This window comes from Pseudomonas sp. Z2-11, assembly GCF_054161305.1.
Window position 1 is genome coordinate 1,438,020 of record NZ_CP096395.1, and the last position, 55,929, is coordinate 1,493,948.

General features: G+C 58.7%; 62 protein-coding genes (2 of these 62 running past the window's edge). 45 read left to right on the plus strand and 17 right to left on the minus strand.

Features of this window, described 5'->3' with window-relative positions; translation table 11 throughout:
* The 4 genes from M1E16_RS06320 to M1E16_RS06335 form a co-directional block, all read left to right on the plus strand.
* Positions 1-540, plus strand: partial view of a serine hydrolase domain-containing protein gene (locus tag M1E16_RS06320; protein ID WP_458129446.1) — the 3' portion only. Its footprint begins 555 nt before the window's first position; only the last 540 of its 1,095 coding nucleotides appear in the window; the start codon falls outside the window, past its left edge; its stop codon occupies positions 538-540.
* Complete coding sequence (locus M1E16_RS06325) at positions 537-848, plus strand: amidase (RefSeq protein WP_458129447.1); 312 nt, start codon at positions 537-539, stop codon at positions 846-848. Before M1E16_RS06320 ends, M1E16_RS06325 begins: the two co-directional genes overlap by 4 nt.
* 117 nt (positions 849-965) lie before the next feature.
* The gene (locus tag M1E16_RS06330) at positions 966-1,556 is read left to right on the plus strand and encodes a YceI family protein (protein ID WP_458129448.1); all 591 of its coding nucleotides are present in this window, start codon (positions 966-968) and stop codon (positions 1,554-1,556) included.
* Position 1,557: 1 nt separating this feature from the next.
* Positions 1,558-2,715, plus strand: a complete 1,158-nt coding sequence (locus M1E16_RS06335) for a phospholipase D-like domain-containing protein (RefSeq protein WP_434569525.1) — start codon at positions 1,558-1,560, stop codon at positions 2,713-2,715.
* Between the two features lie 254 nt (positions 2,716-2,969).
* Here M1E16_RS06335 and bglX read toward each other — a convergent pair whose 3' ends face one another.
* Positions 2,970-5,261 carry a beta-glucosidase BglX gene (gene bglX, locus M1E16_RS06340; RefSeq protein ID WP_434695608.1) on the minus strand — a complete coding sequence of 764 codons (2,292 nt, stop codon included), beginning with the start codon at positions 5,259-5,261 and terminating at the stop codon, positions 2,970-2,972.
* Positions 5,262-5,521: 260 nt separating this feature from the next.
* Here bglX and M1E16_RS06345 point away from each other — a divergent pair, with 260 nt between their 5' ends.
* The 5 genes from M1E16_RS06345 (at position 5,522) to M1E16_RS06365 (ending at position 9,871) form a co-directional block, all read left to right on the plus strand.
* Positions 5,522-6,130, plus strand: coding sequence for a LemA family protein (locus tag M1E16_RS06345; protein ID WP_458129449.1), 609 nt, complete (start codon positions 5,522-5,524; stop codon positions 6,128-6,130).
* Between the two features lie 42 nt (positions 6,131-6,172).
* Positions 6,173-6,919 carry a TPM domain-containing protein gene (locus M1E16_RS06350; protein WP_458129450.1) on the plus strand — a complete coding sequence of 249 codons (747 nt, stop codon included), beginning with the start codon at positions 6,173-6,175 and terminating at the stop codon, positions 6,917-6,919.
* Positions 6,920-6,946: 27 nt separating this feature from the next.
* On the plus strand, positions 6,947-7,564 hold the full coding sequence (locus M1E16_RS06355) for a TPM domain-containing protein (RefSeq protein WP_458129451.1): 618 nt from the start codon (positions 6,947-6,949) through the stop codon (positions 7,562-7,564).
* A 290-nt stretch (positions 7,565-7,854) separates the two neighbouring features.
* Positions 7,855-9,072, plus strand: a complete 1,218-nt coding sequence (locus tag M1E16_RS06360) for a class I SAM-dependent methyltransferase (protein ID WP_434569521.1) — start codon at positions 7,855-7,857, stop codon at positions 9,070-9,072.
* Between the two features lie 217 nt (positions 9,073-9,289).
* Complete coding sequence (locus tag M1E16_RS06365; RefSeq protein WP_434653399.1) at positions 9,290-9,871, plus strand: DJ-1/PfpI family protein; 582 nt, start codon at positions 9,290-9,292, stop codon at positions 9,869-9,871.
* Positions 9,872-10,034: 163 nt separating this feature from the next.
* On the opposite strand, the gene M1E16_RS06370 is transcribed toward M1E16_RS06365, so the two are convergent.
* Complete coding sequence (locus M1E16_RS06370; protein WP_458129452.1) at positions 10,035-11,054, minus strand: DUF4917 family protein; 1,020 nt, start codon at positions 11,052-11,054, stop codon at positions 10,035-10,037.
* A gap of 234 nt (positions 11,055-11,288) precedes the next feature.
* Here M1E16_RS06370 and M1E16_RS06375 point away from each other — a divergent pair, with 234 nt between their 5' ends.
* The 3 genes from M1E16_RS06375 to M1E16_RS06385 all read left to right on the plus strand — a co-directional run bounded on the left by M1E16_RS06375 (position 11,289) and on the right by M1E16_RS06385 (position 14,476).
* Entirely contained in the window at positions 11,289-12,638 is a 1,350-nt protein-coding gene (locus M1E16_RS06375; protein ID WP_434569518.1) for a sensor domain-containing protein, read from the plus strand.
* Between the two features lie 347 nt (positions 12,639-12,985).
* A complete protein-coding gene (locus M1E16_RS06380; protein WP_305496246.1) occupies positions 12,986-13,489 on the plus strand; it encodes a DUF4142 domain-containing protein in 504 nt (167 codons plus the stop codon).
* A 78-nt stretch (positions 13,490-13,567) separates the two neighbouring features.
* Positions 13,568-14,476, plus strand: coding sequence for an SDR family oxidoreductase (locus M1E16_RS06385; RefSeq protein ID WP_458129453.1), 909 nt, complete (start codon positions 13,568-13,570; stop codon positions 14,474-14,476).
* A gap of 51 nt (positions 14,477-14,527) precedes the next feature.
* On the opposite strand, the gene M1E16_RS06390 is transcribed toward M1E16_RS06385, so the two are convergent.
* On the minus strand, positions 14,528-14,932 hold the full coding sequence (locus tag M1E16_RS06390) for a low affinity iron permease family protein (protein ID WP_434569515.1): 405 nt from the start codon (positions 14,930-14,932) through the stop codon (positions 14,528-14,530).
* A 176-nt stretch (positions 14,933-15,108) separates the two neighbouring features.
* Here M1E16_RS06390 and M1E16_RS06395 point away from each other — a divergent pair, with 176 nt between their 5' ends.
* Positions 15,109-15,255, plus strand: coding sequence for a hypothetical protein (locus tag M1E16_RS06395; protein ID WP_434569514.1), 147 nt, complete (start codon positions 15,109-15,111; stop codon positions 15,253-15,255).
* A 148-nt stretch (positions 15,256-15,403) separates the two neighbouring features.
* Here the strand turns inward: M1E16_RS06395 and M1E16_RS06400 are convergent, their stop codons facing one another.
* The 3 genes from M1E16_RS06400 to M1E16_RS06410 form a co-directional block, all read right to left on the minus strand.
* Positions 15,404-15,814, minus strand: coding sequence for a type II toxin-antitoxin system HicB family antitoxin (locus M1E16_RS06400; RefSeq protein ID WP_434569513.1), 411 nt, complete (start codon positions 15,812-15,814; stop codon positions 15,404-15,406).
* A complete protein-coding gene (locus M1E16_RS06405) occupies positions 15,815-16,027 on the minus strand; it encodes a type II toxin-antitoxin system HicA family toxin (RefSeq protein WP_458129454.1) in 213 nt (70 codons plus the stop codon).
* 282 nt (positions 16,028-16,309) lie between these two features.
* Positions 16,310-16,939 (minus strand): LysE family translocator, encoded by a 630-nt coding sequence (locus M1E16_RS06410; protein WP_458129455.1) that lies wholly within the window; start codon positions 16,937-16,939, stop codon positions 16,310-16,312.
* A gap of 145 nt (positions 16,940-17,084) precedes the next feature.
* Between M1E16_RS06410 and M1E16_RS06415 the strand changes: the two genes are divergently transcribed.
* The 3 genes from M1E16_RS06415 to M1E16_RS06425 all read left to right on the plus strand — a co-directional run bounded on the left by M1E16_RS06415 (position 17,085) and on the right by M1E16_RS06425 (position 23,343).
* A complete protein-coding gene (locus M1E16_RS06415; RefSeq protein ID WP_434625549.1) occupies positions 17,085-17,561 on the plus strand; it encodes an Lrp/AsnC family transcriptional regulator in 477 nt (158 codons plus the stop codon).
* Positions 17,562-17,889: 328 nt separating this feature from the next.
* Positions 17,890-21,675, plus strand: coding sequence for a beta strand repeat-containing protein (locus M1E16_RS06420; RefSeq protein ID WP_434699701.1), 3,786 nt, complete (start codon positions 17,890-17,892; stop codon positions 21,673-21,675).
* Between the two features lie 486 nt (positions 21,676-22,161).
* Entirely contained in the window at positions 22,162-23,343 is a 1,182-nt protein-coding gene (locus M1E16_RS06425; protein WP_458129456.1) for a tyrosine-type recombinase/integrase, read from the plus strand.
* Between the two features lie 12 nt (positions 23,344-23,355).
* On the opposite strand, the gene M1E16_RS06430 is transcribed toward M1E16_RS06425, so the two are convergent.
* The 10 genes from M1E16_RS06430 to M1E16_RS06475 all read right to left on the minus strand — a co-directional run bounded on the left by M1E16_RS06430 (position 23,356) and on the right by M1E16_RS06475 (position 29,132).
* Complete coding sequence (locus M1E16_RS06430; RefSeq protein ID WP_458129457.1) at positions 23,356-24,219, minus strand: hypothetical protein; 864 nt, start codon at positions 24,217-24,219, stop codon at positions 23,356-23,358.
* A gap of 77 nt (positions 24,220-24,296) precedes the next feature.
* Positions 24,297-24,500, minus strand: a complete 204-nt coding sequence (locus M1E16_RS06435) for a helix-turn-helix transcriptional regulator (RefSeq protein ID WP_458129458.1) — start codon at positions 24,498-24,500, stop codon at positions 24,297-24,299.
* A complete protein-coding gene (locus tag M1E16_RS06440; protein WP_458129459.1) occupies positions 24,497-26,239 on the minus strand; it encodes a DNA cytosine methyltransferase in 1,743 nt (580 codons plus the stop codon). Before M1E16_RS06440 ends, M1E16_RS06435 begins: the two co-directional genes overlap by 4 nt.
* Positions 26,236-27,078: a hypothetical protein gene (locus M1E16_RS06445; RefSeq protein ID WP_458129460.1), complete on the minus strand. Its 843-nt coding sequence runs from the start codon at positions 27,076-27,078 to the stop codon at positions 26,236-26,238. The genes M1E16_RS06440 and M1E16_RS06445 overlap by 4 nt, the downstream gene beginning before the upstream one ends.
* A complete protein-coding gene (locus M1E16_RS06450) occupies positions 27,075-27,296 on the minus strand; it encodes a hypothetical protein (protein WP_072348350.1) in 222 nt (73 codons plus the stop codon). The genes M1E16_RS06445 and M1E16_RS06450 overlap by 4 nt, the downstream gene beginning before the upstream one ends.
* Positions 27,293-27,721, minus strand: coding sequence for a hypothetical protein (locus tag M1E16_RS06455; protein WP_458129461.1), 429 nt, complete (start codon positions 27,719-27,721; stop codon positions 27,293-27,295). Before M1E16_RS06455 ends, M1E16_RS06450 begins: the two co-directional genes overlap by 4 nt.
* Positions 27,722-27,764: 43 nt before the next feature.
* Entirely contained in the window at positions 27,765-28,094 is a 330-nt protein-coding gene (locus M1E16_RS06460) for a pyocin activator PrtN family protein (protein ID WP_458129462.1), read from the minus strand.
* Complete coding sequence (locus M1E16_RS06465) at positions 28,087-28,266, minus strand: hypothetical protein (RefSeq protein WP_334597255.1); 180 nt, start codon at positions 28,264-28,266, stop codon at positions 28,087-28,089. The genes M1E16_RS06460 and M1E16_RS06465 overlap by 8 nt, the downstream gene beginning before the upstream one ends.
* Positions 28,253-28,537, minus strand: coding sequence for a phage antirepressor KilAC domain-containing protein (locus tag M1E16_RS06470; RefSeq protein ID WP_043042006.1), 285 nt, complete (start codon positions 28,535-28,537; stop codon positions 28,253-28,255). Before M1E16_RS06470 ends, M1E16_RS06465 begins: the two co-directional genes overlap by 14 nt.
* Positions 28,538-28,547: 10 nt before the next feature.
* The gene (locus M1E16_RS06475; RefSeq protein WP_458129463.1) at positions 28,548-29,132 is read right to left on the minus strand and encodes a hypothetical protein; all 585 of its coding nucleotides are present in this window, start codon (positions 29,130-29,132) and stop codon (positions 28,548-28,550) included.
* Positions 29,133-29,337: 205 nt separating this feature from the next.
* Between M1E16_RS06475 and M1E16_RS06480 the strand changes: the two genes are divergently transcribed.
* Complete coding sequence (locus M1E16_RS06480; protein ID WP_458129464.1) at positions 29,338-31,233, plus strand: P-loop NTPase fold protein; 1,896 nt, start codon at positions 29,338-29,340, stop codon at positions 31,231-31,233.
* 22 nt (positions 31,234-31,255) lie between these two features.
* On the opposite strand, the gene M1E16_RS06485 is transcribed toward M1E16_RS06480, so the two are convergent.
* Positions 31,256-31,987: a LexA family protein gene (locus tag M1E16_RS06485; protein WP_458129465.1), complete on the minus strand. Its 732-nt coding sequence runs from the start codon at positions 31,985-31,987 to the stop codon at positions 31,256-31,258.
* Between the two features lie 79 nt (positions 31,988-32,066).
* On the opposite strand from M1E16_RS06485, the gene M1E16_RS06490 reads away from it, so the two are divergent.
* The 28 genes from M1E16_RS06490 to M1E16_RS06625 all read left to right on the plus strand — a co-directional run.
* Positions 32,067-32,327, plus strand: coding sequence for a hypothetical protein (locus M1E16_RS06490; RefSeq protein ID WP_458129466.1), 261 nt, complete (start codon positions 32,067-32,069; stop codon positions 32,325-32,327).
* Positions 32,328-32,659: 332 nt separating this feature from the next.
* Positions 32,660-33,178 carry a phage regulatory CII family protein gene (locus M1E16_RS06495; RefSeq protein ID WP_458129467.1) on the plus strand — a complete coding sequence of 173 codons (519 nt, stop codon included), beginning with the start codon at positions 32,660-32,662 and terminating at the stop codon, positions 33,176-33,178.
* Positions 33,171-33,398 (plus strand): TraR/DksA family transcriptional regulator, encoded by a 228-nt coding sequence (locus M1E16_RS06500; protein WP_458129468.1) that lies wholly within the window; start codon positions 33,171-33,173, stop codon positions 33,396-33,398. The genes M1E16_RS06495 and M1E16_RS06500 overlap by 8 nt, the downstream gene beginning before the upstream one ends.
* Positions 33,388-35,607, plus strand: coding sequence for a VapE domain-containing protein (locus M1E16_RS06505; protein WP_458129469.1), 2,220 nt, complete (start codon positions 33,388-33,390; stop codon positions 35,605-35,607). Before M1E16_RS06500 ends, M1E16_RS06505 begins: the two co-directional genes overlap by 11 nt.
* On the plus strand, positions 35,600-35,959 hold the full coding sequence (locus M1E16_RS06510; protein WP_458129470.1) for a PA0613 family protein: 360 nt from the start codon (positions 35,600-35,602) through the stop codon (positions 35,957-35,959). The genes M1E16_RS06505 and M1E16_RS06510 overlap by 8 nt, the downstream gene beginning before the upstream one ends.
* 512 nt (positions 35,960-36,471) lie before the next feature.
* Positions 36,472-36,816, plus strand: a complete 345-nt coding sequence (locus M1E16_RS06515; RefSeq protein ID WP_458129471.1) for a phage holin family protein — start codon at positions 36,472-36,474, stop codon at positions 36,814-36,816.
* 147 nt (positions 36,817-36,963) lie between these two features.
* Complete coding sequence (locus tag M1E16_RS06520; protein WP_458129472.1) at positions 36,964-37,566, plus strand: terminase small subunit; 603 nt, start codon at positions 36,964-36,966, stop codon at positions 37,564-37,566.
* Between the two features lie 4 nt (positions 37,567-37,570).
* Positions 37,571-39,583 carry a phage terminase large subunit family protein gene (locus M1E16_RS06525; protein ID WP_458129473.1) on the plus strand — a complete coding sequence of 671 codons (2,013 nt, stop codon included), beginning with the start codon at positions 37,571-37,573 and terminating at the stop codon, positions 39,581-39,583.
* A gap of 1 nt (position 39,584) precedes the next feature.
* Positions 39,585-39,791 carry a phage head-tail joining protein gene (locus M1E16_RS06530; protein WP_014339651.1) on the plus strand — a complete coding sequence of 69 codons (207 nt, stop codon included), beginning with the start codon at positions 39,585-39,587 and terminating at the stop codon, positions 39,789-39,791.
* A complete protein-coding gene (locus tag M1E16_RS06535; RefSeq protein WP_458129474.1) occupies positions 39,791-41,272 on the plus strand; it encodes a phage portal protein in 1,482 nt (493 codons plus the stop codon). The genes M1E16_RS06530 and M1E16_RS06535 overlap by 1 nt, the downstream gene beginning before the upstream one ends.
* Entirely contained in the window at positions 41,269-42,405 is a 1,137-nt protein-coding gene (locus tag M1E16_RS06540; RefSeq protein WP_458129475.1) for a head maturation protease, ClpP-related, read from the plus strand. Before M1E16_RS06535 ends, M1E16_RS06540 begins: the two co-directional genes overlap by 4 nt.
* Positions 42,406-42,407: 2 nt before the next feature.
* On the plus strand, positions 42,408-42,755 hold the full coding sequence (locus M1E16_RS06545) for a head decoration protein (protein ID WP_458129476.1): 348 nt from the start codon (positions 42,408-42,410) through the stop codon (positions 42,753-42,755).
* Between the two features lie 63 nt (positions 42,756-42,818).
* On the plus strand, positions 42,819-43,814 hold the full coding sequence (locus M1E16_RS06550; RefSeq protein ID WP_458129477.1) for a major capsid protein: 996 nt from the start codon (positions 42,819-42,821) through the stop codon (positions 43,812-43,814).
* A 2-nt stretch (positions 43,815-43,816) separates the two neighbouring features.
* Positions 43,817-44,131 (plus strand): head-tail joining protein, encoded by a 315-nt coding sequence (locus M1E16_RS06555; RefSeq protein WP_458129478.1) that lies wholly within the window; start codon positions 43,817-43,819, stop codon positions 44,129-44,131.
* On the plus strand, positions 44,128-44,790 hold the full coding sequence (locus tag M1E16_RS06560) for a hypothetical protein (RefSeq protein WP_458129479.1): 663 nt from the start codon (positions 44,128-44,130) through the stop codon (positions 44,788-44,790). Before M1E16_RS06555 ends, M1E16_RS06560 begins: the two co-directional genes overlap by 4 nt.
* Positions 44,783-45,307, plus strand: coding sequence for a hypothetical protein (locus M1E16_RS06565; protein ID WP_458129480.1), 525 nt, complete (start codon positions 44,783-44,785; stop codon positions 45,305-45,307). Before M1E16_RS06560 ends, M1E16_RS06565 begins: the two co-directional genes overlap by 8 nt.
* Complete coding sequence (locus tag M1E16_RS06570; protein WP_081352406.1) at positions 45,304-45,867, plus strand: phage baseplate assembly protein V; 564 nt, start codon at positions 45,304-45,306, stop codon at positions 45,865-45,867. Before M1E16_RS06565 ends, M1E16_RS06570 begins: the two co-directional genes overlap by 4 nt.
* A gap of 59 nt (positions 45,868-45,926) precedes the next feature.
* On the plus strand, positions 45,927-46,175 hold the full coding sequence (locus tag M1E16_RS06575; protein ID WP_458129481.1) for a hypothetical protein: 249 nt from the start codon (positions 45,927-45,929) through the stop codon (positions 46,173-46,175).
* A 4-nt stretch (positions 46,176-46,179) separates the two neighbouring features.
* Positions 46,180-46,506, plus strand: coding sequence for a GPW/gp25 family protein (locus M1E16_RS06580; RefSeq protein ID WP_411386979.1), 327 nt, complete (start codon positions 46,180-46,182; stop codon positions 46,504-46,506).
* Positions 46,503-47,387, plus strand: coding sequence for a baseplate assembly protein (locus tag M1E16_RS06585; protein ID WP_458129482.1), 885 nt, complete (start codon positions 46,503-46,505; stop codon positions 47,385-47,387). The genes M1E16_RS06580 and M1E16_RS06585 overlap by 4 nt, the downstream gene beginning before the upstream one ends.
* Positions 47,384-47,986, plus strand: a complete 603-nt coding sequence (locus M1E16_RS06590; protein ID WP_458129483.1) for a phage tail protein I — start codon at positions 47,384-47,386, stop codon at positions 47,984-47,986. Before M1E16_RS06585 ends, M1E16_RS06590 begins: the two co-directional genes overlap by 4 nt.
* A complete protein-coding gene (locus tag M1E16_RS06595; protein ID WP_458129484.1) occupies positions 47,986-49,914 on the plus strand; it encodes a phage tail protein in 1,929 nt (642 codons plus the stop codon). Before M1E16_RS06590 ends, M1E16_RS06595 begins: the two co-directional genes overlap by 1 nt.
* An 11-nt stretch (positions 49,915-49,925) precedes the next feature.
* The gene (locus tag M1E16_RS06600) at positions 49,926-50,345 is read left to right on the plus strand and encodes a phage tail assembly chaperone (RefSeq protein WP_458129485.1); all 420 of its coding nucleotides are present in this window, start codon (positions 49,926-49,928) and stop codon (positions 50,343-50,345) included.
* An 87-nt stretch (positions 50,346-50,432) separates the two neighbouring features.
* The gene (locus M1E16_RS06605; RefSeq protein WP_458129486.1) at positions 50,433-51,596 is read left to right on the plus strand and encodes a phage tail sheath subtilisin-like domain-containing protein; all 1,164 of its coding nucleotides are present in this window, start codon (positions 50,433-50,435) and stop codon (positions 51,594-51,596) included.
* A gap of 12 nt (positions 51,597-51,608) precedes the next feature.
* Positions 51,609-52,118, plus strand: a complete 510-nt coding sequence (locus M1E16_RS06610) for a phage major tail tube protein (protein ID WP_458129487.1) — start codon at positions 51,609-51,611, stop codon at positions 52,116-52,118.
* A gap of 65 nt (positions 52,119-52,183) precedes the next feature.
* Positions 52,184-52,510 (plus strand): phage tail assembly protein, encoded by a 327-nt coding sequence (locus tag M1E16_RS06615; protein WP_458129488.1) that lies wholly within the window; start codon positions 52,184-52,186, stop codon positions 52,508-52,510.
* A gap of 100 nt (positions 52,511-52,610) precedes the next feature.
* Complete coding sequence (locus M1E16_RS06620) at positions 52,611-55,187, plus strand: phage tail tape measure protein (protein ID WP_458129489.1); 2,577 nt, start codon at positions 52,611-52,613, stop codon at positions 55,185-55,187.
* A gap of 9 nt (positions 55,188-55,196) precedes the next feature.
* On the plus strand, positions 55,197-55,929 hold the 5' portion of the coding sequence (locus M1E16_RS06625; RefSeq protein WP_458129490.1) for a phage tail protein. It continues 113 nt past the right edge of the window; 733 of the gene's 846 nt are visible here — the first part of the coding sequence; the start codon lies at positions 55,197-55,199; its stop codon lies off the right edge, out of view.

The following is a 55,929-nucleotide window of genomic DNA, read 5'->3' on the forward strand; positions in this document are numbered from 1 at the left end:
TCCAGTGGCGACAGCAACCTGCTGGCGGCGGCGCTGAAAACCATCGTCGGCCCGGCGCGCTATGCCGATTACCCATGGACGGCCCTGTTCGAACCGCTGGGCATCCGCCACGCGACCTGGGAAACCGACGCCAGCGGCACGTTTGTCGGGTCGTCCTATGCCTACCTCACGGCGCAGGACCTGGCGCGTGTCGGCTTGTTGATGCAGCGCGATGGCCGCTGGGGCGACCGACAATTGGTGCCCAAAGACTGGATAGCATTCAATCGCGAGCCTTTCGCCGGATTCCAGGCGGGCCAGGACGAAGCCGTGCCTGGCGGGCATTGGTGGCTCAATCGCGGTGCCGACTCCACCCTCCGCCCATGGCCTGACGCACCGCCGGATACGTTCGCCGCGCTCGGCCACTGGGGCCAGGCGCTGTATATCATTCCCAGCGCCAGGCTAGTGATCGTGCGCTACGGCGATGACCGCGACGGCAGCTACCGCCACAACGAATTGCTCAAGCGCGCCATGGCGGCCTTCGCCGGGGCGGTGCGACCATGAGACGCAACGTGTTGCTCAGCCTGGCGTCGGTGCTGCTCGTTGTCCTGTTCGGTTGGGTCTGGCTGGAACGGGTGGCCCTGCAGGCCTTCCCCGACATCATCAGCGCGTACACCGCCAAGGAGTATTGCTCGTGCCGCTATGTGATGCGGCAGCCAGCCGAGTATTGCCGGGGCTACGTGAAGCAGTCGGTTCCCGTCAGCGATTTTTTCGAGACCGTTGAAGCCAGGCGCGTCACCGTCAGCGGGTTGGGGCGCAGCCACAGTGCGCGCTGGATCGGCGAGCGGCAGGGGTGTCGGTTGGAACCCTGAATGCTGATTCAAGGATTGCCTTTGTGGCGAGCCAAGGCAGTTGTCGAAACCGACAGTTTGCAATCGCCCCCGTCCCGGTTAAGGTTCGCCACAGGTTTCTCTGCCCTCCGAGTCTGTATGTTCAAGCGGTTTCCCCCCCACGCTGTCATCACGTTGCTGCTGGCCTGCGCCGCGTTGCCGGCCCAGGCCGACTGGTACCTGGACGGCGAATCGTCGCGGCTTTCGTTTATCAGCAGCAAAAACGGCAATGTGTCCGAGGTCCAGCGCTTTCTCGTGCTTCATGGCCAGGTCCAGCCCAAGGGCCTGGCGCGGCTGGAGGTCGAGCTGGAGTCCATCAACAGCGGCGTCCCGCTGCGGGACGAACGCATGCGCGCCGAGCTGTTCGAGATCAAGCAGTTTGCCGAAGCCACCATCACCGCGCAGCTTGACCTGATGCCGATCCAGGACCTGGCCAACGGCGCACAGTTGGAGCTGCGCCTGCCGGTAACGGTAGACCTGCATGGCAAGCAGCACGAATACAATGTGCAACTGCTGGCGACGCGCCTGGATGAGCGACGTTTCCAGGTCGTGACCCTGGAGCCGGTGGTGCTCAACGCGGCGGATTTCGGCCTGGCGCCGGGCCTGGAAAAGCTGCGCGCACTGGCCGGATTGTCGACTATCAGCCTGTCGGTGCCGGTGAATGCGGTGCTGATCTTCACGGCGCGCTGACATGAGCGGTCCGGTATTCCCTTGGCGCGAAGGCAATCGCTTCGAGTTGCTGATCGACGGTCCGCAGTTCTTTCCGCGCATGCTGGTGGAAATCGCCCGCGCCCAGGAGCAGGTGGAACTGGAGCTGTATCTGGTGGAGGCGGGCGCTTGCGCCGAGGCGATGGTCCAGGCGCTGGTCCAGGCCGCCGAGCGGGGTGTTCGCGTGCGCTGCCTGTTCGACGACTACGGCAGCCTGGCGTTTACCCTGGGCCTGCGCAATCGCCTGGTCGAGGCAGGTGTGGAGCTGCGGTTCTACAATCGCCTGAGCTGGCGTCGCTGGGTGCGCAATCTTTACCGCGACCATCGCAAGCTGCTGCTGGTCGATCAGCGTCTGGCGGTGGTCGGCGGCACCGGGGTCACCGACGAATTCTGGAACCCTTTGGAAGACCAAAGCGACTGGCACGAGGTGATGGTGGAAATCGTCGGCCCGCTGGTGCTCGACTGGCAACTGCTGTTCGACCGCCAGTGGCTCGCCAACCGCCATCGTCGGGCCTGGAAACCGGCTTCCAATTTCGGCTTGCCGCGCTTGCCCCGTGTTCCGCCGGTAGGCGAGGGCATGGGCCGGGTGGCCTATGCCGACGCCCGGCAGCACCGCGACATCCTGCAATCATTGTCCCGGGCGTTAAACAGCGGTCAGAAACGTATCTGGATGGCCACGCCGTATTTCCTGCCGACCTGGAACGTGCGCCGCTCCTTGCGCAAGGCCGCCGCCCGGGGCGTCGATGTGCGCCTGCTGCTGACCGGCCCGCGCACCGATCACCCCTCCGTGCGCTACGCCGGCCATCGTTATTACCCGCGCCTGCTCAAGGCCGGTGTGAAGATCTATGAATACCAGCCATGTTTCCTGCATTTGAAAATGGTGCTGGTGGACGATTGGGTCAGCATCGGCTCGTGCAATTTCGATCACTGGAACCTGCGCTTCAACCTGGAGGCCAATCTGGAAGCATTGGACTCAGGACTGAGCAAGGCCGTGGCGGCCAGTTTTGAACGCGATTTCGACCAAAGCCTGCAAGTGAGCCTCGACGCCTGGCAGCGCCGGCCGCTGTGGAAGCGCGTCAAGCAACGGTTGTGGGGATGGGTGGACCGGCTGGTGGTGAATCTGCTGGATCGACGGGGCTGACACTCACCGAAACCAGATGTGGGAGCGAGCCTGCTCGCGAAAGCGGTCTGACAGTCGATGATGCGATGACTGAAATATCGCCTTCGCGAGCAGGCTCGCTCCCACAGTAGAGTTTGAGTGGTCACAAAAATTGCGTTTGCCACGGACCCCTTGTGGGAGCGAGCCTGCTCGCGAAAGCGGTCCGACAGTCAATGATGCAGTGACTGAAAGATCGCCTTCGCGAGCGGGCTCGCTCCCACAGGGGGGGGGGATTGTCAGAGCAACTCGAAACTCTGCTGCTTCACGTCCTGGGAGTCCAGGCCGATCTGCACGTTGAACTTGCCCGGTTCAGCGGCGTATTTGAGCTGGGCGTTGAAGAACTTCAGGTCGTCTTCGGTGATGGTGAAGTGGATGACTTTCTTCTCGCCGGCCTTGAGCATCACCTTGCGGAAGTTCTTCAGCTCCTTGACCGGGCGGATGATCGACCCGGTCACATCCTGGATGTACAGCTGCACCACGGTTTCACCGTCACGCTCGCCGGTGTTTTCCAGGGTGATGCTGGCGTCGAGCTTGCCGGTCTTGTTCAGCGTGGTGGACGACAAGGCCATGTCCGACAGGTTGAACGTCGTGTAGCTCAAGCCATAGCCGAACGGGTAGAGCGGGCCGGTGGTGTCGTCGAAATATTGCGAGGTGTAGTTGCCCGGCTTGCCCGGCGTGAACGGCCGGCCGATGCTCAGGTGATTGTAGTAGGTAGGAATCTGCCCGACCGAGCGTGGGAAGGTGATCGGCAGCTTGCCCGACGGGTTGTAGTCGCCGAACAGCACGTCAGCAATAGCGTTGCCGCCTTCGGTGCCGCTGAACCAGGTTTCCAGGATCGCATCGGCTTGCTGTTGTTCTTCCAGCAGCGACAGCGGACGGCCGTTCATCAGCACCAGCACCAAGGGTTTGCCGGTGGCTTTCAGGGCTTTGATCAGCTCGCGCTGGCTGGCCGGGATGTTCAACTCGGTGCGGCTCGAGGACTCGTGGGACATGCCACGGGACTCGCCCACGGCGGCCACGACCACGTCGGCTTCCTTAGCGGCTTTCACCGCTTCATCGATCAGCACCTGGGCCGGGCGCGGGTCATCCACCACTTCCGGTGCGTCGAAATTGAGGAAGTTGAGGTAGTCGAGCACCTTCTTGTCGCCGGTGATATTGGCGCCACGGGCGTAGATCAGCTTCGACTCGCCGCCCAGCGCACGGGCCATGCCGTCGTACACGGTAACCGACATCGCCGGGCGACCGGCGGCGGCCCAGCTGCCCATCATGTCGATCGGCGCCTTGGCCAGCGGACCGACCAGGGCGACCTTCGCGGTCTTCTTAAGAGGCAGGGTCTGGTTGCGGTTTTCCAGCAGTACCAGGCTGCGGCGCGCCACGTCACGGGCATCGGCGCGATGCATGCGGCTGTCGGCATAGACGTCGGCCGGGTCATCCTCGGCCTTGCCGATGCGCAGGTACGGGTCCTTGAACAGGCCCATGTCGTACTTGGCGGCCAGCACTTCACGCACCGCGTTATCAAGGTCGCTCTGCTCGATTTCGCCAGCCTTGAGCAGCCCCGGCAGCTCTTTGCCGTAGAGCGAGTCGTTCATGCTCATGTCGATGCCGGCCTTGATCGCCAGTTTTGCCGCTTCGCGACCGTCCCGGGCGACGCCATGCTTGATCAACTCGAAAATCGCCCCGTGGTCGCTGACGGCCAGGCCCTTGAAGCCCCATTCCTTGCGCAACAGGTCGTGCATCAGCCAGGTGTTGGCGGTGGCCGGCACGCCGTTGATGGAGTTCAGCGCGACCATCACCCCGCCTGCACCGGCGTCGATGGCAGCGCGGTAGGGCGGCAAGTAGTCCTGGTACATTTTCACCGGGCTCATGTCCACGGTGTTGTAGTCCCGGCCGCCTTCCACCGCGCCATACAGGGCGAAGTGCTTGACGCTGGCCATGATGCTGTCGGCGGCGTTGGCGCCGCTGCCCTGGAATGCCTTGACCATCACCCCGGCGATGCGCGACACCAGGTAAGTGTCCTCGCCGAAACCTTCGGAGGTCCGGCCCCAGCGCGGGTCGCGGGAGATATCGACCATCGGCGCAAAGGTGATGTCCAGGCTGTCGGCCGCCGCTTCCTTGGCCGCGATACGACCAGAGCGGTAGATGGCGTCCATGTCCCAGCTCGAAGCCAGGGCCAGGGGAATCGGGAAAATGGTCCGGTGGCCATGGATCACGTCATAGGCGAAGAACATCGGGATCTTCAACCGGCTGCGCATGGCCGCGTCCTGCATCGGACGGTTTTCGTCGCGGGTGATGGAGTTGAACGTACCACCGATATTGCCCGCGGCAATTTCCTTGCGGATCATCTCCCGGGGCATTTCCGGGCCGATGCTGATCAGGCGCAGTTGGCCGATCTTTTCCTCGAGGGTCATCTGCTTCATCAGGTTGCTGATGAAAGCGTCCTTGTTCTCCATGGGGGCTGGCAGGTTGTCGGCTAATACGGATTGACTGGCCAGGGTGACAAACAGGCCCAGCAAACACAGCTTCTTCATGAATTGTTTTCTCGCAAGCCTAAAGGGCGGTGATCAGGACACGCCGGTCAGCCTAAATGTGAGGAGCGGCTATTGTTGTTCGGGTGTTTCCAGTTAAATGCAGCACACTTTCGAGCTTGTGCCGATGAACTTAGTTTCGCACCGGGCATCTTTTAGCCCATCAACCCGATTCGATCCAGTGCGGCGGCGATTATGCCCCAGACGCCGGTAAGATAGGTGGCGGTGTTTTTTTAATGCAATGCAAGGGAGCGCTTGACCTGATGAATCCACGACTGAACCACCTTCGCGGCCTGCAAATGCTGGCCCTGATGCTCTTCACAACATTGCTGGCCGGTTGTGGCATCAACAACATCCCGACGCTGGACGAGCAGGCCAAGGCGGCCTGGGGCCAGGTGCAGAACCAATACCAACGCCGCGCCGACCTCATTCCCAACCTGGTGGAAACCGTCAAGGGTTATGCCCGGCACGAGCAGGAAACCCTGACCGCAGTAATCGAAGCGCGGGCCAAGGCCACCTCGATCCAGGTCGATGCCAATACCTTGGACAATCCGGAAAAACTCAAGCAGTTCCAACAAGCCCAGGACCAGTTGAGCGGGGCGTTGAGCCGCTTGATGGTGGTGTCCGAGCGCTACCCGGACCTGAAGGCCAACCAGAACTTCCTGGCGTTGCAATCGCAACTCGAAGGCACCGAGAACCGCATTGCCGTGGCGCGTCGCGACTTCATCCTGGCGGTGCAGAAGTACAACACCGAAATCCGTACGTTCCCCGGCCGCCTGTGGCACAGCGTGATGTACAGCGACTTGCCGGTCCGCGAAACCTTCGAGGCGACCAGCCCGAATGCCGAAAAAGCGCCTGAAGTGAAGTTCTGATCGTTGTCCACAGGCTATGGCATTCCCACGGATGAGGTTCCAATGCGCGCGTTGAAGTTTGGCCTGGTGCTGTTGCTCTGGGTGTTCGCAGTTACGGCCCAGGCCGAATTGAAGTTCCCGGCATTGACCGGGCGGGTGGTGGACACCGCCCAGATGCTGGAGCCCTCGGTGCGCACGCAACTCGATGCGCAACTCAAGGCCCATGAGCAGGCCACCAGTGAGCAGGTGGTTGTCGTCACCCTGCCGGACCTGCAGGGCACCAGCATCGAAGACTTCGGTTACCAGTTAGGCCGCCACTGGGGCATCGGGCAAAAGGATAAAAATAACGGCGCGCTGCTGATCGTCGCCCGCGATGACCGTAAACTGCGGATCGAAGTGGGGTACGGCCTGGAAGATCGGCTGACCGATGCCCAGAGCTCGGTCATCATCAATCAGGTCATCACTCCGGCATTCAAGACGGGAAATTTCAACAAGGGCATCAGCGACGGCGTCGCGGCGATGCTCGTGGTGTTGGGCGGCAGTCCGCTGGATGAGCCAGCCCCGGCGTACATGGCAGGGTCGGCTGAGGGCGATTTCATCGAACGGCATCCGGGGCTGATCATCTTCCTGGTGATGCTGGTCATCCTGACGATAGGCGTTTGCCAACTGCTTGGTATTTTGCCTAGTGGCGGCGGTTCCGGTGGTAGCAGTTACAGAAGCGGCGGTGGTGGTTTCGGCGGGGGTGGTGGCGGAGGCTTCAGCGGTGGCGGAGGCAGTTTTGGTGGCGGCGGTTCGTCGGGCGGCTGGTGAGCATAATAATGAGCAGGCATTTTTGACATGGCATTACTGACTGAACACGAACAACGCAAGGTGGCCGAGGCCATTGCCCGGGTCGAGCGCGACACCGATGCCGAACTGGTAACGGTGCTTGCTGCTCGCGCCGACGACTATGCCTACATCCCGCTGCTCTGGGCCAGCCTGCTGGCTTTGGTACTACCCGGCGCGGTGCATTACCTCACGGGCTGGCTGACCATGCACAGCTTGCTGTTGTTGCAATGGGGTAGTTTCATCGGGCTGTGCCTGCTGTTTCGCATTCCCGCCATCACCACGCACCTGATCCCTCGCTCGGTACGCCACTGGCGAGCGTCGAACCTGGCGCGCCGGCAATTTCTCGAGCAGAACCTGCACCATACGGTGGACGGCACAGGCATGCTGATTTTCGTTTGCGAGGCCGAGCGGTATGTGGAAATCCTGGTGGACGAGGGCATTTCCAAGCGACTCGACAATAAGCATTGGGAGGCGATTGTCGCGGCGTTCACCCAGCAGGTTCGCCAGGGACAGACGTTGCAGGGCTTTGTGACGTGCATCGAAGCCTGCGGCGAACTGCTCAAGGCGCATGTGCCGGTGACCCATGCGCGCAATGAGTTGCCGAATCGGTTGGTGGTGCTCGGCTGACACTATTTTCTGTCGGACACCGCTGTGGCGGGAGCGCCTTTGTGGCGAGGGAGCTTGCTCCCGCTGGAGCGCGAAGCGCTCCCCATCGGTCTGAAGGGTTGAGTCAGGCCTCAAATCGGGCGACTGCTTCGCAGCCGAGCGGGAGCAAGCTCCCTCGCCACAGAAGCCTGTTGACCTATGAAGATGGACTATCACTTTTGCACCGTTGGGGAAATTCCCCGTGCCCTGGCTTCCCATCCCCCCTAAAATACCCGCCATTCCCGATCCGCCCGCCCCGAGGCCGCTTTTCCATGTCCGTCACTGCAACTTCCGCCCGTCCCGCGCCGGATCACCACGCCCAGTTCATCGAGCTGTTGCAGGCCAGCCTTGGGCAGAACGCCTTCATCAAGCTCGTGCTGGCCAAATACGTCGGTGACGAAGCCGATCTGCAGCGGCTGATCATCAAGCAACTGACGGTCAAGGATCAGCCGTGCCTGTCCTTCGTCTACCGCTACAAGACGCGCGACATCACCAAGAACTTCCCGCTGGTCGAAGGGGTTGAGACGGTCGCCGCGCTGTTACCAGCCTCGTTCAAGAACGCACATCTGCTGGCAATCACTGACGAGGCGCAGCTGGAATACAGCAAGAAGGGCAAGAGCTCGTTGTTCAAGAGCAAGCCCCAGCAACTGCGGGAAGTGCCGTCTGCGGGGCACAACCGTGAGAAAAACCGCTTCCTCGATCTGAGCCGGCCGTTCCTCGCCGACCTGGGCGTGACCAACCACAAGCACGAGCTGATTCCGGCGATGTCGCGCAAGTGGAAGCAGATCAACAAGTTCATCGAAGTCTTCAGCCACGCGTTGACCTCTTCGCCGCTGGCGCTGGACAAACCGGTGCGGGTCGCGGATTTCGGCTCGGGCAAGGGCTACCTGACGTTCGCCATCCATGATTACTTGCGCAACACCTTGCAGGCCGAGGGGCTGGTGACAGGCGTCGAATTGCGCGAGGACATGGTCAAGCTGTGCAACGAAGCCGCCGCGCGGCTTGAGCATCCGGGCCTGGAGTTCCAGCACGGGGACGTGCGCAGCGTCGCGCCGCGTGAAGTGGACGTGATGATCGCCCTGCATGCCTGCGACATTGCCACCGACTACGCGATCCACATGGGCATCCGCTCGGGGGCCTCGATCATCATGTGTTCACCGTGCTGTCACAAGCAGATCCGCCTGCAGATCCAGAGCCCGGCGCTGCTCAAGCCGATGCTGCAATATGGCCTGCACCTGGGCCAACAGGCGGAAATGGTCACCGACAGTCTGCGGGCGCTGTACCTCGAAGCCTGTGGCTACGAGACCAAGGTGTTCGAGTTCATCTCCCTGGACCACACCAACAAGAACAAGATGATCCTGGCGGTCAAGCGCGCCGAGCCGGTGGACCCTGCCGAGCTTCTTGCCAGGATCGAAGAGCTCAAGGCTTTCTATCACATCACCGAACATTGCCTGGAAACGCTGCTGCGGGCTGACGGCTACCTCGCCTGACAGTTTGCTTGCCCCGAACCCGTGGGAGCGAGCCTGCTCGCGAAAGCATTATTTCAGCCGGTAGTTACTGAGCTGACACACCGCCTTCGCGAGCAGGCTCGCTCCCACAGGTTCATTCGCCATTCCTGAAGGTGCAATCCGTCAGTTAATCTCGGGAGATCGCTACTGCGGACTACCTTTAATGCGTTCCCCCACGCATCCCAAAGGAGCCCATGCCATGGCCGCGAAGAAAGTCCTCATGCTGGTCGGCGATTACGTCGAAGATTATGAAGTGATGGTGCCTTTTCAGGCCCTGCAGATGATCGGCCACACAGTGCACGCGGTGTGCCCGGACAAAACCACCGGGCAGACGGTGCGCACCGCGATTCATGATTTCGAAGGCGACCAGACCTACAGCGAGAAGCCTGGGCATCTGTTTGCCCTCAACCATGATTTCGCCAGCGTCCAGGCCAGCGACTATGACGCACTGCTGGTGCCGGGCGGTCGTGCGCCGGAATACTTGCGCCTGAATGAAAGCGTCCTGCAACTGGTGCGCGATTTCGATTTGGCGGGCAAGCCGATCGCCGCGGTGTGCCACGGTGCGCAATTGCTGGCGGCGGCAGGCATCCTGGAAGGGCGCGAATGCAGTGCCTATCCGGCATGTGCTCCGGAGGTGCGCCTGGCTGGCGGGACGTTCATCGATATTCCGGTGACCGAAGCCCATGTCCAAGGCAACCTGGCCACCGCACCGGCATGGCCCGCCCATCCGAACTGGCTGGCGGGGTTCCTGACGCTGCTGGGCACGGCCATCACCTTGTAGAAGCCAGGGGCTACGCGCCGCACTCGTCCGATAGAGTGAGCTCTTGTGGCGAGGGAGCTTGCTCCCGCTGGAGCGCGAAGCGGTCCCATCGCGTAAATGGCGACCGCTTCGCAGTCGAGCGGGAGCAAGCTCCCTCGCCACGGTTCTGCGCTGCCCGTCGGATTTAGACCTCCACCGGCACCGCCAGCTTCGGATCGCCCAGTGGGTGGGTCTTGGCATCGAAGAAGCGCAATTGCGTGTCCAGGCCCTCGAACAATTTGGCGTAATGCCGCTTCTGATGCTGGATGAACGCCTGGCTGCGCGGGTAAATCGAGATGGCCACGGTCCTCGGCGCCGCTTGGCCCAGGGCATGGATGATATGGCTGTCCTGCTCGCCCAAGGCGTGGCCGAACAGACACAGATTGTCGTCGTGGTGCAGCAACTGGTCGTAGCAGAACGACAGGTAATCGCTGCTGCGGATGGTCTTGAGTTTGTCCTGGCTCGGCCCTTCGCTGACAAAAAGCGGCACGTCGTCTAGGGTCTTGAGGGTGTTGTTGATGGCAAAACTGCCCAACAGCGTGCCTTCGGTGGAAGCGAGCTTGCGTGCCGTGCCGTCCTGGTTGCGCACCAAATGCAGGCCGCCGTGCAGATACAACAGGCGCGGCTTGTCTGTACTGGTCCGACTCGGATCGAAGCTGTGATCGGCACCCAGGAACAGATCGGTGAGGGTCTCGGGCGTATGCTGGATCGCCCAATAGCTGAGCAGATCGTAGTTGGTGGTGAACACTGTGCGGTAGCGGCCCAGCTCTTGATTGAGACTTCCCAGGGTCGAGGGTTGCACCAGTCGCCAGGGGATATGCACCGCGTGCACGGTGTTGATCAAGGCTTCCTTGATCGCGTAATAGCGATTGCGCGGGGCGGCGGAGCTGACGGCCAGGGCCTTGTTGACCCGGCTGGTGGTTTTCAACGCGCCCAGTACCTGCTCGAAACTGCGGGTCTGCAGCGCATCGAAGACGCTCAGTTCCGAAGGGCTCAGTGGTTTTTCCTCGACGGTGCGGGCGTTCTCGAACAACGAGTCATAGCCGAAATCGTCCCACACGGCGCGGCTCGCGCCATTGCCCACCAGCAGGCCGCTGAAAGCGGTGTCGGTGCGCAACGTCTCCCAATTTTCGAGCCGGGCGTCGTATTCCTGGAAATCGGTCATTGCGAAAGTCATCTCAAAACGTGGCAAAGGCAGGACGCGACTTTATCACGACCCAGTCCTGAGCCAGATCAAGATACGTCGTGGCCGGTCGATAACCTTTTTCAGGTGTTCTGATCGAGCAGTCTACTGCGGCGGACCGGGCGCCTGGGCTATCCTCACCGGTATTCAGGGCGCGCGCTGGCCTGGCGATTTCCCGGTTCGTTCATTGCTGCATTCCCGGATGGCTTCTGTGCCATGGATATTCGAAACTCCACGCCGCTGGCCGGTTACCTTGATCTGCTGATGGATGCCGTGTGCGCCGTCGACGCCCTGGGGCGTTTCGTGTTTGTCAGTGCCGCCAGCGAGCGGATCTTCGGCTACACGCCGAAGGAGCTGATTGGCCGTTCGATGATCGATATGGTCCACCCTGCCGACCGCCAGCGGACCCTTGATGCGGCGCGCGAAGTCATGCGCGGAGAACCCAAGCTCAATTTCGAGAACCGCTATCTGCGCAAGGACGGTGGGGTCGTCCATATCCTCTGGTCGGCGCGCTGGTCCGAGCCTGACCAATTGCGGATCGCCGTGGCGCGGGACATCACCGAGCGCAAGCTGGCGGAGTCTCGGCAGGCCGCGTTGTACGCGATTTCCGAGGCCGCCCATGCTGCCGCCGACCTGCTGGCGTTGTTCAAACGTATCCACTTGATAATCGGCGAGTGGCTGCCGGCACTGAATTTTTCGGTGGCGTTGTATGACGAGCAATGTGCCCAGCTCAACTTTCCCTATCACGTCGACGACCGGGAGCGACAGCCGGAACTGCCGGGCACGACCATTGGGCGTTTGTGTGCCGAAGTCATACGCAGCGGCCAGCCGATCCTGCTGACGCCCGGCTCCAGCTCGTTGCCCGTGGAGCTGCACGACCTCGTGGCGAAACCGGACGCGCCGTGCTGGCTGGGTGTGCCACTGAATTCGCAGAGCGGCACGATTGGCGCGTTGATCGTCAAGAGCGCGGCGGATAACGAGCGCTACACCGAGCAGGACAAGGAATTGCTGCAGTATGTTTGCGTGCAGATTGCGATTGCCATCGAGCGCCAGCAACTGCATACCCGGTTGCAGCACATGGCCCAGTACGACCAGCTCACTCAGGTACCCAATCGCGAGTTGCTGCGTGACCGCTTCAAGGCCGCATTGACCACGGCCCGTGTTGCATCGGGGCGGATGGCATTGCTCTACATCGATCTGGATCGCTTCAAGCAGATCAACGACACCTACGGTCATGCCGTTGGCGACATGCTGCTGCAAGCGGTGGCCAGCCGACTCAAGGGTTGCATACGTGACACCGACACCGTCGCACGCATCGGTGGCGATGAATTTGTGGTGCTGCTCCATAGCATCCAGAGCGTGGCAGACGCCGACCGGGTGCAGGAGCAGATTCGTCACGCGCTGGCCCAGCCGCTGCGGCTGGACGGTCATTGCCTGAGCATCGAACCGAGCATTGGCGTGGCGTGTTTCCCCGAACACGGCACGGAAGACATCACCTTGTTCCGCCACGCCGACGAGGCGATGTACGCAGCCAAACGCCACAATCACCGGGCCTTCGGCATCTGACCACCTCACCGTTCGTCGTCGCGCCAGCGCTTTTTCCAAACCTTGAATGCCGACTCATTTCAAATGAAATACGGGGCAGGCATGCCCATCATTCATGCAATACGGAGGGCTCGAGCATGCACGGGTCAAGCAACATTTATCCGGGAAACATTGCTCATGATCGAACGAAGGTGTCTGAAGCGGGTCGCAAAAGTGGGAGAACCACCACCGCGAGTGTCGATAAAAGTCCGCTGAAGGCTGAAATCGGCCGCAAGCCGGATCGCACGACTCGCTGAACATTCAACGGTGGTTCTGATTCAGCGGCGGGGAAACCCTGTCGCAATTTTCTATCAGAGGAGGGCGTGACCATGAGCCGGATGGCCACCTTTTTACGCACCACCAGTGTTGTCGTGCTGATGGGCCTGGGTGCCAGCAGTGCCTGGGCCCAGTCACCTGCCGAATTCATCAACGATGCATCCGCCAAAGGCATGGCTGACATCGAAGCCAGCCGCGCCGCACATTCGAAGGCGGAATCAAGGGAGGTCAAGGACTACACCATCATGGTGATCAACGACCGCACCACCGCCAACCAACACCTGGCGAAAATCGCCAAGAAGCTCGACTTGCCCGTCGCGCCCCGGGAGGAAGTCGCGGACAAGGCCAAGACCTTGATGCCGCAAGTGGCCGAGGGCGAGTCGTTCGAGGCGGCGTATGCCGCCAGCCAGGTCAAGGCCACTGAGGAAGCCATCGAGCAGATCCAGCAACAGGCCCAGACCACCAACGTGCCGGAGATCAAGGCGTTCGCCGACGAAACCCTGCCCAAATTACAGACGCATCTTGAGATGGCCAGGGCGCTGCAGGCCAGTCGCTGATTTGCCGCACCTGTTTTTACCTCAGGACCGGGACGCCAGCGTCCCGGCTTGTTTTGCCCGCCGAAAAGGAGAACCTCGATGTCTACACGCCGAGAACCCAACCAATACGCGATGCAGAATCCACTGACCCAATACCCTCGTCCGGAATTCCCCGACCAGCCGCAATCACCCCCCGGCATTGACCAAGACATGGAACCACAGCCCGATCACGGCGAAAAAACCTATCAAGGCTTCGGTCGCCTGGAGGGGCGCAAGGCGCTGATCACGGGCGGCGATTCGGGGATCGGTCGCGCGGCGGCCATTGCCTATGCCCGCGAAGGCGCCGACGTAGCCATCAACTATCTGCCCAGCGAAGAACGCGACGCGCAGCAAGTCATCGAGCTGATCAAGGCCGAAGGCCGCAAGGCCATTGCGATTCCGGGAGATCTCAAGGACGAAGCGTTCTGCGTCCAGATGGTGAAGATGGCGCAGCAGGAGCTCGGTGGCCTGGATATCCTGGTCAACGTCGCCGGTAAGCAGGAAGCGCAAAAGGACATTGCCGACATCACCACCGCGCAATTCGACGACACCATGAAAACCAACATCTACGCGATGTTCTGGATTTGCAAGGCCGCGGTACCGCTGATGCCGGCCGGGGCGACGATCATCAATACCGCGTCGATCCAATCCTACGATCCGTCCGCGACGCTGCTCGATTACGCCACCACCAAAGCGGCGATCGTGGCGTTTACCAAGGCGTTGGCCGGACAGGTCATCAGCAAGGGAATCCGGGTCAATGCCGTGGCTCCGGGGCCGATCTGGACAGTGCTGCAACCCAGCGGCGGACAGCCTAGGGAGAAGATCCCTACATTCGGCTCCCAGGTTCCGATGAAGCGTCCGGGGCAGCCAGCGGAATGTGCGCCGCTGTACGTGCTGCTGGCGTCGCAGGAGTCGAGTTATATCACCGGAGAAGTGTTTGGCGTGACGGGTGGGAATCCGTTGCCCTGATGCGCGGCATTCGGATGCGCGAGCGTTGCAACAACGCTCGCGCATCTGCTTTCAGCACTGGTTCAAGTCGACTTTTTTCTCTTCTTCTACACCCTCAAGGCTCTTGGCCTCGTCTTTGCCCATGTCCTGGTAGCGCTTGCGCAACGCTTCCAGCTGCTTGAGGTCCAGCGACTCGAGACCGAGCATTGCGTTCTGCGCGTCCTTGGTCGCGCGCAGCAATTCATCGACTTTCAAGTGCAGGATATCGGTATCGCGGTTTTGCGTGTTCTGGATAAGAAACACCATGAGGAAGGTGATGATCGTGGTCGAGGTATTGATGATCAGTTGCCAGGTGTCGTTGAAACCGAAGAACGGTCCGCTGGCGGCCCAGAGCGCCAACAACACAATAGCTCCGAGAAAGGTCTTGGGACTTCCTGCCCACAGGGCCAGTTTTTGAGCAATCTTTGCGAACGTCATTGCCGTGTTTCCTCAGTGGATGCACCTGTCTGGTGTGACACCAACGAAGCGGCGAAAATTCTACTTACATTTCAATCCGAACCTCCGTCGACGTTCATCGTCCGGGACGAAGACTGGCGCAACCATTTGCTCTGCCTGATGGTCACTCCTTAAAGCCTTCATTGACGGAGTACACCATGAACCTCACCCGCACCTTCTGCCTCGCCTGTTGCCTGTTCGCACTGCAGGGCTGCTTTGACAATTCGGATAACGAGACCAAGGACAACACCGACGGCACCAAGTCTTCGGTGCAGATGCAGGAGTCCAAGTCGGAGAGCAAATAAATCACATAGCCCAGGCCGGGCTATGTACAAACCTGTGGGAGCGAGCCTGCTCGCGAAGGCGTCAGGTCAGCAACTTGGAAATTGACTGTTCCACCGCCTTCGCGAGCAGGCTCGCTCCCACAGGTTCTTGTGTTTCGGCAGGTATTGCTCAGCGTCCTTGTTGCAAAACCTTGAGTGCCGCCGATGCCAGGAAGCCTGACCGGCTCTTTTCCTCGGGATGATGCAGCACATATTCATCGATACGGTTCAGCAGGTAGCCGGGCAGGGTGATGTTGAGTTTCTGCGCCTTGCCCAGATATCTGGTCACATCAATGTCCACCAATGCCCACGCGCACCCGGCATATTTCGGATTGGCCGCGTGCAGCGTCACGGTGTTGGCCGGCGGAATGGGCGAACCATCTTCGGCAAGAATTTCAAAGTGCCCTTCGATGGCCTCGCGCGCCATGGCCATGGCATCGTCCAGATCATCGCCTGCGGAAAAACAACCAGGGATATCCGGCACTTCAACGCCCCAGGCGTGGTGCTCATCGCCCATGGAAATCGCAATCGGGTAAAGCATTCAATCGTCCTCCGGGGAAGCTGGGCAACTGGCCGTCTGGAGCAGGGCCTGTTGCAAAATACTGATGGCCGTTTTCTTGAGCAGGTCCTTCTTGGGATGAGCCGTAACCAGTCCCGGTTTGGTCGGGTGCTTGAAATGGTGGTGACTGCCTCGGATCCGTACCAGGTACCAACCATCCGCAACAATCTGGCTTATCAGGAATCGGCTGTTCACAACACCTCCGTGTGGTGTGTGTGTGTGGTAGGTACTATACCTACCAGAAAGGAATGATCAACACTATAACCACCGTTAGCGACGACCGGGATCGAGTGGGACCTACGTCCTGAAGTCTAGAAGCGGCGCAGGACAAGGCGGCGGAGGGTCGGATTGGGTCTATTTCCAGATGTGAGACGCAAGGAACATCTGGAGGATCGCAACCCGTGGCGAGGGAGCTTGCTCCCGCTGGGCTGCGAAGCAGTCCCGGTTTCAGCGTATTCGCAGACATATCCACAAGACCTACGACTGCTGCACAAACGTCAGCCGTACCGCAAACCCAATCAGCACGCTGCCAAACACCCACTGCTGCGCACGTTGGGCCGAGGGCGATCGCTGAAGCCAGCGTCCGAGCGCTACGCCCACCAGTGCGTAGGCGCTGTCAAACAGCAGGCCGACGCCGACCAGCACCAAACCGAGCATCGCGAATTGCCCCAGCACCGGCCCGCCCTGTGGGTCGATGAACTGCGGCAGCAACACTGAGCAAAACAGCAGCGCCTTGGGATTGAGCAGGTTGGTCAGCAGACCGCGTTGTATCGCTTGGTACCACTGTCGCTTTCCGACTTCGGCGTCAGCTCCTTCAAAGCTTGGCACCAACGTGGTTCGCAAACACTGAAACCCGATCCACGCCAGATAAGCAGCACCTGCCAGGCGCACCACATCAAAGGTCCAGGGCGCTGTCTTGAACAACACCGAGAGCCCCATTGCCGCCAGCGCGACATGACATGCCCGGGCCATGCCCAAGCCTACCGCCGTCGCCAGCGCCGCAGCCTTGCCCTGACGGGCACCGGTTTGCAGCACCAGGATCATGTCCGGCCCGGGCAACAGATACGCCACCGTCAACGCCATGAAAAACAACCAGAGCTCTGTCATTGCATGCCCTCCGCAATCAGTGGATTGGAGATGCCAGTCTATGGCCGAAGGGTAGGGCAGGTGCTTGCGTAATCAGCTTCTAAAGCTCTAAGAATTGGCATAACCTGCCAAGTGATCGATCCATTCAATCGAAAAGTGCCAAATCATGAAACTTGATGCCTTCGACCGCAAAATTCTCGCTGCACTGCAGCGGGACGGCCGGCTGAGCAACGTACAACTGGCCGAAGAAATCGGCCTGTCCCCCTCGCCATGCCTGCGCCGCGTGCGGATGCTCGAGGAAGCGGGAGTGATCCGCGGCTATCAAGCCATCCTGGATCGCGATGAAGTGGGCCTCGGTATGACGATCTTTGTCGGCATCAAGGTCGAACGGCACACCGATGAACGAGCCGAGGCATTTCGCCTGGCGGTGACCGCGCTACCCGAAGTGATCTCGGCATTCCTGGTGTCAGGCGAGTCGGATTTCCTGCTACAAGTGGTGGTGCCGGACTTGCGGGCCTATGACCGATTTGTCACGGGCAAGCTGTTGAAGCTGCCGGGGGTGAGTGACATTCGCAGTAATTTTGCGATCAACACGGTGAAGGCTCCGGGTGCGCTGCCGTTGGGGCATTTGCCAGATGCTTGAGTAGATACTGATTATCGTGCTATCACGCAAGGAAACTTGGTGCCAATCAACTTCCCGATAGGGGGAAGGGCCCTGGATGGAACTCAGCATGGATCGGCTGCGCAATGGACCGTAAAAAATCGAACATATCCCGTTGTTTCAGATCGGGCGGTTTTGTCGTGCCTGAAATTTAATAGATGAAACTTTAATTGCTCATTCTCCAGACGAATCTCCGCTCAAGCTTCACTGGCCGCAGCCGAAAAACACCGCCGGGATTCATGCTTCAGTTTTGTGAACACACACTGATTTACGAAAACCTCCTCTACCATCCTTAAAGCAAGGAAGAAAAATGGCAGTCATTAATGGAACAGCTGGCGCAGATGCACTGATTGGCACCGCAGGGGACGATGAGATCAACGCTCTGGGTGGCAACGATGTCATCAAGGGGACTGCTGGCGCAGACAAAATCGATGGCGGTGCGGGTTTAGATACTGTCGACTATTCGGCATCTACTGAAGGTATCAGTATAGATTTGCGTCAGGGCACTGGACTTGTTGGACGGGGTGGCGATGCAGAGGGAGATACGCTCATTGGTATCGAAACTGTCATAGGCTCTGCCTTCAATGACGTGCTTTCCTCTGGTCCGTACACCGTAATCCCAACGGTACAGCTGGAAGGGGGAGCTGGCGACGATATCTACAACATCAATCTGGGGCTGACCCCCTACATCATCGAACAGGCCGGTGGCGGCAACGATGAAGTCCGCGTGTCGGTAATCAATGCCAACGGTACAGTCCTGGCGGCCAACGTTGAGCGCCTGACCTACGTCGGCACCGGCGCATTCACCGGTTACGGCAATGACAGCGACAACGTCATTACCGGCGGTTCGGGTAACGACACCTTGTTCGGTGGCGCGGGAGCGGACCAGTTCATCGGCGGTGCCGGCTATGACATAGCGGGTTATACCGACAGCAAGCAAGCTGTGAACATCAATCTCAAGACGGGCGTGCATTCCGGGATCGCGGCAGGTGATACCTACACCGGTATCGAGGTGATCAGAGGATCGAATTTCAACGACACGTTCGTTGGCGATGGCAGCGGTATACGACTCGACGGCGGCGCCGGGATCGACGTGATCGATTACTCGGGCTCGACTGCCGGGGTAAACGTCGATATCCGTAATGGGTGGGGAACCGCAGGCACGGGCGGAGATGCCGAAGGCATCATTTTGGCGAATATCGAAACCGTCATAGGCTCTGCCTTCAACGACGTGCTCTCCGCTGGCCCGTACACCGTAATCCCCACGGTACGGCTGGAAGGGGGGGCTGGCGACGACATCTACAACATCAATTTGGGGCTGACCCCCTACATCATCGAACAGGCCGGTGGCGGCAACGATGAAGTCCGCGTGTCGGTGATCAATGCCAACGGCACGGTCCTGGCGGCGAACGTCGAGCGCTTGACCTACGTCGGCACCGGTGCATTCACCGGTTACGGCAACGACAGCGACAACGTCATTACCGGCGGTTCGGGTAACGACACCTTGTTCGGTGGTGCGGGAGCGGACCAGTTCATCGGTGGTGCCGGCTATGACATAGCGGGATATACCGACAGCAAGCAAGCCGTGACCATCAATCTCAAGACGGGTGTGCATTCAGCGATCGCGGCAGGCGATACGTACACCGGTATCGAGGTGATCAGGGGATCGAATTTCAACGACACGTTCGTTGGCGATGGCAGCGGTATGCAACTCGACGGCGGTGCCGGGATCGATACGGTCGACTACTCGGGCTCGACTGCCGGGGTAAACGTCGATATCCGTAATGGGTGGGGAACCGCAGGCACGGGCGGAGATGCCGAAGGCATCATTTTAGGGAATATCGAAACCGTCATAGGCTCTGCCTTCAACGACGTGCTCTCCGCTGGCCCGTACACCGTAATCCCAACGGTACAGCTGGAAGGGGGAGCTGGCGACGATATCTACAACATCAATCTGGGGCTGACCCCCTACATCATCGAACAGGCCGGTGGTGGCAACGATGAAGTCCGCGTGTCGGTAATCAATGCCAACGGCACGGTCCTGGCGGCGAACGTCGAACGCCTGACCTACGTCGGCACTGGTGCATTTACCGGTTACGGCAACGACAGCGACAACGTCATTACCGGTGGTTCGGGTAACGACACACTGTACGGTGGTGGGGGAGTAGATCAGTTAATCGGCGGTTCGGGTAACGACACATTATACGGAGGCGCGGGCGCGGATCAGTTCATCGGTGGTGCTGGCACTGACGTAGCGGGTTATACCGACAGCAATGAAGCTGTGACCATCAATCTCAAGACGGATGTGCATTCCGCGATCGCGGCAGGCGATACCTACACCGGTATCGAGGTGATCAGGGGATCGAATTTCAACGACACGTTCGTTGGCGATGGCAGCGGTATGCAACTCGACGGCGGTGCCGGGATCGATACGGTCGACTACTCGGGCTCGACTGCCGGGGTAAACGTCGATATCCGTAATGGGTGGGGAACCGCAGGCACGGGCGGAGATGCCGAAGGCATCATTTTAGGGAATATCGAAACCGTCATAGGCTCTGCCTTCAACGACGTGCTCTCCGCTGGCCCATACACCGTAATCCCAACGGTACAGCTGGAAGGGGGAGCTGGCGACGATATATACAACATCAATCTGGGGCTGACCCCCTACATCATCGAACAGGCCGGTGGCGGCAACGATGAAGTCCGCGTGTCGGTGATCAATGCCAACGGCACGGTCCTGGCGGCCAACGTCGAGCGCCTGACCTACGTCGGCACTGGTGCATTTACCGGTTATGGCAACGACAGCGACAACATCATTACCGGCGGTTCGGGTAACGACACACTGTACGGTGGCGCGGGAGCGGATCAGCTCATAGGCGGTGCTGGCTATGACATAGCGAGCTATCTCGACAGCAAAGCAGCCATGGCCATCAACCTCAAGACGGGCGTGCATTCCGGGATCGCGGCGGGTGATACCTACACCGGTATCGAGGCGATCAGAGGATCGAATTTCAACGACATTTTCTACGGTGGTAGTTCGCCCGTGGCGCACGATGGCGCGGCTGGCATCGATCTGGTCACTTATGAACAGTCTGACAGCGCGGTGACGATCGACCTGACCAACGGCACGAACATAGGGGCGGCTGCTGGTCAGACCTACGCCAACATTGAAATGTTTCAAGGCAGCAATTTTGACGACACGCTATCGGGCTCGGGTCTGAAGGATATCTTCATTGGTGGAGCCGGGGCAGATGTAATCGATGGCCGGGTAGGTCTGGACAGTGCTTTTTACATTACAAGTACAACAGGCATCTCGATCAACTTGCAGACGCAAATCAATCAAGGTGGCGATGCCGAAGGTGATGTATTGCTTAACATCGAACATGTGTTGGGCAGTCATTTCAACGATGTCCTGGTTGGAGACACGGGTGTTAATTATCTGGAGGGTGGATTGGGCAACGACGTCATCGACGGCGGTGACGGCAATGATTTCCTCTATGGTGGGCTGACTTCTTGGATAGGACCTTTCAGCGTCGATAGCTCGGCGAACGGGCCGCAGGCAGACATCCTGTACGGCGGCGGCGGTAACGACACCATCGTCACGACTGCGAGCGACGAGGGGACTCAAGCCTACGGTGAGGCCGGAAATGACACTATCACTGTGATACATGGCATGGCTGACGGTGGGGAAGGCAACGACCTGCTGACCGGTAGAGGCGTGGGCTTTTCACTGTCAGGAGGTCAGGGGGATGACAGGCTGATATTGCAGACCGGCGGTTTTGCTAACGGCGGTGAGGGTGAGGATATCTACACCATCGATACTCCAAAGTTAGTGACGATTCAGGACGACGGTATCAGCAGCGGTGACAAATTGGTTTTGTCCTACATCGATAGCTCTGAACTGTTGGCTGATCGCATCGGTGATGACCTCTATCTGCACCGATCAAGTTTCACTCCGGGACAGGCACCGCAAGAAGGTGTGCGCCTGAAGGATTGGTATGCAGGTTACGACACCATCGAACAGATCCAGACAGCTGATATGCAGCTCATCAGTCTGGTGGGCATCAACACATTTGCCAATGATATGTTTTCCTGACAGCCAAGGCAGCGTTCCTGCCGCTACATATTGGTGACGGCAGGAAAATGCATATGCTTTCGTAATAGTCTTTAGTGTGTCGCCCTTTGCCCGGTACTGCTTGAACCGGGCAAAGATTTTCACCTGGCTCCTTAGAGAAAAAGACAATCGCGGAGCGAGTGCCCCCACAAACCCCAGACCAAAAAAAACCGGCCACCAGGAGCCGGTTTTTTTGTCCCCCGTCAAAACCATCACGACGCGGGACCAGAATTCGATTGGAGCGGGTGAAGGGAATCGAACCCTCGTTATCAGCTTGGGAAGCTGGATAGCATGGAATCTCAGTGCTTTTCATGCTGTCTCTTTGTCTGTTAAAAATCGTTATAAATCAGTGGGTTGAAAACCTATTTCTCGTCTCATTTGATATCAGGTAATCTTGTGTTGATTCGGACTAACAGACACCTATAACAGACACCTTACGCGATGCTGACAGACAAACAGATACGATCCATGAAACCTGGTAAGACCGATTACACGCGATCCGATAAGCGAGGTTCACGTGGTAGCGGTGTGCTGGTGGTAAAGGTTAAAACTACTGGGATCAAGGAGCTTTATTACGTTCGCTACATCCAGCAGAAAATCCGGCGCAAAAAGCTGGGTAATTGGCCGGATTTGTCGTTGTCCGATGCACGGATCCTATGTAGTGAGGCGGGTGAAACGGACGCGTCCGGCGGCTCACTCTCCCTGCTGCTTGATTCGTATGTTTCAAAGCTCAAGGCCGAAGGTGCGGCTTCACACGATGATGTGAAATGGTCATTTAAGAAGTACGTCACTGAGCCGCATCCAGAGATTGCGAAGCTGCCAGCCTCTTTAATTGAGCCTGGTCATATCAAGGATATTCTGTCGAAGATGATTCAGGATGGGGTGACCACATTTACTAATCGAGTCAGAGCCCGGCTGCATGCGGCGTTTCAGCACGGGCTCAATCAGGAAAATAATCCTCGGGACTATCTGAAGGACGGAGTTCAGTTTGGGCTGAAGCACAACCCTGTAGCCGGCGTGCCGGTGCAGAAGGATTGGGAGAAGCCTGGAGAGCGAGCGCTATCGGCTGAGGAGCTGGGCACGCTTTGGAACTTGCTGCCGGAAGAGCTTAGTATCGTGACATCTGAGTTAATCAAGTTTCTAATCGCCACGGGGGGCCAGAGGCCCACCCAGTTGCTGACCTCGGACCGGAGCATGTACCACAAGGATCACATGTTGATTAGGGATGCAAAAGGCAAAGCGGGGGAGCGCACCGCGCATGTTGTGCCGCTTAATAATTTGGCTTTGGCCTGCTTGAAACGATTGTCAATGCTCACCACCAGCGATCCGTATCCATTCGCTGGCAAGGACCTAAACGATTCGATACATACTAATTCGCTATCGCGAGCAGTCACTAAGCTTTATTCAAGAAATAAAGAAAGTTTCACAGGGCCGTTCACTCTCAGGGATATCCGCAGGACTTGTAAAACCTTGATGGGCGTAGCGGGCATTAGCAAGGAGATTCGGGACCGCATCCAAGGGCATGCGTTTTCAGATGTATCATCAAAGCATTATGATCGCTACGACTATTTTAAAGAAAAACAGACCGCCCTTGATCTTTGGGCCTCATGGTTGGAAACAGAGGCCAAAATTCACAACGGTGGAGTTTAGACACTGTTGTTTCTACTTGGGCGTCAATAATCGATTGAGGGCGTTGGTGATTTCTACTTCGTCCTTAAGAGCCTGTGACAAGCGGTCAGATAGTTCGCCAAGCACTACGCGAACGCTGGCGGCGTAGCCTAGGCAATCTTCATCAGAAAGATTATGGATGCCGTCACTCAATGCTCTGTATAAAAGTTTCAGTGGGCTATGGCCGTTAATAAGTAAGCTTTCGGGCATAGCATCTTTTGCCATGTCTAGTGCTTTTGTAAACTGGGTTTCCAATAGAGCGGCGTTCAGGATGTCTACCTTTTCTTTCGGAGCGCCAATTTTTTCAGATACCTTGACAATTTCTTTAAATATTCGATTTTTTTGATGTTCCACTACACGCCGATAATAAACAAATGCTCCAACCCCCAATCCCTGATTTTCACACCTTCTGCCCTTTAAAAAATTATCTCTGTCAGGGCCGATTAGCTTTAGAAGTCTTGCTGCAACGGGAGGGCCGAATACCGGATTTTCACCATATTTTATCAACGTCCCGCTAACTTCTTGGTCTTCTTTGTAAACCGTAATGGCATATATTTTTTTATGTTTTTGACAGTTTGAGCAGCGATAGATTATGAAGCAGTTAATTTTGGTTTCCGCTCTTATTGAAGTTCTATCTCCCTCAATGCAGCGATGAAAGCGAACGCCATTGCAAGATTCTTCTGAACAATGAATTTGTATTTCGGGTGTTTTCAAGTAGTAGTGCTGGCCGGCACCATTCCACTTCAAATCCATCAAGTCATGGATGTGCGCTATCTGATTTGGTGGGGAGGCTTCTAGGAACTCAGCGAAAGATTGCGATAAGATCTCAGTAGTTTCGGCTATGGTTTCACTTGTCATAAGGCTATCCGAACATAAAAAATGCGAAGGCCATATGTAGCGCCTCCGCACTGTTTTGTCCAACACTGCAATTGAACTCAGGCTGCTGTCTTCACTTGCCAATCCGTTGGATCTGCTTGCCAGGATGCAATTTCTGATGCTCTCCAGCCGACTCGCCCTGGTGAAATGCGGACTTGAGCTGGGAACCGTTTTGCTTTCACTTCACGCCAGAGTGTGGCGTGTGAGAGCGACGTTACCGAAAGTACCTCTACCTCCTTCAAATAACGATCAAGGGTGGTCATGCCGCCACCTCCATCAACTCATCATCGGCCCGATCTGTATTGGCGCCGATCAGGGCCATCATCGGCCATGGGGATACAGAATTACCCACCATCAGTACCTGGTCTTTCTTGCTGAATTTCCGCCCGTCGTGGCCATGGTCGATCACGTAGTTGTCCGGGAAGCCCTGGGCTCGGTAAAGCTCCCGGGGTGTCAGCATGCGCATGCCAATGTCGACAATGACGTACGGTGTGCCCTTGATCACCACTGTAACCAGTGCCAGCCGATCCCGTGTGGTGATAGTGGCAGCCGGGTCGCGCAGGTCGTAGATGTTGTCGGTGCCGTAGTACCCCATCAGGAAAGCGGCAACGCGCAGAGCGCCTTCCTCAACGTCTAGTGCGAGTGTGTACTCGAGCAGCGCGTGATGTTCTGCGCCGGCACAGATAGTTGAGATCGGCTCTTCCATCGCGCTGCCCACACAGTTCTTGCGCAGGGTTAGCAGATTGGCGGTTACCAGCTGTTGCTGGCTGCCTGTGGTAGTTATGGATGTAAGTGGCTGATCTGGATGTCGGCCCAACGTCTCGTTGAAGCCGCCGTTGTGCTGTGCGATGTAGGCCACGGCAAGAGCGAAGTGTCCGCCTTTGACTTGTGCGCAGATGGTCCCCAGCGGCGCATCAGCAGGCATGTTGCGCTGGGATGTAGCATTGGCGTGCTCTGTGAGGAAAGGCGCGACTTGTGGCGTCACCGGGGCGAAGCCATGCGCGCCGGTGATGGTCTTGGTTGGATCTTGCACGGACTGGCATCGAGCGATGTCATTGCCTGAGTGGTTGACGCTTACGATGAACGGGTCGGCGTGATCGACCACATAGCGGCGAGCACCTTTGCGCACGCGCTCCATGGTCTTGTCTGCCAATGGCCGGCGTACACCAGCGGCACTGCCTTCTTCTTTCGTCAGGAAGATGCTCGGGCAGGGGATCGACCAGTCGATGCAACTGGCTGCGTTACGCCAAGCTTTTTGGCCTTTCGCGGGTGCCTTGAAGTGGGTCGGCTCCGGCCAATACAGTGGCTTGCCATCGCATCGAGCGACCATGTAAAGGCGTTCACGCGTAGTAGCAGCGCCAAAATCACAGGCTTTGAGCTTTCCATGCAGAATGTCATACCCCATGTTCTTGAGGATCTGCAGAAAGCGGCGCCAGGTCTTGCCCTTGCGTTTCGGATCAGGCACCAGGTATTGATCCTGGACCGGAACGCGCTCGCCAGGTGCGGCCACGCTGCCATCGCGGCGAACCACCCGACCGGTGGTTTTGCATCGCTTAGCAATCAAGGGGCCCCATTGCAGGATCTGCCAGACGTTTTCCATAGTGATGAGGTCGGGTTTGACCTGTCCGGCCCACTTGATGGTGACCCACGACAGGGAGCGGCTGGCACTGCTGCGTGGTTGACCTCCGGCGGCAAGGCTGTGATGGGTACATTCGGGGCTTGCGTGTAGGTGTGCGACGGGGCGGCCTCGTGTCGCCTTTCGGGGGCACACCTCATAGACGTCCGAGATGTAATGCTCTGCGCCTGGGTGGTTGCGCTTGTGCATGCTGATGGCTTTGGGGTTGTGGTTGATCGCGATATCGACGGCTTTGCCCGTAGCCATTTCCTGGCCCATGGTTGCGCCGCCACCACCTGCAAATAGGTCTACCCGAAGCGCACCAGAAAAGTTGAGGCCGAACTGAGTTTTGACAATTGTTTTAAGTGGCCGAGTGCAGGACGTCATGCCATCACCCCATGGACGAGACGATGAGAGTTGGTCAGAATCGCCGACTTTGTAATGGCCTGGAGCCAGCTATGTTCCCTGAGGAAATTCGCTTCAAAACCAATACGCTGCTCAAAATTGCGCTTTCTCCTGCTGGGGCTTTTGTTATCGGCTGCGCTTTCATCCTCTTGTTTACAAAGTCGAGTGAAAGCGCGGCTGCTTGGGTGCAAGCAATAGGTTCCATCGGCGCTATCGTTGGAGCCTTTTTGGTTGCGAGACAGACACATGCGCTCGAACAGAGGGCTGGAAAAGAGTCCGAGCTCGGCATTGAGATACGGGCGGTGCTCTTGGCAGAGGGGATAGTTCAAGAAGCTCACGCGGCGTTGTCCGCGGCCTACAGGAACGCTAAAAACCGTGACGATACGCCTGTGAGTGCAAGGCGTCTTGAAAGCGTCCATCAGGCTTTGATGCTTGCTATTTCCCAACCCGTGAGCGAGCAAGCGCTCAGACCAATATTGAAGGCCCTCAAAAGGATAAGTAACTCCTGTGGGATTTTTCAGGACGCGATGCTCCACCAAGGAACACTTCGAGATTCCGATCGAGAAAATCTGAAATTTTATCTGGAGGAGTTGGGCGTGAATAAAACGGAACTCAGTGAGATATTGAAGAACCTGCGCGATCGTAGAAACAGTTTCCGATTGAGTTAGTCTCGAAATAACGGTTTTCTTATACCGCTCATCAGGCTGCGGGAGCGTGCTATTTCCAGCATCTAGCGTTCTAACATCCCGTGGATCGATCAGGTCGACGTCCTGCTCGAACAGGTCGAAGCGTTTGCCGGTATGGGTGAGGATCCAGTTCATGCTGCCTCCTTGACCAGGTCGGCGAGCAGCAGAGCGTTCTGGGTATCCTTGTGCAACTTGCGCAGGGCGTCGTAGCCGATCAGCAGCGACAGTTGCCGGTCGAACTCTTTGCGGAATCGAGTCACTTCGCGCAGTTCGGCGGTGGCTTTGGCGTGTTGCTGGTGCAGCACGCCGGCATCTTGAGGCGAGAGGCGTAGCATCGGGCTGTGGCGGCTCATGCTGCGTCCTCCACTTTGACCTGATCCAGCAGCGCGGCCATGCCCAGTGCTTTGTCGCGCAGTTCGAGCGCCTGCTGTGCCTGGGCCTTCGAACTCATGGCGCGGAAGGTGTCTGAGGCCAGCCTCAGTTTTTCTGCGATCTGCATAAGCGTTTGGCGCTCTTGAGGGCCAAAGGCTTGGCTTTCTCTCAGCCGCTTCGCATGGGCTGCGAGGTGCTTGTGGTCGGCGCGGATGAAGTTGAGCGATGCCTTTAGTTCGCGAATGGTTTTGGCGTTTGCCGCACGCTCGTCGTTCGTGCCTTCTTCGATGCCAGCCTCGTGACCTTGAATGCGCCCATCGATAAGACCGCCTCGATAGCCGGTCCAGTAGATGAGGGCTGCACCGGCGATCAGTGCGATCAACGCGCATATTTGAATTGCAGTCATGTGGTGTGCTCCTGGTGGTTTGGGTGGCTGGTGGTGGCAGCCGTTACGGTTGGGGTTCTTCAGTCGCGTCGGCCTGAGCCTTCGCGTGGACTTCGTCGGCCTTGTAGGCCTGGATGTCGATCAGTGCCGCGACGTGGCGGATGTGCGCGTACTTCGGTGCCTTGCGGCTGCTGTCGAGCGTGGTCACGGGCAGTTGAATGCGGCCGCTGGTGATTTCGGCTGCAAACGACTGCTCGTTGAGGTTGCGGAAGTACTGCACGCGCAGCTTTTCGAGGGGGATAAGCACGTCGCCGAAGGTGCGATACAGCAGCTCGACGGTGGCCGTCTCCGGTGCTGGCATCAGGCGCAGCGGGTTTTGAGGCTGGCTAGTCATGAGGCTTGGGGCTCTCCATGCGTTTGTTTCGGGCCGGGTGATTCCAGGCATTGAGGCAATGGCGTTTGGTCAACTCGCGCAGATGCTCCGGCACCTCAAGGAGCGCGGCGTTGCGCTCCTTGAGGGTGCGTAGGGCGATGATCTGGCGGGCGTATTCCCTAGGCCACGTCACGGTTGTCTGCCGGGATGGCAGGAAGGTCGAGGCCCAGTTGCTCCGCTAGCCAGGGGATGCCGGCCTGCCGGACGCGTGTCGATTGGCTGTACTGCATGCCCAGCGTGTCGTGGTACCAGTTGCTGTCCTTGACCCGAAGGTATTCACGGTCGCGGACGGGGAACGCCGGCAGGTTGCGGTCGGTGAGCAGACCCTTCTCGCGCATGAGTTTGATCAGGGCGGGACGGGTCAGGCCGAGGTGCTTGGCGGTCTTTTCGAGGTTGCGCTCCATGGCATACCTCCTAAGCGGCGTGCGCGGCGGGTGTCGCCAGCGCAGCCAGGTGGTTGATGGATTCGCAAACCTGCTCGTACATCTCGGCGTCGGTGCCATACACGGTGAAGCACTTGGTACGCGGGCTTTTGACGCCGATGCTCATGACAACGGTGATTCCCGAGCGTGTACGTGTCCGGTGCACGGCGAGCCGGATCGGTAGCTCAAAGCCCAGGTCCAGGTCGATAAACCCGCCCGTGCATACGAGCCTGAGAACTCGTTCGCGCTGCTGAGTGCTAAAAGCACCGTACTCGCGTTCTGCATGTCGTAGCGGGTGGGATTCTCCAGATAGCTCAAAAGGGCCGTTGAGGATCTCCTCGATGAAGTCGGCCAGCTTCAAGTGCGTTTTCTTAGTGTTGGGGAGGGTCAGCGTGTGGCGCTCTGAACCCAACTCAATTGTGAAGGTGCTGTCCACTTTGTTGCGTTCCACTTTCAACCGAAACGCCAGTACATCGCGTCGAGGCGTGGACCGTAGGGTGTGGTTGAATGTCCCGCTGAGGTTCACCTGGGCACTGAGCAACGTCAGTGTGCGGTTGTCGATCCTGAATTTGCTCATGCCGCCCGGCCTCCGTCGTTTGGATCGAAAGAGGTCGGTGCGGTATGAGCCTGTGGCTTAGGTTTTGACGGAATGAAGGTGCAGCCGTGACTGCGTGCCAAGCGCCTCACTTCGAAGATCCGAGTTAGGTCGGCTACGGCCGGATGTACGTGTAGGGATGCAGTGGTGTGCATGGTTTTACCTCGCTCTGTGGTGGAAGAGTGAGATGAATATCAACCACCGGTTGATGTATGTCAACAACCGATCGTTGATTTTTACCTGTGAGTCGATTTGGCACGATGATAGTGAACGCGGGGTGGCTCATTGCTATGATGTGGATCCTCAGCCCCCAGCAATGGAAGTCGATCGTATGGATTACCTAAAAAAATCATTAGATGTGTTTTTTGAATCTAACTCTGGAGTCATAGTATTGAGGGGTGATTGGGGAGTTGGGAAAACTTTTTTTTGGGAAGAATACATTGCTGGTCGTATACAAAAAAAAGATTTAGGTCAGATTGCATATAGCTACGTTTCGCTTTTTGGCAGGAACTCTCTTGCTGATATTAGAGCGAGTATTTTTCAGAATGGTAGGGCCATCGCGTCGGACGAAAAGATAGTAAAATCTTTTGAAAGGGAACTTGAGAAGTCCAGTACGCTCTACTCGAAATTTCCTCAAGTCAAGTCAGCATTGGACTTGGCGAAATCGAAAGCTCCTTTTTTGGGATTTCTGACCGGACACGCCAAAAAAATACCGATGCTGGATAAGTTTTCTAGCCTTATGTCAAGTTTTGAATATAGTTTGGTAAATAACTATGTGGTCTGTTTTGACGATATTGAGCGCAAAGGAAGCGGGCTGAGCATCAAAGAGTTTATGGGACTGGCGGATGAGTTGGCTCAGAGGAAATCTTGTAAGGTTGTCATGATTTTTAATGAAAAATCCTTCGATAAAGGCAGCGGTGATTTAGAACAGTTTGAGTCATATCGCGAAAAAGTTGTGGATGCAGAATTGCTGTATAGTCCGTCGTGCGAAACGAATTTTAATCATGTGTTTTCTCCAGATTTTGATCATTACGATTTTCTCAGGTCTGTAATATTAAAAATTGGTGTTAAGAATGTTAGAGTGCTTCGAAAGCTGAAAGCTTTGCTAAGCGCACATGCATCGTTTTTGAATAATAAGGATTCAGGGCTTGTCTGTGAATTCTATTTGCACGCAGCAGTGTTGTGTTCTTCCTATTATTTAGGTAATGGTTTCATAAGTTATTCTGATCTTCGTAGTAGCTTGGCCGCAGGCTCATGGGCTAATTATCTTAATTCCAGTGCAGATAGCCTGACTGAGGGGCAGTTAGCATTCAAAAACATGAATGTTGAACTACAAATGTCGGAATCAAAATTCGACGCGCGAATTGGTAGCTATCTTGAGCGTGGATTCGTCGAAGAAGAAGCTGTTTTAACTGTCTTTGCAGAAGTAGAGGAGCGATATCGGGTAAGTAATGTTGACGCTGAATTGCGAGGTGCGTGGAAAATCTATCATGACTCTTTTGGTGACGATGGAGATGAGTTTACACAGCGGCTCAAGAAAGTCCTTGATACGGAGTTGAAGACAATTTCTTTGTCAGATTTTTCTTCTGCGATTGATATGCTAGAAGAGTTGGGGGAGGCGGTTGATGAATATATCGAGGACTTCGTGGTTGTCCACGAACGGAGCTTCCAAGATAGCTCAGTCATGTCTTCCTGGCACTTAGATCGCGTACAAAATGAAGTTCTTAGAGCGAAAGTTATCGAAGCAGGTAAGGCTGGCAAGAATCTAAATATTGACGATATCTCATGGCGAGTGGGAACGGAGCGCTCCTGGAGTCCGGAGGATGTTGCATATCTAGCAAGCATGACAGCTGATGATTATGTGCAATGGCTGCGGTCTACGCCTGAGAATTTAACCACAAAGCTTCGTAGTGGACTGCTATCCTTCCGGAATTTGTCCACCGCCAATAAGGCCGATTCGATAGCTTACGCTACCATCGGAAACGCTGTGGTTGAGGCATTGCGCATTGTTGGTTCCGATAATAAGCTTAACTCAATAAGAGTTGAGAATATGTATGGTATAAAGTCTGAAATGGGCTGCTGAGAGTCGTTTTGACTTTGGTTGACTACTCTGGAACGAAGGCGCCAACAACTTTCCCGCAGATGTGAGTTTCTTCCGTTATTTCAATTATCGGATACTGCGGGTTAATTGGTCTGAGATACTGCCGGCCTGCATCTTCTACTAATATCTTAAAAGTAGCTTCGTTAGTTCGAGGTAATCTTGCAATTACCCGATCCCCTGTCCTAGTTTCGGCTTCTGGATCTACGAAAATAATGCACCCGGCAGGGTAGCTCCGACCTGGTCCGGGGTTAGTCATCGAATCGCCAAGAACCTTCAAAGCATATCCGTGAGCACTTATTTGAACAGGGCAAGATAGCCAAGAGTCTGAATCATAAGACTCTATATTTGGGATGGCTTCACACCAAGCTCCAGCTTGCACCCATGAAATTAATGGAACCTTGCCGAACCGATGGCTAACCACGCTTACATTACTTTCATCGGCAGAGCTAGATGAACGGCTGTCATTCTCACCCAAAGGAAGTTTTGGTAAGACGCCGTACTCAAGCCATTCCCGGCGAACTTTCAGCCATGAACAAAGGGCAGACATGCTATCTGCCTCGGCAAAGGCTTCTCCATTCAACCATTTGCTAATAGCTTGTGTAGTTTTGTTTACCCCCCGACGTTGTAGCTCACGATGGATGTCTACGCCTCGGCCTCGGCGTCGTACGTCCGCATCATCAAGTGCTTCGTGTAGGCGCTCGCTGAAAGCTGCGCGGAGAGTATTTTTATCAACCATGGGTTGATGCTCTCACAAAGGTTGCACAATAGTCAGTTGATCTATAACATCAACCGTAAGTTGATAAATGGAGGCTGACATGTTGGACCCCGCTGATTTTCCGAGCGCTATTGCGTTCGCTTTCGAAGCTGCAGGCGGCATTGGGGCCGCCGCCAAGGTATGTAATAGAAGCTGTCAGGCGTTGAACAAGTGGCGTCAGGCTGCATGCCTGCCGCGAACCGATTACACCGGTGAAACAAAATACGCTGAGCTACTGGCAGATGCGGCGATGCGGAAAGGCAATGGTTTCCAAGCGTCTTGGCTTTTGAACGCATCAGCTCCACACAAGGCCGTCGCCTAGCTAGAAAAAAGGCGACCCAAAGGTCGCCCAGTTCCTCCCGACACGCACCACCACAGCGCTGTCGGGTCGCGATAAAGGTAGGCGGGCACACCACATGCAAACCACCTCTCTTTATCGCGCTTTCCCAAGGCTCGGAAGCCTTGGTGTTGCTGCCTTTTCCACCACAGATTGGGCAGCTGTTGCGCCAGGGGTGAACAACGGATTGTTCGCCCCGGCACGGTGCCGGTATCGATCCCTAAGATCTAGCCGGCGTTTGGGCCCTTTCAAGCCACGCGGCAAATGTATCACCACTGCATGTCGCGCGGCACTGGCAACTTTTAAGGATTAATGCCATGAGCCGAATCGCTCTGAGTTGCGTCGAACGAGCACAGCGGGAAGTCCTGCCGCTCGATCTGGCGCTCTACCATGCCGCACGGGACTATCCGGGCGGCGCCGCTGCAATCGCCGCCACCACCGGCCGAAATCCCACCACGCTGCAGCACAAGCTGTCTCCCACGCACCCCAGCCACTCGGTGAACATTCAAGAGTTTGGCGAGATCCTCGAGCTGACTAAGGACAGGCGCATTCTGGATGCGGTGCATGCCTTGGTCGGCGATACGATCTGGCACGAACTGTCTGAGGTGTACACCACTGATATGCCGGAAACCCTGACCATCGGCCTCGCCGAGTATTTCCGGCAGGTGGCCGATCTAGCCGATACCTGGGCCAAGAGCATTGGTGATGGGGTGGTCAGCGATCAAGAGCTGGCCGCGATCCGCCTGCAGGTGTTTCGAGGTATTCAGGGGCTGCTGGGATTGTTCAACCGCGCCACGTACGTCAACCACACAACGCGGGGTGACGGCCGTGGCTGACATTGCTGATTTCGCCAATGACTTAGTGCAGGAGCGCATCGATCAGGCGCTTGCTGCTCGCAGTGCGTTCAAGCCGGCGTTGCCTGGGCATTCGTTGTTGTTCTGTGAAAGCTGTGACGATCCGATCCCCGAGGCGCGGCGACTGGCCCAGCAGGGCTGCACGTTGTGTGTGAGCTGCCAGTCCATCGATGAGATGCGAGAGGCTCGCCATGCTCGATGACGTGCTGAATCAATTTACGGACTTCGGTCTGGATCCCGCGCAGCCACTGCTTTACGGCAAGCTAATTCGATGCAAGACCGCGTTGGATAAGGGCAAAGAGAAAAACGGCTGGTACGTTCTACACGAGCACCACACCGAGAAAGGCGAAATTTTGATCTTCGGTGCGTTCGGCGACTGGCGTTCAGGTGAAACGCAAAAGATCAAGGTGAAGCCCGGCCGGATGACGCCTGAAGAGCGTGAAGTCATGCGCGCTCGTCAGGAGGAAGCCAAGCGCAAGGCCGCCGAGAAGGCTGCCAACGCTGCCCGTCGAGCGGCTAACCGTGCTGCTGGTTTATTCAAGCGGATGCCCGAGAAGGGCCGTAGCGCGTATCTGGATCGAAAGCAGATCGTGGGCCTGGGCGTTCGTTATGCTCCGCGCTCCGGCGCGGTTTTGGTGCCGATGCAAAACGCTCGGGACCAGATCGTCGGGTTACAAGTGATATTCCCCGAGAAGCAAGAGGACACCGGCCGCGACAAGTCTTACTGGCCCTATGGGATGGCGAAGGAGGGTGCTTTCCATCTCATTGGTCCGCACCCTGAGCCGGGTGAGCCAGTGCTGGTGTGTGAGGGCTACGCCACCGGTGCAAGCCTGCACATGGCGACCTCGTTGACGGTCTCCATTGCCTTTGATGCGGGCAACCTGATGGTGGTTGCCAAGGCAATGCGAGAGCGGTTCCCGGGGCGTCCACTAATCATCTGCCGGGATGATGACTGGAAAACCAAGCGCTCGAATGGCGAGCCCTGGAACCCAGGTGAAGAGAAAGCCAACAACGCGGCAACGGTTGTAGGTGGTCAGGTAGTAGGCCCGATCTTTTCGGGGGAGCGAGAGGATAAGTGGACTGACTTCAACGACCTGCACTGTGCTGAAGGATTGGAGGCGGTGCGCCGCCAAGTTCTGGCGGTGGTCAAGCCGCCTGCAGCGGGTGGCTGGAAAGACCTGTTGGCCCGCACAGAAAACGGCATGTTGATCGCGCACATGCAAAACGTCGAGCTGATCCTGGGCAACGACGAACGCTGGGCCGGTGTGATTGGCTTCAGTGCGTTCAGCTCCAAGATCGTCAAGCTGCGTGCTGCCCCGTATGGAGGCGGTGTCGGCGATTGGGCTGACATTGATGACATGCTGGTCATGAAGTGGCTCGCGCAACAATACAACCTGCGGGTCAAGGCGAGCAGCGTTATCGAGGCTGTGAGTGTTGTCGCGCATGACCATGCTTTTCACCCTGTACGCGATTACCTGAATGGCCTGGAGTGGGATCGGGTACCCCGGCTCGACACCTGGTTGACAGACATCATGGGTGTGGCCCCGACGGATTACAGTTCCAAGGTGGGTAAGCGCTGGATGGTCTCCGCGGTCGGCCGGGTGATGCAGCCGGGTTGCAAGGCTGACTCGGTGATGATTCTCGAAGGTGCGCAAGGTGCCGGTAAGTCCACCGCCATGTCGGTCTTGGGTGGCGCTTGGTTTATGGATACCCCCTTCGCCTTGGGCGACAAGGATGGGTTCCAGGCGATTCGCGGCAAGTGGATCGTTGAGCTGGGAGAGCTGGACAGTTTCAACAAGGCCGAGTCCACCAAGGCGAAGCAGTTCTTTTCTGCCTCGACGGACACTTACCGCGAGAGCTATGGCCGCAGAACGATGGACGTGCCACGCCAGTGTGTTTTCGTGGGTACGACGAACCAGGACGAATACCTGAAGGATGCCACCGGCAACCGTCGATATTGGCCGGTTGCTTGTACCAAGGTGGACCTTGATAGGTTGCGCGAGATCCGCGACCAGCTGTGGGCCGAGGCGATGTTTTGCTATCAGTCCGGGGATATCTGGTGGGTCAACCGGGAGGAGGCGCCGCTGTTCGCTGAGGCGCAGGAAGAGCGCTTTGTGGTGGATGAATGGGAAGGCCCGATCCTGGCTTGGCTTGAAGAGTCTCAGATTGGCGAGACTGCAACCGGCACCGACATTCTTCTGGGTGCTTTGAAGCTGGACTTCGGTCACTGGGGCAAGCCGGAGCAGATGCGGGTGGGGGCGATCATGCACCGGTTGGGTTGGCGCAAGGTCCGGCAACCTGCTCTACGCAAGAGTGGCATCAGGCCTTGGGCTTACAAGAAGCCAGAAAACTGGGGCAGGTCATCGAACCTTGAGCAGCAGCCGGTTGAGGAGCCATGTTTCGATGATTAAGGAGATCGATGCGCGGCTGCGCAAATGGGCCGAGGAGCTGCATAGCGACCTCAGTGCCGGCGGGCTCGCCGGTGGGAACATGGTTGCCATGATGATGGAGAGCAATGGACAGCTGATTCGAGGCCGGCGGGCGTTCCGTGCGCCGCTGGAAGGTTCGCTTGATATCGAGCTGATCGTGACCAAACATCTCGATCCTCTGCATGTGCAAGTCGTGCGAGAGCACTACTGCAACCAAGACAGCGACATGCGCTTGAAGTATGCCCACTGCGGCTGCGGGCGCGACACCTACTACCAGCGTCTGCATGACGCGCACCTGTGCATCTATTGGCTGCTGATGGGGGTCGCTGCTTGACCCCGTTTGCGTCCGTGGTTGTCCTACCGGCTCGCCTTGTCCCACTGCTATTTGATGCAGTTGGACAAGCGCGGGCCGCGCTGTTGTTGAGCTGTCCTACTGTCCAACCTTCCCGCACGTCCCGCCCATGTGTGAGCGTAGCGGGAGCGCATACGCGCCCATGGCGCGCACGCGTGCTCTTAGCTTTTTGTCTTTACGGGAGAGAAGAGAAAATAAAGTAGGACAGTGGGGCAGGCCCCGATTCTAGGCGCCTGTAGCTGTCCTACTTCGATCAGAGATAGTGGGACAGGAAGGACAGCGCCCCAGGCGCTGGAAGCCGCAATAAAGATATTCGCCGACATTGCCTAGGCGTTCACCAGACATTCACCGGGTGGCATTAAAACAGGCTTGCTGCCACCGGAATCGACATGTAAAAAGTACTCATCTTCGATAGGTGCGACCGCATAAAGCGGCAGGCACCACACACCAAACCCGGCCCTTGCGCCGGGTTTTTGCGTTTAAGGGGCGGGGCAATGACGAACGAGCAGCAAGCACTGGCAGAAATGCCGATCTGGTTAGTAATTCTCCTCGCCTTGGTTGGCGGCGTATCGGGGGAGATGTGGCGGGCCGACAAGGATGGGACGCGGGGTTGGGCATTGCTGCGGCGCCTTGCCCTTCGATCCGGTGCCTGTATTGCCTGCGGGGTGACGGCGATGATGCTGATGATCGCCGCCGGCATGTCGATCTGGACGGCAGGGGCGTTGGGATGTTTGACGGCGATGGCGGGTGCCGATGTTGCCATCGGCCTTTACGAACGCTGGGCCGCCAAGCGGCTGGGTATAGCAGAGGCACCGCCGACCGCTGGCGGGCAGGGGTGATTTTGGCGCCGGGGACCCTGCCGATTTCCCAGGGGTACGGGGTCGCAAACCCGCGGGAAAGCGTTAGCGGCAGGGTTGCCAGCTTACTGAAATTCAACCCATTGAAATTGAAAGGTCTGCATTGAAAAGCCGTTGAAAGGAGGGCTCATGACAGAACCACAGTACCTGTCGAAGAGCGCCTTTGCGGCCCGGATCGGCAGGGCACCGAGTTACATCACCTGGTTGAAAAACAATAACCGGTTGGTGCTCAGTGCCGACGGCAAACAAGTCGATGTTCAGGCCAGCGAAGCGTTGATTCGCGACACTGCCGACCCGAGCAAAGCCGCCGTCGCCGAGCGTCACCAGCAGGACCGGGTTCAGCGTGACGTGTACGGCCAGCTTTCAACCTCGGTTGAGCCGACTTGCACGGCTGCGCCGCCGCCCGCGAACACCCCTGCGGGGCAGCTCCCCGACTTCCAGAAAGCCCGCGCACTGCGTGAGCACAACTTGGCCCAGCTCGCGGAAATTGAGCTGCACAAAGCCAAGGGGTCGCTGGTCGCATTACCCGCTGTGAAATTAGGCGCCTACAACGCTGGCCGCCTCCTGCGCGATCAGCTGTTTGGCATGCCGCCACAGCTGGCGCCGGAGCTGGCGGTCATGACCGACCCCTGGGAAATCGAAAAACACCTGACGGCGGCCTTGCGCCGCACGCTGGAGGACGCGGAGCGCCTGTCCTCGGCGGACCTTGAACACGCCCTGAACACGAGTTGAGCCTATGCCCACGGAAATCCCTGACGGTGCAGAGGTGTACCGCGAGGCGTATTTCCGTGGGCTGCGTCCCGACCCGGATGTCTGGATCGACGTATGGGCCGACGAATACATGCGCATCCCGCGTGACACCGGTGCCGCCGAGCCTGGCCAGTACCGCACGTCGCGTACACCGTATGCCCGCGAACCCATGCGTTGCTTGTCCCCGGCTCACCCCTGCAAACGCGTGGTGACCATGGTCGCCTCGCAGTTGATGAAAACCCAGATCGCCTTGAACTGGATCGGCGGCCTGATCCACATGGCGCCGTCGAACATCCTGACGCTGCTGCCTAGCCTGGGCTTGGCGAAGCGGGTCTCCTCGCGGATTGGCAAGACCATCAAGGCCACGCCGGTGCTACGCGAACGGGTGGCCTCCAGCCGCTCGCGAGACTCGCGCAACACCATGGACACCAAGGAGTTCGAAGGCGGGTCGCTGTACGTCACCACAGCCGGCTCGGCGGCCAACCTTTCGGAGCTGTCGGCGCGCTACGTCTACGGCGACGAGATTGACCGCTGGGAAGTGGACATCGGCGAGGAGGGCGACCCCATCGAGCTGGCGGAAACGCGGGGCAGTACGTTCGGTCGCAATGCGAAGTTCTACTTCTCCAGCTCGCCGACCATCAAGGGCGCCTCGCGGATCTCCGACCTGTTCGAGGGCAGCGACCAACGTCACTACTACGTGCCGTGCCCCTCCTGCGGGCATATGCAGACCTTGGAATGGGAACGCCTGCACTACTCGCGGGACTTCAGCGTTGTGCATTACCAATGCGCAGGCCCTGATTGTGACGTGCTGATCGAGGAGTACCACAAGGCCGAGATGCTCGCCAAAGGCGAATGGCGCGCCCATGCCGAGGGTGATGGCGAGACGGTGGGGTTTACCCTCAACGCCTTGTATTCACCGCTCGGCTGGATGGACTGGAAGTCCCTCGCCAAGCAGTTCGAAAAGGCCAAAAAAGCCCAGGCCAAGGGCGACCTTGAACCGATGCAGGTGTTCTATAACACCCGTTTGGCAAAGGTATGGGACAGTGCCCAGGAGCAAACCAAGGCCGATACCCTGAAGCACCGGGCACGCCTGGAAAACTTCACCCTCGGCTCGATGCCGGCCGGCGTGCTCATGATCACCGGCGCCGTTGACGTCCAGGCCAACCGCCTGGAGTTCATGGCGATGGGGTGGGGCGTCGGCATGGAGCGCTGGGTCATTGACTACCAGATCGTCGCAGGCGACCCGGCAGACGACCGCACCTGGGCGGCGCTGGACGAGTTGCTCAAGGCCAAGTATCGGCATCCATGCGGTGTTGGCCTGGGCATTCTGGCGACGGCTGTCGACTCCGGCGGTCATCACACCGACGAGGTCTATCAGTTCTGCCGCGTGCGCCGCTGGCGCAACGTGTTCGCCATCAAGGGCGCGAGCAAGCCCGGCAAGCCGGTGATCGCCCAGCGGCCGTCCATGGTGGATGTGACCTGGAAAGGCCAGACAGAACGCAACGGCGCCGAGCTGTGGTTTGTCGGTACCGACACGGCGAAAGACTGGATCTACAACCGCTATCCATTCGAGTCAGGCCCGGGCGCGTTGCACTTTGCCAGTGACCTGCCAGACGACTTCTTCGCGCAGTGCGTAGCTGAACGTAAGGTCGCCCGGTATGTGCGGGGCCACAAGCGCATCGAATGGGTCAAGGGCAAGGCCGAGCGCAACGAAGCCCTCGACCTGATGGTGTACTGCCTTGCCATGGCGCATTACCTGGGCATCAACCGCTACAAGGAGCACGACTGGGAGCGGGTCCGTCAGGCCCTGGCGCAGTCTGGGTTGTTCGATGACGCGTTGGGCATCAAGCCCGTGCAGGGCGAACGAGTCACTCAGCCGGTTCCGGGGGCCTTGCCACAACCAACACCGCAACCCGTCGCCCAAGCGGCTCAACCACGATCCGTTGCACCACCCCCTCAACGCCGCAGCTCCACCAGCGGCTATTTGAAGAGACGCTGATATGTCCTTTACACAAAAGCACCTCGACGCGGTTGAGGCGGCCATCGCTCGCGGTGAGAAAGTCGTGCGCTACACCGACCGCACCGTGGAGTACCGCACCGTCGACGAGCTGATCAAGGCTCGTGACGAGATCCGCACCTCTTTGGTCAACTCGGCCGGGCCGCGCTCCCGCGTAGTCCGGCTTTATCACGGAGGCAAAGGAGTCTGATGGCCCGACACTATCCGACGCTCAGCCGTAGCGGATTCTTGTTGCCGTCGAACATCAAGGCCAGTTACGAAGGCGCCGGAGAGGGTCGCCGATCCACTGGCTGGGATGCACACGACAACGGAATCAACAGCATCAACACACCGGCACTGCGCAACCTGCGCGGCCGGTCGCGGGCAGCGGTACGCAACGACCCGTATGCCTTCAACGTCATCGACAAACGCGTCAGCAACTTGATCGGCACGGGCATCACGCCCAGGCCGAACACTGAAGACGACGCGCTTCGCAAGCTGCTGCAGCTGCTATGGGATGACTGGGTGGATGAGTCGGACGCCGATGAGCGCACCGACTTCTACGGGCAGCAGGCGCTGGTAGCTCGCACCGTCGAGACTTCCGGCGAGTGCTTTGTCCGCCTACGACCACGCAGCCTTGACGAGGGGCTGGCGGTGCCGCTCCAGATGCAGATCCTCGCACCGGAGTTCGTGCCCCATGACAAATTCGAAACCACGCGCACCGGCAACGCCATTCGTGCTGGCATCGAGTTCACGCCGGACGGCAAGCGGGTGGCCTACTGGATGTACCTGTCACACCCCCGCGACGGCGTATCGCTGAGTGCCGGTTATAACCAGTTGGTTCGGGTGCCGGTATCGCAGGTGCTGCACATCTTCGAACCGGTCGAGCCGGGGCAATTGCGCGGCGTTCCGCGCTTATCTCCTGTACTGAAACGGCTGCGTAGCCTGGATAACTATGACGACGCAGTGCTGTTCCGGCAGGAGGTTGCAAACCTCTTCGCCGGATTCATCAGCCGCCCGGCGCCGGACTCTGGTCCCGTGCCAAGGGATCCCGTTACCGGTGAGCCGCTGAGCTTTGACCGTGACGGCTTCACGCCCATGGTCGCGCTGGAGCCCGGCACCATGCAGGAGCTGGGGCCGGGAGAGGAGGTTGAGTTCTCCAAACCGCCTGACGCCGGCAACAACTATCCCGACTTCATGCGTCAGCAACTGATGGCTGCAGCGGCGGGCACCGGCACTCCCTACGAGATCCTCACTGGTGATATGCGTGAAGTGAATGACCGGGCGTTGCGCGTCGTGTTGAACGAGTTCCGGCGCCGGCTGGAACAGCTTCAGTTTGGCGTTTATGTACACCAGCTCTGCCGCCCGATCCGTGCCGCCTGGATGGACATGGCGGTCCTTTCGGGTGCGTTGGTGTTGGACGACTACGCCAAACGGCGCCGCGAATACTTACGTACGCGCTGGGTACCGCAAGGCTGGGCTTACATCCAGCCTGTTCAGGACGTGCAGGCCCGCCGCATGGAAGTGCAAGCCGGGTTCGCCTCACGTAGCGAGATGGTCACCCGCACCGGTTATGACGCCGAAACCGTCGACGCAGAAAACGCAGCCGACAACGCCAGAGCCCAGGCGCTGGGCCTCAACTACAACACGCACGAAGCCGTCGAGGTTACTGACGACAAGGAGCAATCATGAGCAAACCAGCGCTTCCGCGCATTTACAACAGAGCCGGCCAGCGGGTGAACGTCCAAGACAAGACCTGGTACGCCATGCAGGAGAGCGGCGAAGCCGAGGAGCGAGTTATCGAGGTGTTCGTCTACGGCGAGATCGGCACCTGGGGCATCACGGCGAATCAGTTCGTGCAGGACCTGCGCGCCATGGATGACGGCGTATCGCCTGTGATTGCCGCATTCAATAGCATCGGCGGCGATTTGTTCGATGGTCTGGCGATGCACAACGCGTTGTCCCGCCTGGGCGAGCGTTGTACCGGCCGTGTCGATGCCCTGGCAGCCAGCGCGGCCAGTGTCGCGGTCTGCGGGGCGCACCGTGTGGTCATCGCCTCCAACGCCATGCTGATGATCCACAACCCATGGACCTACGCGGCAGGGGACGCCGAAGACTTCCGCAAGGTGGCCGACGTCCTCGATCAAACCATGGAGGCCATCATCGCGGCCTACAAGGCCAAGGCGCCGGACATCGACGAAGCCGAGCTTCGGCGTCTGGTGGCGGCTGAGACCTGGTTGACCGCCAACGAAGCGGTGGCCCTGGGGTTGGCCGATGAGGTGGGCGATGGGGTGAAGGTCAAGGCGTGTTTGGGGCAGGGCGCCGTGCTGCAGCGTTACCAGCATGCCCCGGCTGAATTGCTTGCCCAACTGGACGAGCCACCTGAGCCGGATATCGAGCTGGAGCCTGAACCTACTGATCCGCCCCAGGAGCCTCCTGTGGCGAACTCAGCCAAGCTGGCCTTGATGATCACCCAGCGTTGTACGGCGGACGGCATCGGCAACCTGATTGAGCCGTTGATCAACTCGACCAAGCTGGAAAGCGAGGCCATCGTCCTGGCGGGCGTGGCCCGTGCCAAAGCTGTAAACGATTTGTGCGTTGCCGCACGACTGCCTGAGTTCAGCGCCGAGTACGTCGCGGCCGGTTTGGATGCCGCCTCGGTTCGAGCGCGTCTGTTCGACAAGTTGGTGGGCAGCGGCAAAGGCTTCGAGATCGACAACAGTCTCCCTCTCGCTGAGGACGAGCCACCCAAAATCAAAGCACAGCTGCCTAACCCCAGCAACATCTGGTCTGCCCGCCGGCAGGCCGCCCGCAAAGGAGCATGATCATGAGCATTATCCATCGCGAACCGGTTCACGCCGGTGAGTTTCTGTTGTCTGAAGGTGCGGGAAAGATCTCTCGCGAAGCTATCAACGTTGTGGCGGGGCCCGCTCTGATTGCGGGACAGGTCCTGGGGATCGTGACCGCTACGGGCGAGTTCGCACCTTACAACCCCGTTGCAGAAGACGGCAGCGAGAACGCGGTATGCATCCTCTACGCCTCGCTTGGCGAGTCCGACGTCAGTCGTCGCGGCCGCGCTGTGGTACGCCTGGCCGAGGTCAGCGAAAGCCTGCTGACGGGGTTGGACCTGGCTGCTGAAAAGGACCTGGCTGCGCACTTCATCATCGTCCGTTAACGCTCACAGCTCTTTCTTTCCGATCCCGCCATGAGCGGGTTTTTTACTTTCTGGAGTACGCACATGGCTGACATCGCCATTTTTGAAGATGATGCTTTTGGAGTGGCGGCTTTGACCGCTGCCATCAACGAGCAAGAGTTTGTCCCGGGTCGTCTTGCCAGCCTCGGTCTGTTTGAAGAGGAAGGTGTGACAACCCTGACCGTTCAAATCGAGAAGGACGGTGACAAGCTGGCCCTGGTGCCAGCGGGTGAACGTGGTACCTCTGGCCTGGTTGTCAACGGCAGCAAGCGCGTGCTGTTGCCCTTCAACACCATCCACTTGCCTGAACGTTTCACCATCAAGGCTGACGAAATTCAAGGCATTCGCGCCTTCGGTACCCAGACCGAGCTGCAGGCGGTGCAGGACGTCGTCAACAAGCGTCTGGACAAGGCACGACGACAGTTGGACGCCACCCACGAGTTCCATCGAATGGGGGCTTTGAATGGCAAGGTGCTCGATGCCGACGGCACGACGGTATTGTTGGATATCTATGATCGATTCGGTGTCCAGCGACAGACCCTGCCGATGGGGCTTAACGACCCTGAAACCAACGTGCAGGTGCAGTGTGTGGAAGCGCTGGACATGCAAGAGGACGCGCTGGGTAACGTAACCACTACATCCTCGCGAGCGTTCTGCGGCAAGACGTTCTGGAAAAAGCTGATCGCCCATAAGTCTGTAGTTAAAACCTATGAGGGCAGTCAACAGGCAGCGGCCTTGCGGGGCGATGGCCGTGAAGCTTTCGAGTTCGGTGGGATTTCCTGGGAGCGCTATCGGGGCAAGGTCGGTGGCATCGCCTTCATCCCAGATGACGAAGCTCGCCTGGTGCCGGAGGGTGTTTCGGAGATGTTTCTGTCAGCCTATGCGCCCGCCGATTACATGGAGACTGTCAACACGCAGGGGCTGCCGTACTACAGCAAGCTGGAGCCGCTACCGTTCGGCAAGGGGATCGCGGGCGAGGCGCAATCCAACCCGCTGCACATCTGCACTCGGCCACGCGCCGTTATTCACCTGACCCTCTAATCATGGGCTTTCGTAACTTGATCAGCGACCTGGACAACACGGTATTTGATGTCCTCGGCGACCCGGTGCTGATCGAAGGCCGACCAGTCCTGGGCATGTTCTCCGCTCCTTGGTTGCAACCCAAACTTGGCCGGATTAACACCGGTCTTCGCGAGCCGCACCTGGTCATCCGCGTGGCGGACGCCGAGGGCGTCAGTGAGCGGCAACAGGTCGTGGTCGACCTGCCGGTGCATGACGGCGGTGGTAATTACATCATCGTCAGGCCGGAGCCAGGAGGCGATGGCTTGGTGACCCTGGTGCTGAGGAAATCCCCATGAGCGTCGGCAGCTACGTCAAGCAATCGGCCAGCAGCGGCATGATCACGCTGCAGGCTGATCGGTCGGACCTGAACGCGTTTGCCGACTTCGCGGTGCTGGTGCCCAAGGCTTCCTTAGCTGCACAGCGCCGAGCCATCAACAAAACGCTACGGTGGTTGCGAACCCACATTGCCCGCACCGTCAGCCGGCAGGAACGCATCGCGGTGTCTGCCGTTCGGCAGCGTCTGCGGGCCTACCCGCTTTCCGGCAACGGGCAAGGCAAGCTGTGGTTCGGCATCAATGCGATTGAGGCCAGCCGTGCGGGTCGACCACGACAATCACGGTCGGGTGTTTCGGTAGCAGGCCGTCGATATGGAGGGGCGTTTTTCAAGAAGGTCTATGGCAGCCGGCCCGACATCTGGATTCGAACCGCGAGCAAGCACTTCAAGGCAAGCGATTATCCCGACAGTGAGGTGTCTGGCGGTGGTGGGGCAAGCTCAGGCTGGATCTCGGAGAACGACAGCCGCTTTCCGCTCGCCAAGGCCAAGATATCCCTGGAAGACGTCCGGCCGCACTTCGAGTCATGGACCAATCGGGCGCACCAGCGCCTGCTTGAGATCCTGGAGCAGGAGCTGAACTTTGAACTGCAGAAGTATCTGCGAGGATCTGCCCGTGTCTGACTTCAATCTTGAGCTTTTGTATCAGGCCGTTGAGGCTCGTATCGACCAAGCGATCCCAGGATTGGCCTGCGTGCGGACCATGCCCTATATGGCCGATCACATCGACTTGCCTGCTGCGGTGATTGAGTTGGTCGAGCTGGAGCCCGGCCGAGATCCCGGTACAGGGGAGACGGCACTGGTTGCGCGTTTGGAGGTGCGCTTCATCGTTGGCGGTGAGGATGCCGAGTGCCAGCAGAAAGCGGCATTCGCCGCCGCACAAATGGCCGTGCTGTTGCGTATCCAGACATGGGGGCTGGAGGTCGAACCCGCCGAGTTTGTTCGGGCAGCCCAAGACTGGACTCGCCCCGAATTGGACGGCTATGCGGTCTGGGTCGTTGAATGGACCCAGACTATTTACCTGGGTGTGGAAGAGTGGCCGTGGCCGAATCAGCCACCGGGTACCTTGCTCTGGGGCTTCAGTCCTGACACGGGGCCTGGCAGCGAAGGTAACTACCAACCACCGGAGGAAATGGCATGAGCTACCCCAGTGCGCAGCATGACCGCATGCTGGCCGGCCTGGTCAAGGATTGTTATGTGGTCGCGCTGGATCTGACCGCTTCGCCACCCGCATGTCGGGTGTCGGATGGGGACTGGGTCAGTGCCTGGGTGCGTTGGCACAGCATCGCCGCCGGCAAAGCCCGTCATTGGCGAGCCCCCAGCATGGGCGAGCAGGGAACTCTGGTAAGTGCCAGCGGCGATGTGGCGCAGGGCACATTTATACCCGGCCTCTATGGCGATGCCGGGGCACCGCCGGACAACCGCGACCACGTCGAGGTATGGCGTTTCGAGGATGGGGGCTCGCTGGTCTATGACTGGCAGGCCGGCACCTACACCATCACCGTGCCAAGCGGTACCGTGACGATCAAAGTCGGCGGAACCGAAGTGGTCGTAACGGACAGCGAGATCAACGCCACGGCAGGCGATATCACCCTGACGGGCAATGTGCTGATCAACGGCCCGTTGCAGGTCACGGGCGATATCAACGGCGGCGGAAAAATCATCGATACCGGTGGCAACACGCCGAACCACAAACACTGACTCCGACATTTATCCACAGCCCGCCATGTGCGGGCTTTCGCATTTCTGGAGCTACCCAAATGAGCAAAACGCGAACAGACACCGAGCGGCCAACTGCCGTCGCGGCGTTGCCCGGGCCAGTCCAAACCGAGTCGCCGGCGCCCATCGGACCGGCGCGAGTGTTCCGCGACACCCGGTACACCTCACGCTCGCTGATCATGCCAGACGGCAGCACCTTGCCGGTCATTGCCGGCCAGGTTACAGCCGGCGGCGATGATCAGTACGCCTTTCTCAAGGCACACCCGGATATGCAACAGCTGGCGGAGTAATCACATGATCGGAGTGGACCGTCGCACGGGGCAGCCGCTGTCCGGCCAGGCGCATTTGCGGCAGTCCATTGAGGACATTCTGAGCACGCCTGTCGGCAGCCGCCGTATGCGCCCAGAGTACGGCAGCCAAATGCGTCGCTATGTCGACCTGCCAGTTAACGAAGGCTGGAAAAGCGCGGTACAGGCCGAGGTTGCTCGTGCCCTAGGGCGCTGGGAGCCCCGTTTGAAGCTTGAGCGTGTCCGGGTCGTTGCGGTGGTGGATGGACAGATCACCTTGCAACTGACGGGCTCTTACATTGGCGATGGCGTAGTGCTGGAGGTGAACGCATGAGCACTATCGACCTTTCGGCGTTGCCGGCGCCACAGGTGCTGGAGAGTCTGGATTTTGAAGAGTTGTATCAGGGCGAGCTTGCAACATTCCGCGAGTACATGGGCGATAACTGGACCGCTTTCCTTGAAAGCGACCCGGTGACCAAGCTGCTGGAGCTGGGCGCCTATCGACGCATGCAGAATCGGGCGAGGGTCAACGACGCGGCCAAGGCACTGTTTCTGGCTCATGCTACTGGTGCTGACCTGGTGCAGTTGGCCGCCAACGTGAACCTTGAGCGCCTGGTCATTCAGGCTGAGGACTTGACCGCCGTGCCGCCAGTATCGGCGGTGCTGGAAAGCTACGACGCACTGCGCGAGCGTATCCAGTTGAGGTACGAAGGGCTGACCACTGCCGGGCCACGGAACAGTTACATCCTGCATGCCCGTAACGCCTCGGGCCTGGTGGCCGATGCCACGGCCGAAAGCCCGGCGCCGGCCGAGGTTGTCGTGACGGTACTGTCCCTGGAAGGCGATGGTACGGCCAGCCCCGAGCTGTTGGTCGAAGTGGACGCTTACCTCAACGATGAAGATCGGCGGCCTGTTGCTGATCGGCTGACAGTGCAGGGCGCCGAGATCCTGCCCTATCGAATCGACGCCGTGGTGTACATGGCCGGTACTGGCCCGGAAAACGAGGCAGCGCTTGCCGAGTGTAATGCGCGATTGCGGGCCTGGATCAACCCTCGGCGCCGCTTAGGCGTTGAAGTGGCCCGTTCGGCAATTGATGCACAGATCCACGTCAGCGGCGTGGCCCGAGTCGAGATCCCAGGATGGGTGGATATCCGACCAACCAAGGCCCAGGCGGCATGGTGCACGGGACTCACCATAAAGCGGGGTGGCAAATGAAAAGTCTGCTTCCCCTCAACAGTACCCAGCTTGAGCGGGCCATTGAGGCGGCTATCGACGAAACAACGGAGATACCGCTTCGTACCTTGTACAACCCGGACACCTGCCCGGCGCACCTGCTTTACCAATTGGCTTGGGCCTGGTCCGTGGACCGCTGGGACGAGGCGTGGCCCGAAGAGGTCAAGCGTTCGGTGATTCGCTCTTCGTTCTACGTCCATGCCCATAAGGGCACCATCGGCGCCTTGCGCCGGGTGGTCGAGCCGTTCGGCTATCTGATCGAGGTAGTGGAATGGTTCAAGACTCAACCTATGGGTGTGCCGGGAACGTTCGCCTTGAAGATCGGCGTTTCCGATGAAGGCATCAGCGAAGAGACCTATCAGGAACTGACGTGGCTGATCGATGACGCCAGGCCTGTCAGTCGCCACATGACCGGATTAGCGATCAGCCTCGAAACCCGAGGAAACCTAAACATTGGTGTTGCCCTTTATGAGGGCGACGAAATCGACGTGTACCCGCCGATCATGCGTGACATTGAAGTCACCGGATCCATCGGCGTGGTAGGGCGCGAACACACCATAGACACCTTGGACGTTTACTAATGATTGATCAGACCTCGCAATTTTTCGCGATTCTCACGAACGTTGGAGCGGCGAAACAGGCGAATGCCGATGCCCTTGGCATTCCTTGGAAACTTAGTGAAATGGGCGTGGGCGATGCCAACGGCACCGACCCGACTCCAAGCGCGGCTCAAACGTCTCTTATCAACGAATGGCGCCGTCGGCCGCTGAATCAGCTTTTCATTGATCCGGTCAATCCGGCGGTGATTATCGCCGAGCAAGTGATTCCGGCCGATGAGGGAGGGTTTTGGATTCGCGAAATCGGTCTTTACGACGCTGACGGGGATCTGGTGGCGGTCGCAAACTGCCCACCGAGTTTCAAGCCCATCATGTCGCAGGGCTCGGGCAGGACCCAAGTCGTTCGGATGAACTTCATTGTCAGCAGCACGGGCAATATCACGTTGAAGATTGACCCTTCTGTGGTGTTGGCGACACGAGAGTTTGTCGAAAGACGAATCCAGGAAGAACTGTACAAACTCGATAACAAGCAGTCGGTGCGCGTAGCGACCACGGCCAATATCGCGTTGACTGGGCTTCAGACCATCGACGGCGTGAGCCTGCTAGCAGGCGACCGGGTGTTGGTGAAGAATCAAGCGGCCTCCAAGGACAACGGCATCTACATTGTTGGCGTAGCGGCATGGCAGCGTGCGCCGGATGCTGACAGCAGTGCTGAAGTCACCTCGGCGATGATTCTGTCCGTTGAGCAGGGCGCTACGCTGGCCGACACTCGCTGGCAGTTGGTAACGGATGGGGCGATTGTCCTAGGTACCACGTCGCTGACTTTTCAGAACATCACCCAGGGGTTCGCAACCATAAATTCCCCGGCGTTGGTGAATCCAACGGCAAACACTCCGCCTCAGTTTGATAACTCGAAGGCGCTGGCCACTTCCGAGTTTGTAAAGAGGATGGGGCTTGAATACCGGGATTACACCAACTACACGGCGACGACGACACTAACCGCCGCTGACATTGGTAAGGTGGCTGCGTTTGGTAGCGCTGGGTCAGTGACCGCCACTCTCCCAACTGGCGGGCAAATTTCACGGGGGGCGGTGGTCAAGATCCTGTGCAGCATGGGCGCGGTAACGGTAAAGGCCGCCGCTGGCGACTCAATCGATGCCATTAACTTCGTCGGCAACATTTCCATGGCTCAAGGGGATACCGCTGAGTTTATTCGTATCGACTCGCTGTGGCGGTTAATGGGCGGTAGTGTCTCGCTGAAATACGCGGCCGTCATGTCTGGCCCTAACTGGATCACCCCGGCGCAATTTGACAACAGCAAATTGCTGGCGACCTCAGAGTTTGTGCAGCGCGCACTTGGAAATTATGCAGGCGTATCCAGTGTCAATGGCGGCACGGTTACGCTGACGGCGTCCAGCTTTGGGAAAGTCATATCGGTCAATGCGGCCACAACTGTGATTTTGCCGACCGGCAGCACACTGGTGCCAGGCTCCACCTTGTTTTTTTTCATTTACAGTGGCGTCCGCCCGACGTTCGTTTGTCAGGGGGCAGACAAGATATCGACCCCGGCCGGCGCCGGCTTTTATTCGTCTTTTACCATTAAGGGCACCGGCATGGCCGAGCTTATGTGGGATGGGGGCGGATGGGCGCTTTGCGGTACGGCTGTGCTTGAAGAAAGTTCGGCATTCGGCGCGAACCTCGCAACCAACGGCTATCAGAAGCTGCCAAGTGGAACGATTATTCAGTGGGGAACTCAGGTTCTTCCCGCCAGTGCCACCACCACATTCTGGTTTCCTTTGACGTTTCCAAATCAGTGCCTAAGTATCGTGGCGACCTTTGGTACGCCAGCGCAAGGTGCGGTCAACGCAGATATGGTCAATGCCAGCCAATACAAACTTCAGAACTTGTACGCGGGCTCTCAAGCTGCGCGCTGGATAGCGATCGGTAATTGAGGAGAAAGCTGATGTTTGTTTCAAAATCCACTGGCGGTTTTTACGATGAATTGACGGCCGCACCAAATGACGCGGTGGAAATTTCATCTGAGTTCCATGCTGAGTTGTTGGCAGGGCAGTCCGGAGGCAAGGTGATCTGTTGGGGTGATGACGGTTACCCGCTGCTGATGGAGCCCCCGCCGCCTTCGCCTGAGGTGTTGGCGACGATTGAGCGGCGGTGGCGCGATGAGCGTTTGCTGGTCACCGACGGAGTCGTGTCACGCCATCGAGACGAATTGGAAGGTGTCGCCCCCACCACGCTGACGGCTGAGCAGTACAGCGATTTGCAGCGATACCGCCAGGCATTACGCAACTGGCCAGAGGCAGGCGAGTTTCCGCTGATTGACCACCGTCCACCGCCACCGGTCTGGCTGGCCGAGCAAACCCAATAAACGCCCCGCACTGACGGGGCGTTTTCTTTTCCGCTTCACCACAAACAAGGCCTCGCATTGCGGGGCCTTTCCGTATCTGGAGAATCTATGAGCTTCTTTCATGGCGTGACCGTCACGAACGTTGATACCGGTGCTCGTGTCATTGCGTTGCCGTCGTCGTCGATTATCGGACTGGTCGATACCTTCGTGCCAGCGCCGGCTTACAGCGCACAGCCCAACGATCTGGTGATGATCACCAACGAGCGCGAAGCGGTGGCCGCCTTCGGACCCGACTCGGCAATGACCAAAGCCTGCAAGGCCATCTACACCCGAGCCAAGGCTGTGATCGTGGCCTGCGGTGTGCCCGTGCTGGAGAATCCCGCCGAGCAAACCTCGGCGATTATCGGTGGTGTACAAGCCAACGGTAAGCGTACCGGCCTGCAAGCGCTGCTGGACGGCAAGAGCCGGTTCAATGCGCAGCCGCGGCTGTTGGTGACTCCCAAGCACAGTGCGACACAGGCTGTCGGTACCGCGCTGGTCGCGCTGGCCGACAAGTTGCGGGGGCTCGCCATCCTTGACGGCCCGAACACCACCGACGAGGCGGTGATGGCCTACGCCGAGAACTTTGGCGCCAAGCGGGCGTACCTGGTTGACCCAGGTGTGCAGTATTGGGACACCACGGCGGACGCCACCGTCGACGCGCCGGGCTCTGCCTGGGTGGCGGGCTTGTTTGCCTGGACCGACAGCGAATACGGCTTTTGGGCTTCGCCTTCGAACAAAGAGTTCGTCGGTATCACCGGCACCTCCCGCCCGATTGAGTTTCTGGATGGTGACGAAACCTGCCGTGCCAACCTGCTCAACAACGCAAACATCACCACGATAATCCGCGATGACGGTTTCCGCCTGTGGGGTAACCGCACGCTGTCGAGCGATCCTAAGTGGGCGTTCGTCACTCGCGTACGGACGATGGACATCGTCATGGACGCGATCCTCTACGGCCACAAATGGGCGGTCGACCGCTCCATCACCGCGACTTACATCAAGGACGTGACCGAAGGGCTGCAAGCCTTTATGCGCGACCTGAAAGCCCAAGGCGCAATCATCAACTTCGAGGTGTTCGCCGACCCGGAGCTGAACACGGCCAGCCAGCTGGAGCAGGGCAAGGTGTATTGGAACATCCGCTTCACGGATGTTCCGCCGGCAGAAAACCCCAACTTCCGCGTAGAGGTCACCAATCAATGGCTGACCGAAGTGCTCGACACCGCCGCTTAAGGAGCGACCTCAATGGCAATGATTCCCGAAACCCTGGCGAACCTGAACCTGTTCGCCGACGGCGTCAGCTTCCAGGGCGATGTGCCGAGCCTGACGCTTCCCAAGCTCACGCTCAAGATGGAAGAGCATCGCGGCGGCGGCATGGATGCGCCGGTCGAGCTGGACATGGGCATGGAAAAACAGGAAGCGAACTTTGCTACCACTGGCGTACGCCGTGAGTCGTTGAAGTTCTTCGGCTTGGCCGACGGCACGGCGTTCAACGGTACGTTCCGAGGGGCCTATAAAGGGCTCAAGGGCAAAGTCACGCCGGTCATCGTCACCCTGCGCGGCACGTTGAAAGAAGTCGACATGGGCGACTGGAAGCCGGGCGACAAGGCTGAGATCAAGCACTCCATCGGGCTGACGTACTACAAGCTCGAAGTGGACGGCCGAACCGTCTACGAGATCGACCCCATCGGTATGCGCCGCGTCATCAATGGCGTTGATCAACTGGCCGCCCAGCGTTCCGCCTTGGGCCTCTAACCCTTCTTGATACCCCGCCTGGCGAGTCGCCCGGGCGGCGGTTCCTCTGTTAAGGACACACTTCTATGAGCAGTACCGCAATTCCAAGCTGGATGACCCTGACCGTTGACCGCGTCACCGTAAAACTGACTGTGCCATCAGAAGCCAACGGCGTGCGTGTCGATACGCTGAGCCTCCGAGCGCCGACCGTGCGTGACCTTCGCGTTGCCCGCCAAACAGCGCCCTATGATGAAGAACAGCAAGATTTGAATTTGTTCGCCTCCCTGGCCGAAGTCGGTACCAAGGATCTGGATGGTTTGACGCTGAAGGACTACAACCGCATACAGGCCGGCTATTTTCGCCTGGTGCGAGATGATGAACTTCAACCCCAAGGTGCAGAAGCAACTGGCTAAGCGTCTAGCCACCGAGCTGAATTTTTCCGCCGCTGAAATCTTGTCCATGCCGTTCTCCGACATGGTCTGGTGGCTTTCAGACTGAAACAAGGGGTAGACGATGGCTAGCAAACTGGCGTTATCGCTGGTGATTGGCGGCGCCGTCAGTTCGACGATGGCGTCTGCCTTCCGCACGGTTGATGGCCACATCAAAAAGCTGGAAGAAAAAGGCAGCAAGGCCAAGGTGCTCAAGAGCACCATTGGCGAAACCATCCGCCTGCGCGATGAATGGAAGCGGGCGCACGACAGCGGCGCTGCTTCGGCGGATGGTCTGTTGCGCAAGCTCAACGGCAACCTTGATGCCCTGCGCAAACAGGGCGTGGAGGTGGGCAGGCTGGGGCAGGAATACCAGCGCCTCGGCCGCACAGCCAAAGCCGCCGATCTGCAGCTCAAAGGACACCAGCAGCTCGATGCCGGCAAGAAAGGACTCACGTCGAGCATTGGCCAAGGTGTTGTCGCCACCGGTCTTGCAGCGATTCCGACCAAGGTCAGCGCGGATTATCAGGCGATCATCCGCGACATCGCGATCAAGGCGGATGTGGTCAACAAGCCGCAAGAAACACAGCTTAGCCAGACGGTGATCCAAACCTCTCGCGATACCGGCATGGCCCGTAACGACGTCGCGGACCTGGTGAACCAGCTGGTCGGTGCCGGTATGGACCTCAAGCAGGCCATGGCCTACGCGCCGACGGCGGCGAAGTTTGCCATTGGCCAGGGCGCGTCCGGCGTCGACACGGCCAGCATGATCATGGCGCTGCAGCAGAACGCCAAGATCAACGACCCCAAGGTGATGCAGCAGGCCCTGGAGGCCATCGCCTATCAGGGACAGGCGGGTAGCTTCGAGGCCAGCGACATGGCCCGGTGGTTTCCTCAGCTGTTGGCGAGCATGGAGAAGAACGGCAGCACCGGCATGGAAGCGGTCAGCTCCTTGGGCGCGATGCTTCAAGTCCAGATGAAAACGGCCGGAGGCTCGGACGAAGCGGCCAACAACCTGAAAAACTGGATGGAGAAAATCGGTTCGGGCGACGTGGTCAAGGCGTACAAGGAAGCCGGTATCGACTATCAAGCATCCCTGAACACTGGCATCCAGAAGGGCATGTCGACCCTGGAATCCAGCTTCGCCTTGGCGATGAAATACATCCAGGCCACCGACCCGGCAAAGGCTGCGAAGATGGCCGAGGCCCAGGCCAAGATCAGCAAGGAGACGGATCCGGAGAAGGCCAAGGCGGCGCTCGATGCGCTGGAGAAATCCCTGCGTACCGGTGACCTGTTCGCCGACATGCAGGTCAAGGCGGCGCTCACGGCCTACTCGCAAAACAAGTCGCTTTACGAGCAGTTGAAAAAGGATTCGCAGTCCTCTGGCGGGATCCTCGATAAGAACCTGGCCGAGCGGCGCGAAACGTCGAAGCAGATGTGGGACGAGCTAGGCCAGGCGGTTAGCGATGGCATGCGCAGCGTGGGGGACGCCATCCGCCCGGCGACCGATGCGGTCGCCCAGGGGCTGACCTCAATTGTGCGTGGGCTGACCAAGCTCTCCGATGGCTCGCAGCCGGTGGTGCTGGGCATTGCTGCCATCACCACCGGCTTGTTGGCCCTCAAGACGGCCGCCAGCGCGGTGAAGATTGGCAAGGGGTTGTACAACATATCGCGTGGTCGAGCGATGGAACGAGGCGTGGGTGCCCTTGGTGATGCTGCTGCCAAAGCTCCGAAAACCGGTATCAAGACGGTGGATAAGGGCCTCGGCGTACTCGGTAAGCTGATGGGGGCGGGTAATGATTCCGGTGGGGGGCTGAGCACTGAGCCGCAACGTGTGTTCGTCGTCAACGCTGATGCGATAGGCCGAACAGGCTCTGGTCCAGGCTCAGGCCCCGACGGTGCAGGCAGACGTCAGCGTGGGCGACGTGGTCGCCGTTCCGGCATCGGGACCCTCCCACGTCGCCGATTGCCCGGCCGGGCGTCGAGTATTCCGTCCGTATCGGCACCTGCCGCCGCTTCTGTCATGCCAAAGGTGGGCCTGTTGGCTGCTGCGCCTATTGCCGTTGCGGCGGAGGCGGTGCCCGATGGCTCGCTCGGCCGTGCGGTTCAGTCGATCAGGGGTGTCACCCGAGCCACCAAGCGTCTCCCCGGCGGGTCGGTATTGGATGCCGGGGTGGGAGTTATCGATACCGCGCTCAATGCAACTACTCAAGACGAAAAAGCCGAGGGTTATGGCGGTGCCGCTGGTGGTTTTGCGGGTGCCCTGGCCGGTGGTGCAGCAGGGGCTGCTATCGGTTCGGTTGTGCCGATCATCGGTACCGCCATTGGCGGCGCAATCGGTGCCGCGTTGGGCGGCTTGGGTGGGGAAAGCATCGGCAGCTTCTTGGGTAAGTCCTGGTTTGGCAGTGAGGCCAAGGCGGAAGAGGCCAAGCCTCCCGAGGTCACCAAGCCAACTGAACCCACACCGCCCGTGCCGCCCAAGGTTGATCAGGCTTTCAGCTTCGCGCCGAATGTCTCCATCACCGTTCAGGGCGACGTTAAAGATCCTGCGCAACTGGCTCGGGAGCTGGAGCCGCATTTGCGTCAGCTCATGGAGGCTTTCTCTCGGGAGACGCTCGCTCGACAGTCGTCGAGCCAGTTGTTCGATGCCCCCCACGTCTAAGGAGGTGCCATGGCCTACATGGAGCAACTGCAATCGGTGTTCAAATCACTGCTTGCAGCGGGGGAGGCTGGCCGTACCAGTCTCGATGGCATGCTGGGCCCGCTTAATGGCGCAATCAGTGACATGACGGGCGCCGCCTCGGAGCTGGAGGGGGTGCCCTTCATTGGGCCTGCCATCGGCGCCAAGATGCAACGGACCATGCGGGCAATCAACGCGGCGCAGTCCACCGTGGGCCAGGTGGCGGCGAAGTACAACCAAGCCGTCACCGCCGCCGGCCAAGTCCAAGAGCGGCTGGGTTCGCTCCAGGAACAGGCCGGCAAGGCCGGTGCAGCGATTAATCGCATCGCCGGCCAGGTGAGCCCCTCGCTGAGCAACATCATGCCCACGGGTTCATTTGCTCCACAGCTGACACCAGCGGCCGAGGCGGTGAAGCCGTTCCCACACCTGCTGATCATGCAGCCCCTGGAGCCGAACGCACAGCCGTACTACTTCAACCTGGATACGGCGGCTTTCGAGGAACTACGTCGGCAGACGTCGTTTCGCTGGGCAGGCCAGGAACGTCTGACACGCAGCATCGCCCAGCAGGCGGTCGGCCAGGGAGAGGACAAGATCAGCCTCAAGGGCGCGATTTTTCCGGGCTTCAAAGGTGGGCTCAAACAGCTGGACACTCTGCGCACCATCGGGCGGCGTCTGCAGCCGGTGAACCTGACCACCGGCTACGGCGAAGTGCTCGGCACCTGGT

Coding starts and splice junctions, on each gene's coding strand:
- M1E16_RS06390 (WP_434569515.1), bottom strand. CDS start 14,932: ATGACGTTCGCAAAGATTGCTCAAAAACTGGCCCTGTGGGCAGGAAGT.
- M1E16_RS06530 (WP_014339651.1), top strand. CDS start 39,585: ATGTCCTTTACACAAAAGCACCTCGACGCGGTTGAGGCGGCCATCGCT.
- M1E16_RS06520 (WP_458129472.1), top strand. CDS start 36,964: ATGACAGAACCACAGTACCTGTCGAAGAGCGCCTTTGCGGCCCGGATC.
- M1E16_RS06535 (WP_458129474.1), top strand. CDS start 39,791: ATGGCCCGACACTATCCGACGCTCAGCCGTAGCGGATTCTTGTTGCCG.
- M1E16_RS06335 (WP_434569525.1), top strand. CDS start 1,558: ATGAGCGGTCCGGTATTCCCTTGGCGCGAAGGCAATCGCTTCGAGTTG.
- M1E16_RS06370 (WP_458129452.1), bottom strand. CDS start 11,054: ATGACCGATTTCCAGGAATACGACGCCCGGCTCGAAAATTGGGAGACG.
- M1E16_RS06540 (WP_458129475.1), top strand. CDS start 41,269: ATGAGCAAACCAGCGCTTCCGCGCATTTACAACAGAGCCGGCCAGCGG.
- M1E16_RS06410 (WP_458129455.1), bottom strand. CDS start 16,939: ATGACAGAGCTCTGGTTGTTTTTCATGGCGTTGACGGTGGCGTATCTG.
- M1E16_RS06420 (WP_434699701.1), top strand. CDS start 17,890: ATGGCAGTCATTAATGGAACAGCTGGCGCAGATGCACTGATTGGCACC.
- M1E16_RS06525 (WP_458129473.1), top strand. CDS start 37,571: ATGCCCACGGAAATCCCTGACGGTGCAGAGGTGTACCGCGAGGCGTAT.
- M1E16_RS06485 (WP_458129465.1), bottom strand. CDS start 31,987: ATGGTTGATAAAAATACTCTCCGCGCAGCTTTCAGCGAGCGCCTACAC.
- M1E16_RS06515 (WP_458129471.1), top strand. CDS start 36,472: ATGACGAACGAGCAGCAAGCACTGGCAGAAATGCCGATCTGGTTAGTA.
- M1E16_RS06590 (WP_458129483.1), top strand. CDS start 47,384: ATGAAAAGTCTGCTTCCCCTCAACAGTACCCAGCTTGAGCGGGCCATT.
- M1E16_RS06385 (WP_458129453.1), top strand. CDS start 13,568: ATGTCTACACGCCGAGAACCCAACCAATACGCGATGCAGAATCCACTG.
- M1E16_RS06380 (WP_305496246.1), top strand. CDS start 12,986: ATGAGCCGGATGGCCACCTTTTTACGCACCACCAGTGTTGTCGTGCTG.
- M1E16_RS06555 (WP_458129478.1), top strand. CDS start 43,817: ATGGGCTTTCGTAACTTGATCAGCGACCTGGACAACACGGTATTTGAT.
- M1E16_RS06345 (WP_458129449.1), top strand. CDS start 5,522: ATGAATCCACGACTGAACCACCTTCGCGGCCTGCAAATGCTGGCCCTG.
- M1E16_RS06455 (WP_458129461.1), bottom strand. CDS start 27,721: ATGACTGCAATTCAAATATGCGCGTTGATCGCACTGATCGCCGGTGCA.
- M1E16_RS06360 (WP_434569521.1), top strand. CDS start 7,855: ATGTCCGTCACTGCAACTTCCGCCCGTCCCGCGCCGGATCACCACGCC.
- M1E16_RS06605 (WP_458129486.1), top strand. CDS start 50,433: ATGAGCTTCTTTCATGGCGTGACCGTCACGAACGTTGATACCGGTGCT.
- M1E16_RS06490 (WP_458129466.1), top strand. CDS start 32,067: ATGTTGGACCCCGCTGATTTTCCGAGCGCTATTGCGTTCGCTTTCGAA.
- M1E16_RS06505 (WP_458129469.1), top strand. CDS start 33,388: ATGCTCGATGACGTGCTGAATCAATTTACGGACTTCGGTCTGGATCCC.
- M1E16_RS06350 (WP_458129450.1), top strand. CDS start 6,173: ATGCGCGCGTTGAAGTTTGGCCTGGTGCTGTTGCTCTGGGTGTTCGCA.
- M1E16_RS06550 (WP_458129477.1), top strand. CDS start 42,819: ATGGCTGACATCGCCATTTTTGAAGATGATGCTTTTGGAGTGGCGGCT.
- M1E16_RS06440 (WP_458129459.1), bottom strand. CDS start 26,239: ATGACGTCCTGCACTCGGCCACTTAAAACAATTGTCAAAACTCAGTTC.
- M1E16_RS06445 (WP_458129460.1), bottom strand. CDS start 27,078: ATGAACTGGATCCTCACCCATACCGGCAAACGCTTCGACCTGTTCGAG.
- M1E16_RS06620 (WP_458129489.1), top strand. CDS start 52,611: ATGGCTAGCAAACTGGCGTTATCGCTGGTGATTGGCGGCGCCGTCAGT.
- M1E16_RS06330 (WP_458129448.1), top strand. CDS start 966: ATGTTCAAGCGGTTTCCCCCCCACGCTGTCATCACGTTGCTGCTGGCC.
- M1E16_RS06400 (WP_434569513.1), bottom strand. CDS start 15,814: ATGCTTTACCCGATTGCGATTTCCATGGGCGATGAGCACCACGCCTGG.
- M1E16_RS06510 (WP_458129470.1), top strand. CDS start 35,600: ATGATTAAGGAGATCGATGCGCGGCTGCGCAAATGGGCCGAGGAGCTG.
- M1E16_RS06415 (WP_434625549.1), top strand. CDS start 17,085: ATGAAACTTGATGCCTTCGACCGCAAAATTCTCGCTGCACTGCAGCGG.
- M1E16_RS06545 (WP_458129476.1), top strand. CDS start 42,408: ATGAGCATTATCCATCGCGAACCGGTTCACGCCGGTGAGTTTCTGTTG.
- M1E16_RS06435 (WP_458129458.1), bottom strand. CDS start 24,500: ATGACCACCCTTGATCGTTATTTGAAGGAGGTAGAGGTACTTTCGGTA.
- M1E16_RS06495 (WP_458129467.1), top strand. CDS start 32,660: ATGAGCCGAATCGCTCTGAGTTGCGTCGAACGAGCACAGCGGGAAGTC.
- M1E16_RS06600 (WP_458129485.1), top strand. CDS start 49,926: ATGTTTGTTTCAAAATCCACTGGCGGTTTTTACGATGAATTGACGGCC.
- M1E16_RS06460 (WP_458129462.1), bottom strand. CDS start 28,094: ATGACTAGCCAGCCTCAAAACCCGCTGCGCCTGATGCCAGCACCGGAG.
- M1E16_RS06475 (WP_458129463.1), bottom strand. CDS start 29,132: ATGAGCAAATTCAGGATCGACAACCGCACACTGACGTTGCTCAGTGCC.
- M1E16_RS06365 (WP_434653399.1), top strand. CDS start 9,290: ATGGCCGCGAAGAAAGTCCTCATGCTGGTCGGCGATTACGTCGAAGAT.
- M1E16_RS06585 (WP_458129482.1), top strand. CDS start 46,503: ATGAGCACTATCGACCTTTCGGCGTTGCCGGCGCCACAGGTGCTGGAG.
- M1E16_RS06325 (WP_458129447.1), top strand. CDS start 537: ATGAGACGCAACGTGTTGCTCAGCCTGGCGTCGGTGCTGCTCGTTGTC.
- M1E16_RS06615 (WP_458129488.1), top strand. CDS start 52,184: ATGAGCAGTACCGCAATTCCAAGCTGGATGACCCTGACCGTTGACCGC.
- M1E16_RS06355 (WP_458129451.1), top strand. CDS start 6,947: ATGGCATTACTGACTGAACACGAACAACGCAAGGTGGCCGAGGCCATT.
- M1E16_RS06450 (WP_072348350.1), bottom strand. CDS start 27,296: ATGAGCCGCCACAGCCCGATGCTACGCCTCTCGCCTCAAGATGCCGGC.
- M1E16_RS06560 (WP_458129479.1), top strand. CDS start 44,128: ATGAGCGTCGGCAGCTACGTCAAGCAATCGGCCAGCAGCGGCATGATC.
- M1E16_RS06610 (WP_458129487.1), top strand. CDS start 51,609: ATGGCAATGATTCCCGAAACCCTGGCGAACCTGAACCTGTTCGCCGAC.
- M1E16_RS06575 (WP_458129481.1), top strand. CDS start 45,927: ATGAGCAAAACGCGAACAGACACCGAGCGGCCAACTGCCGTCGCGGCG.
- M1E16_RS06480 (WP_458129464.1), top strand. CDS start 29,338: ATGAATATCAACCACCGGTTGATGTATGTCAACAACCGATCGTTGATT.
- M1E16_RS06430 (WP_458129457.1), bottom strand. CDS start 24,219: ATGACAAGTGAAACCATAGCCGAAACTACTGAGATCTTATCGCAATCT.
- M1E16_RS06375 (WP_434569518.1), top strand. CDS start 11,289: ATGGATATTCGAAACTCCACGCCGCTGGCCGGTTACCTTGATCTGCTG.
- M1E16_RS06425 (WP_458129456.1), top strand. CDS start 22,162: ATGAAACCTGGTAAGACCGATTACACGCGATCCGATAAGCGAGGTTCA.
- M1E16_RS06580 (WP_411386979.1), top strand. CDS start 46,180: ATGATCGGAGTGGACCGTCGCACGGGGCAGCCGCTGTCCGGCCAGGCG.
- M1E16_RS06595 (WP_458129484.1), top strand. CDS start 47,986: ATGATTGATCAGACCTCGCAATTTTTCGCGATTCTCACGAACGTTGGA.
- M1E16_RS06395 (WP_434569514.1), top strand. CDS start 15,109: ATGAACCTCACCCGCACCTTCTGCCTCGCCTGTTGCCTGTTCGCACTG.
- M1E16_RS06570 (WP_081352406.1), top strand. CDS start 45,304: ATGAGCTACCCCAGTGCGCAGCATGACCGCATGCTGGCCGGCCTGGTC.
- M1E16_RS06470 (WP_043042006.1), bottom strand. CDS start 28,537: ATGGAGCGCAACCTCGAAAAGACCGCCAAGCACCTCGGCCTGACCCGT.
- bglX (WP_434695608.1), bottom strand. CDS start 5,261: ATGAAGAAGCTGTGTTTGCTGGGCCTGTTTGTCACCCTGGCCAGTCAA.